Below are 56,814 nucleotides of genomic sequence, written 5' to 3' on the forward strand. Positions count from 1 at the left end.
CGCTCGTCGCGAAACGGAAGGCGACGCTGGGACGGCGGAAGTCCCCTTTCGACAGCCGGATTGATGATGGCGGATCGAACTGGCAGCGGATCGAACATCCGCTGCCAGAGATGATTCAACAAGTGGACTGCTTATTTCGCCGGGGCTTTGTAGGCAGATGCGATTTTGCCCGCCTTTTCTTGGGCGGCCTTGAATTCCGCACCCGTGTATGCGCGCACGGTTTTGATATTCGATACTGCGCCTGATGCGCCTACGACAAGAAGTGCGGGGATCAGGTCAACACCGTCAGGAAATTCAGCGATTACCATCCAGTCAGTTTCACCGGTCGTGACGTAGAAAGAACGCTGTTTCCCACCTGCTGCTTCCATGATGGCACGGGCCGCCGCTTCCCGGTCCGATGGATCGGCGATCATTCCCTTCGCTGCCGTGGCTGAATAGCACCCTGTGATTATGAACAGTGGCATAGGACATCCTCCCTCAACAAGCGGGCAGATCGGGGTGATCTGCCGCATATTCAATATCTCACATCCACGCGGTCGCCGCGATTAGATAAACCGGATTAAAAGCCGGCGTAGGTCGCCGTGTCGTCAAGAAGCCCAGCGCCGCCTCTCCTCCGTCGAAACATCGACGGACGAAGATGCCGCAGCTCCCGGCGACCATGCTCGCTCGGGCTTGAACGCTGGAGCCGCTAAAGCTCACCGGCACGTAGCGCCTTTGCCTACCAAACCGGCAACGCCACCGAATGTGCCCCACTTACTGCGGCGACGGGTTCGGGTTTGGTAGCCCAGCTATTGTAAGTCTATGACGTAACAGCGTAGTTTTCTCCAATGGAAGCAAAAATGCATTTTACTTCCGCCATTGGGGTAGGCTACTGTACGACGCTGTCGCGTCCGACGATCCCTGATCAAGTATCGATGGACGGATGTGAAGACGCAAAGACGCGGGAAACGGAACAGACGAAGACATATCCGGAGAATGCCCATGCCTGATGCCATGTTCACCGCCGAGGAACTTGCTTTGATCCGCCGGGCTTACGCCCATCAGGTGGCGGCAACTGCGGCAACGACCAACCCACGGATCGAGGCTGCCTTTGCCGTCGTCCCTCGCGAAGAGTTCCTCGGGGCGCCACCATGGCAGATTGCCGGTCTGGGCGGAGGATATCGCCCCCTGGGCTCCTCTGATCTGGTTCTTGCCTATCAGGATGTGCTGTTTGCCCTGCAGCCCGACAAGGGCGTTAACAATGGCAGTCCGTCTCTGCATGCCCGCCTCCTGGCGGAACTGGACGTCCAGATCGGTGATCGCGTCGCCCATATCGGTGCCGGCACCGGCTATTATAGCGCCATTCTCGCGGAGCTGGTCGGCGCCACCGGTCATGTCTATGCGGTCGAAATGGATTCCGGTCTGGCCGGCCACGCGCAAGCAGCGCTTGTCGATCGGACCAATGTCACCGTCATCACCGCCGACGGCAATCAATGGCCGCAACAAGATGTGGATGCGATCTACGTGAATTTCGCCGTCGGGCGACCGGCGGCGCCGTGGATCGAAAGGCTGCGACCTGGAGGGCGCCTGGTGTTGCCACTCGGCGTACCGCGCCAGGGCCGACCATCGAATGGCGGTCGTCATGCCTCCCATGGTGCCGCACTTCGTATTGAGCGTGGCGCGACCGGATTTGCCGCGCGTTGGATCGGCAATGCCTATTTCGTCTGCGCCGAAGGTGGGTTGGCGATCGACGAGAACGAGGTGGAGAAGCTCACGGCCGCCTTCAAGCGCGGCGGCATCGAATTCATCAAAAGCCTTCTCTGGAAGATCGAGCCGCGGGTAGGACGCTGCTGGTATATCGGCGACCAATGGGCGCTTTGCTACGACGACGCCTGAGACATTCATCGCGCAAGGGGCGGGCGCTCCGTCTCATGGGGAATGGAGGGCGACGCAGCCCACCTCCGATGTCGATGTCTCCGCCCTTCGGCCGGTTTGATCAGTTGAGGACAATCGAGACCGCGACGGCGCTAGACATCCAGTGCAGACGGCACGGGCGACAAGACGCTGAAGTCGATCTCGGGTCCGATTATCTTGAGGGAAGATATGTCTAGTTTCGCGATGAGGGTGCCTGGCCAGAATAGCGAGAGCCCGGCGCGGGAGAGGTGCGCCGGGCTTCGATAGTGACCGACAGCCTGGGAGGAGGATGCTGTCCGTCGGATCCAAGCGGCTCGGAGGGGGGAGCGCTTCGGTCCGCCATGAGGTAGTGCCGCACCGCGGCAAATTCAAGCCTTGTACGCGACCTCATCCCGGTGATGATGGACGAAGGGCGGGCGAGGCGCGTCACCGTGATAGCCTGCGGCTGGATTGGTGTGGTGTTGTCCGCGGACAACTTGCGCTGCGCCGTTGATCGTTTCTGAAGCGCCGGCCGCGCCTCGTAATAGTCACCTCCGGTTCCCTCCCCGCCCTTCTGGCCCTGTGCGGAGCGCGCGCCTGATGACCCCTGGATGGGCGGGCATCAACCTCCATAGCCGAACTGAACCCGGAGTGCGATGCATCGGGGTTCTGATACTTGGCGCTCCTACCGAGGGCCGCCAGTGTTCCTTGTTGAGGGCGTCATCCTCCAGCCTCCACCCTTTGGGGCGCGTGAGCCGTCGCGCTCCAAGTTGCGCCCCTGTTTCATTTGGCGTCGCTGCGGCCACCCCGTCCCTCGAGGCTCATGCGGAGCGCCTGAAGTCGGGTCTCTTTGGGGGGGCGGCCAGTTGTCCGCGGACAACTGGCCGGTGACCTTCTGCGCGACCCAATCCTTCGAGATCTTTGGCGGGGTCCCTCGTCCTGGGGATGCGGTCGGAGGTCTGGGCCGGGGAGCGCGCACCAACCCTGCGTCTGGGTCATTCGGCGCCGGCATTCCGCGTTGACGATTGAGTGCTGCAAGGTGCTGAGGAGGCCCTCTTGGGCCGGGACACGGCCTTCGTCAGCGCCTATACTCGAGGTGCGGTATCCCAATGCCCGCTGCTGAGCGGCAGGGTCCTCCGAAGTTCCATGTCGAAGGCGCCATCCTTCGGCACTCATCTTTCGGAGTTGCGCGCCCAAAAGCGGGAGCTGGAAGGGCTCACTCCAAGGTCTTCCGTTGCAGTCCATTTGGCGCGGTGCGGCCCTCTCGCCCTTAGGCTCCCAGCGAGGCGCTCAGGATAAGATGTGGCGTGACCCAAAAAGTCGTGCCCGGTTGTCAGGCGACAATCGGCATCAACTTCCGGCGTGCTAGGTGCGTCTCGATGTTGTCGGTGGCGCCTCTCAGGGGGAGGCTCGTAGACCGGCGCGGCTTCCTCATCGTCCGCAACAGAATCCCAACGCCTTCTGTTGCGGCCGGCATCCTCCGGCACCTACATTCAGAGGCGTGCAGGTCACGCCGGAGCCCCGACGGGCGCGCGCCAACGCCGCTGTCTGCATTCATTTGGCGTAGGCGCGTCTCAGGGCGAAGGCACTGTTTGTGGGCGCCGGCCTCCGCTTCCATGTCGAGCCAAACCTGCGGCGCGGCGCATCGAGACCCAGATCGCTGTTGTGCCAGTGAAACGGCGGAATCGTCCGCATTTCCTATTGAGGCGGCATCGCCAACGTTTCTCGTCCTGGGGGTGTAGTCGCAGGTCGCGGCCAAAGGACCTGCTCCATCGTTGCGCCTTGCATTCGTGCCGCGTCGTCACGCCCTATGCACCTTGGGAACCCGTCCGGGACCCACGATTGGTTGGCCGCGGACAAGGCCGCATCGCCAACATTACCAGCCGTGGTGCGCAGAAGATGGCGCGGGGCCCTGAAGGACGCGGCCCAAGCGGCTTCTCGCATCTGGCCGCGGCGGGGCGGCCGCTTGGTCCTTCTGCGCGCGGTACCGTCCAATGTTCCCCTTCCTGAGGTGAGTGAAGCTCTCGCCTCGTCCTTCAAGGCATCTACGGGGCATCTAAGGATCGGGGTCCTCTTGGGGGTAATCCTCTGTGCCAGTTGTTGGATAAGAGGCGGTTGTCCGCGGACAACGGGATGTCGTTCGGGGCTCTCCTTCTTCCCGTACTCCCGGCCGCTGCCGTCTTCCAAGTCGTTCACGTCGGGCGAACAGTGGCATCGTCGAGGTTGGGCCAGGACTGTTCCAGGCTTTGGATGGAGCCGCCCGTTCGCCGAGGTGGGCGCGCTGTTCGGTCGCGGATAAGGGGATCTGGCGCTGCTAAGCGTTGCCGCCATCACTGTTGTTGAGGCCGAGTGCTGGTTGGTTGCTGTTGTCCGTTCAACGGCTGCTCGGATGTCAGGCGCCAGTGTTGAGCGGGCGAAAGCGGGATCGACTGGCGGCATCTTGGGTCCAGGAAGTCGCGCGATAGGCGATTTCCGACCGTCTGGAGCTGCAATTCGCGGCGCCGCCCCCCGTGAGGTGGAGAATTACACGTGCGGTAGTAACAAAAGTAAACTCCACGTTTGGTTCCGTGACGAGAAGAAAAATGATTGTTATCAGATGGTTGTGGTCTGAGGCGTATCCGGGATCCACGGGCCGTTTATGGCGCTGACGGCCCCATTGCCCTCCCCTGCGTCAGAAGGCAGATGAGAAAGCACGGCTTGCATCCTTTTGCGGTACCCCGCGTTATCCACCCAGAAAATCAGACGATGGCAAATCAGGGGGCAGGGTAATGGCAGATGCGCTTCCACTCAAGAGGTTCACCATCGCCGCTGCGATGACGGCCGCGGCCGTCGGCGCATTCATGTTGATGCAGGCAAGGCAGGGCGGCCCGCTCGGCCCGCTCACAGAACCCCACCGCGCGATTGACGATCATGGTCGTAGCGCCACCGTGCCCGAGGCTATTCCGCTCAGCGGTCTTCGGGATGTGTTCTGGCGGGTTTACCATGAAGTCCTGAACGACCGGGTGACGCTCATTGCCGCGGGTGTGACCTTCTATCTGCTGCTGGCGCTGTTTCCCGCCATGGCAGCGCTGGTCTCTCTCTATGGGCTGGTTGCCGATCCGATCACCATATCCGAGCATCTTCGCGAACTGGCCGGTCTGTTGCCGCCGGGGGCCTTCGACCTCCTGGCCGATCAGATCAAGGAACTCGTCAGCAAGCGCGACAGCGCGCTCGGCATCACCTTCTTCGTCGGTCTCGGCATTGCGCTGTGGAGCACGCATAGCGGCACGCTGGCGATCTTCGATGCGATGAACGTGGCCTATGAGGAGGACGAAAAGCGCGGTCTTATCCGGCTGAACCTCGTCGGCCTCTGCTTCACCTTCAGCGCCATGCTTCTGATGGTGGTCATGGTGGCGCTTGTCGGCGTCATGCCGGTCGTCCTCTCCTATCTCTGGCTCGATCAGTTCAAGGAACATATGGCCCTTCTGCTGCGGTGGCCGCTGTTGCTGCTGGTCGTTGCGGTGGCGGTGACCTCAGTCTACCGCTTCGGCCCGAGCCGGGAGCCTGCCAAGCTCCGGTGGATGACGTGGGGTGCTGCTCTAACGACCCTCGCCTGGGCGGCCATGTCGCTTGCCTTCTCCTTCTATCTCGATCATTTCGCCAATTATAACGCCACCTACGGCACTCTGGGTGCGCTGATCGGCTTCCTCATCTGGATCTGGCTTTCGGTCGTCATTCTCGTCATCGGCGCAGAGCTCAACGCCGAACTGGAACATCAGACCGCCAGGGACACGACAACGGGCACACCGCTGCCGATGGGTGCACGCGGCGCCTATGTCGCAGACACTTTGGGCGAGGCCGTCAACTGATCATTGAGGAGCATCATCGATGACTGCTCCTCAGACTTGGTTTTGATGTATTTTGTCCTTGGGCAATCCCGACAGAGGAGACGATCATGACGGCCCCGCATCCTTCCAAAACCCATATCGGCAATCATGCACTGCATCCCGAAACGCAGATGCTGAATTACGGCTACGATCCCGAACTCTCGGAAGGGGCGGTCAAGCCGCCGGTATTCCTCACCTCCACCTTCGTTTTCAATTCGGCCGAAGATGGCCGCGACTTCTTCGACTACGTCTCGGGCCGCCGCGAGCCGCCGGCCGGGAAGGGCGCCGGTCTCGTCTATTCGCGCTTCAACCATCCCAATAGCGAGATCGTCGAGGACAGGCTTGCCGTCTACGAACGGACGGAAAGCGGCGCACTGTTTTCCTCCGGCATGGCGGCGATCGCCACCACCCTGTTGGCTTTCGTGCGGCCGGGCGATGCGGTCCTGCATTCGCAGCCGCTCTACGGCGGAACGGAGACATTGCTGGCCAAGACGTTCCTCAACCTCGGCGTCGCCGCCATCGGGTTTGCCGATGGCGTCAGCGAAAGCTCGGTGCAGAAGGCGGCGGACGAGGCGATGGCCAAGGGCCGGGTCTCCGTCATCCTGATCGAGACGCCGGCCAATCCGACCAACAGCCTGGTCGATGTCGCGATGATCCGGCGCGTGGCCGACGCGGTCGGCGCAAAGCAGGGGCATACGCCGATCATCGTCTGCGACAACACCCTGCTCGGCCCGGTCTTCCAGCGGCCGATCGAACACGGCGCCGATATCTCGCTTTATTCGCTGACCAAATATGTCGGCGGCCATTCCGACCTGATTGCCGGCGCCGTTCTCGGCCGCAAGGCCGTCATCAAGCAGGTCAAGGCGTTGCGCGGCGCGATCGGCACGCAGCTCGATCCGCATTCCTGCTGGATGCTCGGCCGCTCGCTGGAAACGCTGCAGCTGCGCATGGAGCGGGCAAACAGCAATGCGCGGGCCGTCGCCGATTTCCTGCGCGATCATCCGAAGGTCGAGAAGGTTCATTACCTGCCCTATCATGATTCGGATTCGCCGGCCGGCCGGACCTTCGCCGCGCAATGCACCGGCGCTGGCTCCACCTTCTCCTTCGACATTCGCGGGGGTCAAGCCGCCTCGTTCAAATTCCTGAATGGGCTGCAGGTCTTCAAACTGGCGGTCAGTCTCGGGGGCACGGAATCGCTGGCGAGCCACCCGGCCGCTATGACGCATTCCGGCGTGCCGGCCGATGTCCGCCAGCGCATCGGGGTGCTGGAATCGACGATCCGGCTGTCGATCGGCATCGAGCATCCGGACGATCTGATCGCCGACCTGGAGATGGCGCTGCAAGCGGCCTGAGGCGGTTTCTGTCGTGTCAATGCCCGGCGGCGCCGGGCATTGACACGACGACATCACTTGTCGTCGGTCGTCAGTTCTTTCTCGTCGGTATCCAGCACGAAGACGGCAAGCAGCCGTGCCGGCTTGGTCTTGCTGCCGTTTTTGCTGACGCTGTGATGATCGCCGGGAAATTCGGAAAAACTCTCACCGGCCTTATAGGTCTTCTCCGGCCCGTCATTCACCTTACTAGTGATCGACCCTTCGAGAACGGTGGCATAGATGAAGGCCGACTTGGGATGAGTATGGCCGGGCGAGGTACCGCCAGGCGCATATTCAACGAGCACGCCTTTCATGCTTTTGCCGGGAACATTGGGAAGCTTCTGGTCATAGACGACGGTGACCTTCGCTTTGCCGCCCGATGCAGCGTAAGCCTGCGCACCGGCTGCGAGGACAACGGCAAACGCGGCCGTCGAAACAATCTGTCTGAACATATGGGTCTCCTGCATTGATGGGAATAGTCGCGACAGTCGGCCGCCTCGCCTCAAGCGCTCTTTTTCTGCGCCGGTTGCCGGCTGAGCCAGTCGTCGAAGCGGATCCGGCCGAGCCGCGCCTTGGGCCCGGTTACCAGCGAATTGTCTTCGAGTTCGACGCCGAAATAGCGGGCGTGCGGATCAGCCATCACCTGGCGCGGATCGTTCGTCGCTTTCAGCAGGCGCGTGACGATGTCGGTGAGGCGGATTTTCTCCGGTCCACCGATCTCGATCGTGCCATTGACAGGCGCGGCCAGCGCCACCTCGGCCATGACGTCGGCGACATCGTCCGAGGCGATCGGCTGCACGTAGGCGGGCGACAGATGCACCATTTGCCCGACCGTGCCGGACTGGGCGATGCCGGCCATGAATTCGTGGAACTGCGTGGAATGGACGATGGTGTAGGGGATGCCGGAGCCCTTGATCAGCTCTTCCTGTGCCATCTTGGCGCGCATATAGCCGCTGCCCTGCAATCGCTCCATACCGACGATCGACAGCGCGATGTGGTGCTTCACGCCGGCGGCAGCCCCGGCCTTGAGCAGATTGCGGCCCGATGTCTGGAAGAATTCCAAGACGGCCTTGTCTTCGAAGGAGGGCGAGTTGGCGAGATCGAGCACCACCTGCGCTCCGACAAGCGCTTCCGCCAGGCCTTTGCCGGTGATCGTGTCGACGCCTGAATTCGGCGACGCCGCCAACACCTCATGTCCCTTGCTGCGCAATCTTTCCACGGTCTTCGAGCCGATGAGCCCGGTACCGCCGATAATGACGATCTTCATGGGTTAGTCTCCTTGTCGTTGCGAGGTTTTCCTCTGTTGACTTGCCTTTGCTGAAGGAAGGCGGGCAGGAACTGCTCTGCGTGCCGAAACCGCATGCCACGAGGCAAGCGGCTTCATCGGACGGAACCGATCGCCAGGAGAATGCGCCGGATCGTGGGCCTGAACCATTCTCTCTCGGTCGCTGTCGACCTATGCCAAGGCAGTAGGAAGGCTAGTCCTGCGGTCGAAGGTTCGTGCGGAAACGGAGAAGATCTGCGTCATCCGGCGTCACCGAGGGATGGGGCGGAAGGAGATGCTGCGGCCTCTCGATGCCCTTCGGATACTCGGGGACAAGAAGATATGTTGCGCGGATCTCCGATCCCGGCTCTCGCCTCTTCAGGAGAGCCTGACTGCCTCGAACAGCGCCGTCAGCCCGATGCCACCGCCGATCCCGATCATGGCAAGGCCGGTCGCGGCTGGTGACCAACCATCCCCGCGGATCAGTTGACTATATAGCCGGGTAACGAGAATCGCCCCTGATGCCCCGAACGGATGGCCGAGCGCCAGGGCGCCCCCATTGCCGTTGACCGCGTCGGCGGCGATGCCGAGTTGATCCAGCGATGCCAGAACCTGAGCCGCGAAGGCTTCGTTGAACTCGAAGGCGTCGATTTCGGAAAGCGAGAGGCCGGGCTGGCGCTGCATGAGCTTTTTAGTCGAAGCGACCGGCCCGATGCCGAGCAGGTTGGGGTCAACGCCGGCGGCGGCGCTGTCGATGAAGACGAGGCCTTTTTCGATGCCGAGGCTTTTTGCCATGGCGCCGCTCATGACGAGCACCAGGCAGGCGCCGTCATTGAGCGGGCAGGCATTGCCTGCCGTCACCGAGCCGTCGGCCAGGAAGACGGGCCGGAGGTTTGCGAGCGCCTGAAGGGACGTGCCCGGGCGCGGGCACTCGTCGCGTTCGATCAGCCCGTCGCGGGTGGAGATATCGACGATTTCGGGACGAAAGAGGCCCGCCTCGGCCGCCGCAACAGCGAGCCGGTGGCTGCGCAGGGCGAATTCATCCTGCCTCTGGCGCGAGATGCCGAAGGCACGCGCGACGTTTTCGGCGGCAACGCCCATCTCAGGGTCGCCGACCGTCTCGGGTGAAAACCGGGCGCGGCCGTAAAAGCGCGGCACTGCGCCATTGGCTTTCGGCGGTTCGACGCGCCATGGCGCGGTGCTGACGCTCTCGACGCCGCCGGCAAGAAAACACGCGCCGGCTTTCGCCTGGATCAGCCGGGCGGCGAGGATGATCGCTTCCAGGCCCGAGCCGCATTGCCGGTCGATAGCCACACCGGGCACCGCCATCGGCAGGTCTGCATGGAGGGCCGCGAGCCGGCCGATATTGCCGCCACCGCCCGCGGCGTTGCCGACGAGCACGTCGTCTATGTCATTCGGCGCAATGCCTGTTTCGGCAATGATCCGGCGGATGATCGGCGCAAGCAGGTCTTCGGCGGCGACCGTCGCAAGCGATCCGAAGGCCCGGCCGATCGGCGTGCGGTAAGCGGCAACCACGACCGGCTGCCAATCCTCGTCAGGCTGATAGGCGTAGGACAAGACCGTCTCCCGAAATGACCGATGCCTCTACCTCACCCCTCGCGATCTTGCCGCTGCTCGTCATCGGCCAAGAGGCGATATGGTAGAATTGCCTGGGGATCTTGAACCTCGCAAGCTTGGTCGCGCAATGCTCCGCCAGAATTTTCGGGTTCGTGGCCTCCCCCGAGACGACCGCGACGATCCGCTGGCCGTAATAGACATCCGGCAGCCCGAAGACGACGGCCTCCTCGAGCCCCGGGCAGGTTTTGAGCGCACTCTCGACTTCGGCGGGATAGACGTTGTTGCCGCCTGAAATCATCATGCCGCCTGCCCGGCCGATCACCCGCAGCATTCCCTTGGCATCGATCTCGCCGAGATCGCCGACCGTCGCGCCGGCCGGGGTGACCCGAAACGCCTGGCCGTCGTCGCCCCAGAGATAACCGTCGGCGATCAGATCGCTTCTGACGAAGATGGTGCCCGGCACGTCGGTGCCGACATCCTTTTCATCAGGACCCCGAATGGAAATCTCGACGCCGGGATAGGCCTGCCCCACCCGATCGATCGGAAAATCGAGCGCGCCGCCGACAAGGGTGGAGACGGTCATGAAACCGATTTCGGATGCGCCGTAATATTCGCGGATGCGCGCATTCGGAAAAAGCCGGCGCATGGAGTCGACGCCGTTCACGTCAAGCTTGGCGCCGGCAGTCAGGACATCACGCAATGAGGTCAGAGCAGGTTCGGCAGCGCAGGCTCCGGCAATGCCCGCAATGTGGGTCGGCACGGCGACCAGCCGTTCGATCTTTTCGGCGGAGAGAATGTGCGCGACGGCGGCAGCATCCCATTTCCTGACCGAATGGAAGGTGCCGCCGGCATCCAAAGCTTCGACCATGGCGTAAAGGGCCAGACCATGCGCCAGGGCGCCCGGGCACATGGTCGATGGGGCGTCTTCGAGCTCGAAAACCACGCGGCCGCGATCGAGACTGCGGCGCCACTGTTGGCGCGAGCGATAATAGGCCTTCGGCTCTGCCGTTGTGCCCGAGGTAAAGCCGATCAGGAAGATGCCCTCGGCATCATCAGGTAGATCGCCTTCCGTCTCCGTGAGATCGAAGGGCTCGGCCCCGGCGACGACGACAGCAATGCCGAGCCTGCGGCCGATTTCGGCGCTTGGGCTTGCATCGTCGTCGACGACAAGCACGTCAGGCGCCAGCCGCTCGACGATGCGCTCGATCCTTTGCGGCGGCATCATCGGGTCGATCACCGCGCAGGCATTCGGCAAGGCAGTGGCGGCAACGAAATATTCGGCGAAGCCGATATGGTTGCCGAGGCTGAGGGCGACAAGTTTCTCGACGCCGGGCAGATCGAGCGTGCGGCGGGTCGAGTGCGGCAATTCCTGGAAAAAGCGGTAGATCGCCTTGGCGCGCAGACAGAGTTCGCCATGGCTCAGGCAGCGGCCGTCGATCACCAGGGCCGGCTTGTCCGGCCTTTCCGTTGCATGTCGAAGAAGCTGCGCATGGATCGGCATGGACACCCGCTGGTTTGAAGATCGGCCGTCAGCCTAAGGCGGCTCTGGTGACGTCGGGAATGGGCGTCGGGCGGCTGTCGGAAAGGCCGACACAGACCCAGACGAGCCCCGCCGAGGCGCAATGGGCGCCGTCGCGCTGGCGAAAGAGTTCGATCCCAAAGGAGAGGCTCGTGCGCCCGATTTTTTCGACCGTCACCTTGGCTTCGACGATATCGTCGATGTCGATCGGGTTGTGAAAGGTGAGCTCCGCCTTCTTCACGTGATAGGCAACACCCGATGAGGTGTGGCGGAAATGGCTGAGGATTTGCCGGTGCCGTAGGAATTCGACGACGGCATCCTCGCAATAGTCGAGGTAAACCGAGTTATGGACATGACCATAGATGTCGATGTCTCGCATCGAGACCCGGAAGGATGCTAAAGGCCTGTCGTCAACACTCATGTGGTCACCGAAAATTGGTGGGCTGTTCTAACCGCTGTTGTCTGGGGGATGCAATGCAATATCAGGCGGTCGTGCGAAAATTCGGGCCAGCCGAGGAGGTCGTCGAGATCGAGCGGGCTGCGCTGCCGGTGCTGCGCCGCGACCAGGTGCGGGTGCGTCTCTTAGCTCGGTCGATCAATCCATCCGATATCATCACCATATCGGGCGCCTATAGCGGACGCACGACCCTGCCCTTCATTCCGGGGTTCGAAGCCTTCGGCGTGGTCGAGGCGTGCGGTGAAGAGGTTCATGGGCTTTCCCCTGGCACGCGCGTGCTGCCGGTGCGTAGCGCGGGCGGATGGCAGGAATTCAAGGATGCCGATGCCAGCTGGTGCCTTCGTGTTCCCGACACACTCTCCGACTTCGAAGCGGCGACCAGCTATGTCAACCCGATGACCGCCTGGCTGATGCTGCATAAGAAGATCGGCCTTAAACCGGGCATGCGCATCGCCATCAATGCGGCCGCCTCTTCGATCGGATCGATATTGACCGGCATGGCGAACGCGGTTGGCGTGGAGCCGGTGGCGATCGTCCGCAGTGAGGAATCCCTCCAGCGCCTGCGCGGCCGGCTCGAGACCATAATCGTCGACAAAGCGGACGGCGATCTCGCAGGGGGACTTGTCGGCAGGTCCGGGCTCGACGCAGTGCTCGACTGCGTCGGCGGCGCGCGCGCCTCGATCCTCGCAGATGCGCTCAAACCCGGCGGGCATTTCCTGCATTACGGCCTGCTTTCAGGAGAAAGCATCCCGCCGTCATTCTGGGCCGCCCATTCCGACATTGCCTTTTCCTATTGTCACCTCAGGGAATGGGTTCATGCCGAAGCGATGGGCGACGTGCAGCACGCCTATTCCCAGGTCGCCGCGCAGATCGCCTCGAAGGTCATCGCGACCGAAGTGCGGGAGGTCTTTCCGCTGGAAGAGATCGGCGAGGCGCTGCGCACCGCCCTTCCCTTCCGGGCGGGTGGCAAGGTGCTGCTCGCCTGATCGGGCAAGCACCAGCGGCGGTCGAATACCGAACGAGCAGCCAGGCGCCCGCCTCGTCCTTCGAAGGCCGCCTATAGCTGCGATCCGACAGGAAGATCCGTGTCCACCCCACACGGGATCTTTTCGTCGTACGACGAAAGGATACGTCGTGTGGCACGCCCCTCTGCCTGCGGGGCCTGGGCTCGCGCCATGTCGACCCGTCCTTCGGACCCCCACAGGTGGGGAGATCGTGGGGACCGGTTTGCCCAACCAACTCACCTCCCAATCACTTTGAGACGGTAGAGGGAGCGATTGTCCGACCACTTGCGGATCCCCCTTGTGGGTGAGATGCCCGCAGGGCAAAGGGGGTCGCACGCGGCAAAATGCCATTGCACTCGATCGCCAAGTTTTCTGTGGTTCCTGCCGCTTACGCAAGAGCTGAATATTTCTCTATATTGCCGGTCAGCAACTCTATGAAAAGATCCCTGGCAGGTTCGCGAACTGCTTTCATCCAGGCGACAGCGAGAGGCAATTTATGCATTGGTGCGTCGTGTTCGCGCGATAGCGGCAGATATTTCACGCCGCTTACCGCAAGCTTTGAGGTCCATTTCGGAACGATCGCCGACCCTATTCCAGCAGCAACGAGATTGATAATCGTCTGCTTTTCATCAGCGATCTGAGCAATCCTGGGACGCAATCCAATTTCGGAGAAGAGCTCCATCGTCAGATCATAGCTGTGGGGACGAGATCGTCGCTCAGGCACGATCATCGGCTCGTCTTGCAATTCCTGGACCGAAACCTCGCATTGGCTGGCGAATGCGCTACGCTCAGGAACTGCCACCACCGCAGTTTCATAAAACAACGGTTTCACCACGAGCGAAGCGCTCATTCCCTCTCTCGGCCGGATCAAGATCAGATCCAGCCGCCCCGCCAGCAGCTTGGGGATCAATCGGATCGACTTGTCTTCGACCAATTGCGTCGTCGTTTGAGGCGCTATTTCGCGAAAATCATGCAAAAGCATCGGAACGAGACCGGCTGCGGCGCTATCGATTGCACCGATACGCAGTATCGGCCCCGCAGAGTGCTTTCTCGATCTGATTTGGTCCGCGACCTCATCGAGGCGAGCAAGGACTGGCCTTACCTCTTTCAGTAACGCTACGCCGTCTTCTGTCAGGGTTACGCTTCTGGTCGTCCGGGTCAGCAGGCTCGTTCCCAACGATTCCTCAAGCAATCGCACATGGCGACCCAACGAGGCGGGCAGCAATCCAACGCTCTGGGCGGCTCGCCCGAAGTGTAGTTGTTCGGCGACGGCCGCAAAGCATCGCAGCTGCTCAAGTTCCATTCCAGTATCCAGATTATATCAGATAATTATATAATTATACGGTTGTTAACCTGACGGCAAGCCGCTTCTATAGTGTTTTCGGCGCGCTGAGGACGCGTCAATCGTTCCGCTGGGAGGAGTTTTCATATGTTCGAAACGCGCGTAATGCGCAAAGTTACCAGGCGCATCGTGCCATTCATTATGGTCTTGTATTTGATCGCGTTCATTGATCGCGTCAACATTGGTTTCGCCTCTCTGACGATGAACGCAAACATTGAAACGACCAACTCGATTGGCAATGTCGGCGGCTTTGTCGCGCCCTCGATGATCGGCTGGATCAAGGACACAACCGGACGCTTCGAGGGAGATCTTTACTTCGTTGCTGAGCTGTTGGTGGTCTCTGCTGCCGTCACACTGATCCTTTCGCGCACCGGACGCCGAGGTGCACATGCCAAGACATCGGCCCAACACTAAAATACCGAATGGAAAATGACGATGCGTGAATACAAGATTGCGGCCGTCCCCGCCGACGGTATTGGCCCGGAAGTGATAGCCGCCGGCCTGCAGGTTCTCGAAGCGCTCGAAAAGCGCAGCGGCGACTTCAAGATCCATGCCGAGACCTTCGACTGGGGGTCGGACTATTACAAAAGGCACGGCGTGATGATGCCGGCCGACGGCCTTGAGACCCTGAAAAAGTTTGATGCGATCTATTTTGGGGCGGTCGGCGCACCTGACGTGCCGGACCACATCACGCTCTGGGGGCTGCGCCTGCCGATCTGCCAGGGTTTCGACCAGTATGCCAACGTACGGCCGACCAAGATCCTGCCTGGCATTACACCGCCGCTGCGCAACTGCGGTCCCGGTGATCTCGACTGGGTTATCGTCCGCGAAAACTCAGAAGGCGAATATTCCGGCCACGGCGGCCGCGCCCATAAGGGATTGCCGGAGGAAGTCGGCACGGAAGTAGCGATCTTCACCCGCGTCGGCGTTACGCGCATCATGCGCTATGCCTTCAAGCTGGCCCAATCCCGGCCGCGCAAGCTGCTCACCGTTGTGACCAAATCGAACGCGCAGCGCCACGGTATGGTGATGTGGGACGAGATCGCCGCCGAAGTGTCCAAGGAGTTTACCGATGTTGCCTGGGACAAGATGCTGGTCGATGCAATGACCGTGCGCATGACCCTGAAACCGGAAAGCCTCGATACGATCGTCGCAACAAATCTCCATGCGGATATCCTCTCCGATCTGGCTGGTGCTCTGGCCGGTTCGCTCGGCGTTGCGCCGACTGCCAACATTGATCCGGAACGACGCTTTCCGTCCATGTTCGAGCCGATCCATGGATCAGCGTTCGACATTACCGGAAAGGGGATTGCCAATCCGATTGCCACCTTCTGGACTGCAGCGCAGATGCTGGAGCATCTGGGGGAGAAGGACGCGGCCGCGCGCCTCATGGCTGCTGTCGAACGGGTCACCGAGGCTGGCATCCTAACGCCGGATGTGGGTGGCAAGGCCACTACCCAGCAGGTCACCGACGCCGTCTGCGAAGCAATCGCCGGCTCCAACATTCTCGTGGCGGCCCAATGACGTGAAATGACGCGTTCGCCCGGGATGTGCTGCGCCGGATATTCGATGTAGCGGTTGCGAGCGCCGACCCTGCGAACGTTGTCACGCAGCATTTTCCGATCGCTCTAAGGGCAGATGCATCGTCGTCGGCGCGGGAAAAGGCGTCTGCCGCCATGGCCGTAGCGCTCGATGCGGTATGGAGCGACGTCGATCTCACCAGTGTCGGATAAAAAACCCGGGCGCAGCCGTAGCTACGCCCGGGCAAAAATGCGGCCGATCAGACGAGGTCGAAGCGGTCGGCGTTCATGACCTTGTTCCAGGCGGCGACGAAGTCCTTGACGAACTTCTGCTTGGCGTCAGCCTGGCCGTAGACTTCGGCGAAGGCACGAAGCTGCGAATGCGAGCCGAAGATCAGATCGACGCGGGTGCCGGTCCATTTGGCAGCACCCGTCTTGCGGTCGCGGCCTTCATAGACGCCGTCCTTGCCGGCGGCCGGAACCCACTGCGTGGCCATGTCGAGCAGGTTGACGAAGAAGTCGTTCGTCAGCGTCTCGGGGCGCGAGGTGAAGACGCCGTGCTCCGGGTTGCCTGCCTTCAGCACGCGCAGGCCGCCGACGAGGACAGTCATTTCGGGACCGGTCAGCGTCAGGAGCTGCGCGCGGTCGACGAGTGCTTCTTCCGGCTTCATGAACTGATGGCGCTTGCCGTTCACATAGTTGCGGAAGCCATCGATACGCGGCTCGAGTGCTGCGAAGGAATGCGCGTCAGTCTGGGCTTCGGAAGCATCCGCACGGCCCGGCGTGAAAGGCACGCTGATGGCGTTGCCGCCGGCAGCTGCCGCCTTTTCGACGCCGGCAGCGCCGGCAAGCACGATCAGGTCGGCAAGCGAGATCCTTTTGCCGCCAGTCTGCGCGGCGTTGAAGTCCTTCTGGAGGCCTTCGAGAACACCGAGAACCTTAGCGAGCTGGGCTGGCTGGTTGGCGTCCCAATCCTTCTGCGGAGCGAGGCGAATGCGCGCGCCGTTGGCGCCACCGCGCTTGTCGGAACCGCGGAAGGTCGAGGCCGACGCCCAGGCGGTCGAAACCAGTTCCTGGACGCTGAGGCCCGTCGCCAGAACCTTTGCCTTCAGCTCGGCAATGTCTTTGTCGTCGATCAGCGGATGGTCGACGGCCGGGATCACGTCCTGCCAGATCAGGTCTTCGGCCGGAACCTCGGGGCCGAGGTAGCGCACCTTCGGGCCCATGTCGCGGTGGGTCAGCTTGAACCAGGCGCGGGCGAAAGCGTCGGCGAACTCGCCGGGATTTTCAAGGAAGCGGCGCGAGATCTTCTCGTAGATCGGATCGAAACGCAGCGCCAGATCGCTGGTCAGCATGGTCGGCAGATGTTTCTTGCCGGCGTCAAAGGCATCCGGAATGGAGGCTTCGGCGTTCTTGGCCTGCCACTGCTTGGCTCCGGCCGGGCTCGTCGTCAGCTCCCATTCGAAGGCGAAGAGGTTTTCGAAGAAGTGGTTGCTCCACTTGGTTGGCGTCTGCGACCAGGTGACTTCGAGGCCAGCGGTAATGGCATCCTTGCCGACGCCGGTGCCGAAGGAGCTTTTCCAGCCAAGGCCCTGGTCCTCGATCGCGCCGCCTTCCGGCTCGGCGCCGATCAGGGACGGATCGCCGGCCCCATGCGTCTTGCCGAAGGTGTGGCCGCCGGCGATCAGCGCCACGGTCTCTTCGTCGTTCATCGCCATGCGGGCGAAGGTTTCGCGGATGTCGCGGGCCGAAGAGAGCGGATCGGAATTGCCGTTCGGGCCCTCGGGGTTGACGTAGATGAGCCCCATCTGCACGGCGCCGAGCGGTTCCGCCAGCTGGCGTTCGCCGCTGTAGCGCTCGTCGCCGAGCCAGGTGCCTTCAGGACCCCAGTAGAGTTCTTCCGGCTCCCAGACGTCGGCGCGGCCGCCGGCGAAACCAAAGGTCTTGAAGCCCATGGATTCGAGCGCGACGTTGCCGGTGAGGATCAGGAGGTCGGCCCAGGAGATGCGGTTGCCGTATTTCTGCTTGATTGGCCAGAGCAGGCGACGGGCCTTGTCGAGGTTGGCATTGTCAGGCCAGCTGTTCAGCGGCGCAAAGCGCTGCTGACCCTGACCGGCGCCGCCGCGCCCGTCGGTGATGCGGTAGGTTCCGGCGCTGTGCCAGGCCATGCGGATGAACAGACCGCCGTAATGACCGAAGTCGGCCGGCCACCAATCCTGCGAATCCGTCATCAGCGCGTGAAGATCCTGCTTCAGCGCATCGAGATCGAGCTTCTTGAACTCTTCGGCATAGTCGAAGGCCTGGCCGAGCGGATCTGCGCGGCCGGAATTGTGATGAAGAATCTGCACGTTCAGCTGGTTCGGCCACCAATCGCGGTTCGTCCGCGCGGTCGGAGCCTTGTGATGGGCAACAGGACATTTGCCTGCGCTGTCAGTGGGATTGTCCATGATCGTCTCCTTCATTGCTTGATCTGTCTGCCGTTTAAAAAGATGAGCCGGGCCGGCGCCCTACTCTCTCCCCTGAAGTCTTCATATCGGAAGCGTTCAATAATTTTAAGTTGGATTTACTGATTGCTGCGATAAGCTGAGCTTATGAAGAATCTTACCCTGAAACAGCTACGCTATTTTGAAGCCCTGGCAAGGGACGGCCGCTTCCGCCGCGCCGCCGATGCCTGCGCCATCTCCCAGCCGGCGCTCTCCATGCAGATCAAGGAACTCGAGCAGGAGTTGGGCAGCGAGCTCTTCGAGCGCAGCGCACGCCAGGTGAAGCTCACCCCGTTCGGCCAGACCTTTGCGCTCAGGGTCCGCGACATCCTGCGAGCGGTGGACGAATTGGGAGAATTTGCCCGTGCCTCGCGCGATTCCTTCCTCATGCGGCTGCGCATCGGCATCATCCCGACGATCGCGCCCTATCTGCTGCCGGCGATTATAAACGATCTCAACAAAAGCTTCGCCGGAATTCAGATCGATGTGCGCGAGACGCAGACGGGCAAGCTGGTTCACGAACTGGCGCAGGGCCAGCTCGACATGGCGATCGTCGCGCTGCCGGTGTCGGAACCCTCGCTGACCGAACTCGAGCTTTTCCGGGAAGAATTCGTGCTGGTGAGGCGGCAGGAGGATGGAGACAAGCCGGTGCCCGAGCGCGAGGCGCTGCGCGAAATGCGGCTGCTGCTGCTCGAAGAGGGCCACTGCTTCCGCGACCAGGCACTGTCCTTCTGCAAGGTCGGGCCCGCCCGTCCTCGGGAGATCATGGAAGGCAGCTCGCTCTCCACCCTCGTCCAGATGGTCGGCGCCGGCATCGGCGTCACGTTGATCCCGGAAATGGCCGTTCCCGTCGAAACGCGCTCGGCCCAGGTTTCGATCTCCCGCTTCCCGTCGCCGCAGCCGTCGCGAACGATCGGCATGGTCTGGCGCAATTCAACGCCGATGGCCAAACAGCTGCAGGAGGTGGCCGAGGCGGTGCGCCGCTCGGCCGAAGCGATGCGGGAACAGCATGCGGGTGGGTGACGGACGACAGTACGGTTGGCGCCCAAGACCTCTTCTCACAAAGCGAGGGCTGCCGGGCCGCATCACTTCACACGATGGCCATCGTATCAATCCGTCGACACTACGACCCGCCAGGCTGCACCTTTGACAACAAGGACCAAAGCGTCGGAACGAATCTGAAAGATGCGACGCTTCAGGAACGGCGCTTGAACGTATGCTCCGCAGCCGGAAATTTTCGCGACCTGACGTCGTCGGCATAGGCGGAGGCGGCTGCGGCGATCCTCTTGCCGAGTTCGTCGTAGCGCTTGACGAAACGGGGGGTGAAATCGTTGAACAGCCCCAGAATGTCGTCTGACACCAGAACCTGGCCGTCGCAGGCGGAGGACGCGCCGATACCGATGGACGGTATGTGGATGGCCGAAGTCACCTCTCGGGCGAGCGGTTCCACCGTGCCTTCGACGACGACGGCAAAGGCGCCCGAGCCGCCGATCGCGTGCGCGTCACGCCTGATCTTCGACGTCTCGTGTTCGGTATGGCCGACGGAGCGATAGCCGCCTGCAGTTTGCACCTGCTGCGGCATCAGGCCGATATGCCCCATGACCGGGATGCCCCGCTTCGTCAGAAAGGCGATCGTCTCGGCCATCTCCTCGCCGCCTTCCAGTTTGACCGCATCGCAGCCGGTTTCCTGCAGGATGCGGACGGCATTGCGGAAGGCGACCTCTTTCGATTCCTGATAGGTTCCGAACGGCATGTCGACGACGACGCAGGCCTTGGCGACGCCGCGCATCACCGCCTTGCCATGGGCGATCATCATCTCGAGCGTGACGCCGATGGTGGTCTCCATGCCGTAGAGCACCATGCCGAGCGAATCCCCGACCAGCAGGAGGTCGCAATGCTCATCCAGCAACCGCGCCATCGGCGTCGTATAGGCGGTCAGGCAGACGATCGGTTTGCCGCCCTTCATGGCTGAGATGCGGGTCGGCGTCAGACGCTTTTGAGATCCGGTGGCGCTCATTTCGTCACTCCCCATCCCGGCTGGCCCCTTCCCTGCAGGCCCTTCCCGCCGGTAATCCCGGCAATCCGGTTGTTGCGGACGACCCGGTTGTCGAGGAGCCGCGTCGAGCCGAACCGGACGAAAAGAGCCACGACGACAGGCTCGTCGATCGAGCTGACCTGCTCAAGCGTCGAAGCGTCCCTGACGGCGACGACTTCAGGCTTTGCCAGCGGCTCGCGGCCGAGAAATTCCGTGAGCTTCGCTTCCAATTCCTTGGCATCCGTCAGGCCATCGGCAACCAGGCGCTCGGCCTCGTCGAGGGTCAGCGGGACGATCACCGCGGCGCGCCGCTCCTCCGGGCTGAGATAGACGTTGCGCGACGACAAGGCGAGGCCGTCGCCGTCCCTGACGGTCGGCACCGATATCACCCGCACCGGCACTGCAAGATCTTCCACCATGCGTTTGATGATGACGACCTGCTGATAGTCCTTCTGGCCGAAATAGGCGGTCTGCGGCTGCACGATGTTGAGGAGCTTGCAGACGACGGTGGCCACACCGGCAAAATGCCCGGGCCTGACCGCGCCTTCGAGCTCGCGGCCGAGATCGGGAACATCGACGACGGTCTGCATCGGACGCGGATACATGTCTTCGACATCGGGCGCGAAAAGGAAATTGACCCCGGCCTGCTTGAGCATGCCTGAATCGCGTTCGAGATCGCGCGGATATTTGCTGAGGTCTTCGGCTGGGCCGAACTGCAGCGGATTGACGAAGATCGACACGACGACGAGGTCGTTCTCGGCCCGGGCGCGCGATACGAGCTCCATATGGCCGGGATGGAGGTAGCCCATCGTCGGCACCAGGCCGACGGTACGCCCCTGGCGCTTCAGCGCATCGAGCGTGTGGCGCAGCTCGTCGATACTCGAGAAAACCCGCATATATCCTCCCCGCGGCCGGTCACTCATCTTGGGCGCGGATAAGAAGTGTAATCGATGCTTGAGGTCAATGCACATTCGGCGATAAAAACGATTAGATGGAATGGCAGGCCGATCAGACCAGCCTATATCTGCGCGAAAATGGCGGCTTGCGGCAGGACCGGCAATGTGCGAACTGCGCCGAATTGGCCCCGCCCGTATCACAGTCGGTCGCTATGGAGGATGCATGGACAAACACTGGAAGATCAGCGGGCCGATTGCGGCAGCCGAACTCGACGTGGAGAAGGCAAACGCGATCAACATGCTGTTGATCCGGCCAGTCGGCGTACTTCCCGCCAAGCCGGGAGACCCTGTCCTCCCCTTTGCAGTCGGCCTCTTCAACGAGCTGCGCCAGCTGCTGAAACCCGATGCCGGCGTGACAACGCTGAGGCGCGCAACAGCTGCCTATGTCCATTGCCGGCGCTATTATTTCGCCAGCGCCCAGTCCGATTCCATGCGTCATGACCTGGACGGCAAGCCGGTCGAACCACTGTCGCCAGACGATCGGCTGGTCGCGCAAAAACGCTTTCTGAACCTTAAGCGGAATGCGGGCACGGCCGAGGCGCCCGAGGACCCGGCTCCGGCTCGCCCTCCCCTGTTGAGCAAGAACGAACAGATTCGCGCGGTCCTTCTCAGCAGGAAGAACTCGTCAGTCCAAGCGGAATGAGATTGGGTTTGCCATATCCCCTTTCTCGTTTATGCATTTTTCGGCAAGACTGAGAGATTTGGTTCGCCATAAATGTTTGGTGGGTTCGGGCTTGGCTCTTGCATCATCAGCAATGTCGATGGGCTAGGTCATCTTCAAAATCGCGGCGAGGAGAAACGCAGCATGACGAAAACCACCTTGACGATTGCCGACCTGCATGGGCGGGTCGAAGCCATCTTCCGCAAGGCCGGCCTCAATGCCGTGCAGGCCGGGGCGCTTGCCCGCGTTATCGTCGCCGGTGAGCGCGACGCCTGCAAATCGCATGGGATTTACCGCATCGAGGGCGCGCTGCGCACCGTCAAATCAGGCAAGGTGAAGCCGGACGCGGTGCCCGAACTGGACCTCAACGAAGGGTCCGCCATCGTCAAGGTCAATGCCAAGGGGGGCTTTGCCAATGCGGCCTTCGAACTCGGCGTGCCGGCGCTGGCCGAACGCACACGCAAGCTCGGCATTGCCGCCCTCGTCATCAATGATTGCAGCCATTTCTCCGCGCTCTGGCCCGAAGTAGAGGCGGTGACCAATGAGGGTCTTGCCGGCCTCGTCATGTGCCCGAGTTATGCGACCGTCGCGCCCGCCGGCGGCAACAAGCCGCTGCTCGGCACCAACCCCTTCGCCTTCGGCTGGCCGCGCAAGGAGATATCGCCATACGTGTTCGACTTTGCGACCTCGGTTGCCGCCCGCGGAGAAATCGAGCTGCACCGCCGCGCCGGCAAGCAGCTTCCCGAGGGCTGGGCGATCGATTCCGACGGCAATCCGACGACCGATCCGGAAGCCGCCCTTGCCGGCGCCATGCTGCCCTTCGGCGGGCACAAGGGATCGGCCATCGGCACGATGATCGAGCTCCTCGCCGGCATCATGATCGGTGATCTCACCAGCCCGGAGGTGCTCGACTATCTCGGCACGACGACACTTGCCCCCTTCCATGGCGAACTCATCATCGCCATGTCGCCGCAAGCCTTCGCCGCCGGCCGGCCCGGCGATCCCTTCGCCCGCGCCGAGCTGCTCTTCGAGGCCATCGTCGGAAGCGGCGCCCGCCTGCCTTCGCAGCGCCGCTTCGCCGCCCGCCAGAAATCCGAGACGGAAGGCGTCGCGCTGACGGCCGCCGAGTTGGAGCTGCTTGACCGTCTTTTCGAAAAAGGTCTCGAAGCGGTCTCCTGAGGGCCTCTTCCTTATACTGGTGACAAAAGAGAAGGCCCTCCGCGAGGAGGGCCTTCTGCTTGAGGGGGATCGTGAAATTATCCCTTGTATTTCTGCACGGCGCCCGGCAGCTTGCTCCACTCGGCGTACCACGTATCAAACAGCTTCAGCTGGGCTTCGACATAGCCGCGCTGGCTTTCGGAGAGCACGTCCGTCTCGTTGAAGTGCAGCGTGTATTCCGTGTCGCCCTTCAGCACCATCATATGCTTGAAGTAGAGAACGAGGTCCGGGCCTTCGTCGAAGGAGGAGAGCACGGCCAGCGCCGATTCCAGTTCCAGCGCGCGCCGGCGGGCATCCGGATCGCCGGCGGCCGCGGCCTGGGCGAGGTTGCACATGTGGATGACTTCCTTCGGCAGCACGCAGCCAATGCCGGTGATCGCGCCGACGGCGCCGCAATTGACGAAGCCATGGAAGACGCAGGTGTCGACGCCGATCATCAGCGAGACGTCATCGTCGCGGCTGGTGATGTTTTCGGCCGCATAGCGCATATCGGCCGCACCGCCGAATTCCTTGAAACCGACGAGGTTCTTGTGGTCCTGGCGCAGCGCGAAGAACAGCTCGGCGCGGGTGGCAAAGCCGTAATAGGGGCTGTTGTAGATGACGGCCGGCAGGTTCGGGGCGGCCGAAAGGATCGCCTTGAAATGGTTCTTCTGGGCGGCGACGACCGTGCCGCGCGACAGGACGCGCGGGATCACCATCAGGCCCTGGGCGCCGACCTTCTGGGCGTGCGCAGCATGCGCAACAGCCGAAGCGGTATTGACGGCGCCCGTGCCGACGATCACCGGAATGCCGGCCTTCACCAGACGCTCAACGCCCTGCATGCGCTGTTCGTCCGTCAGTAGCGGCCAGTCACCCATTGAGCCACAATAGACGACGGCGGACATGCCTTTTTCGATCAGCTCCTTGCCCTTGCGCACCAGTGCGTCGAAACCCGGCGTGCGGTCGTCCTTGCAGGGCGTCATCAAAGCGGGAATGACGCCGGAAAAAATTGTAGCCTTCATGTCGATTTCCTCCGCGGCTTGGTGGGAAGGTCGGCCGCCAAGGTCGCCGACCCGTTCGACGGTGGGATAGCATCTTGTGTTCTATTTGTCGACAAGAAAAATACAAGACCTATAGCGCTATGTCGAGCTTGCCGTTGCGACTGAAAAGTTTCTGCACCTGGGCGACAATCTGTTCGGCGTGCACCTTGCCCAGTCGATCGGCCTCGTCGACATCCCGCGCTTCGATCGCGGCAATCATCTCGGCATGTTCGTCGACGAACTGCTGGGGAAAATGCTCGTCGTAGGACTGGTAGTAAAGGCGGAGAATGCGACGGCCTTCATCAAGCAGCCGGCGAAAAAGCCCGGTGAAATACGGATTGCGCCCGGCTTCGGCAATGGCGGCGTGGAAAGCGGCGTTGGTTGCGATCATCGCCAGCGTGTCGCGTGCTTCGATTGCCGCCGCGTAGTCCTCGTGGAAGCGGCGGATAGAGGGCAGGTCCTCGAGACGATGGTTCTGCGCCGCCAACCGCGTCGTTACCCGATACATGAGAACAAGGGCGTCGAAGAACGTACTGAGATTGAGAAAATCGATATTCGACACCATGGTCGAGCGGTTCGGCAGCGTTTCGATCAGCCCGTCACCGGCCAGGCGGACCAGCGCTTCGCGGATCGGTGTCCGCGACATCTTGAACCGCTCCGCCAACTGCACTTCGTCGATCGGGCTGCCGGGCGCAAGTTTCAGGTCGAGTATCTCATCGCGCAGCAGGTCGTAGACCATTTTCACGCCCGAACCGCGTTTGCGTTCGGGAAGAGAGCCATTGTCGATGTCGGGCATAAAAACTCCTCTTGTCGACACGACAAATACAATGAGTTTCAAGCTGCATCAAACCTTCAAATGCGTTTACATCCCCGGAGCATCGCCACCCGCGATTATGCCGCATATTCTCAGCCTCGGCGCTCTGTTTCGTAGGGCTCGAGAAGTTCTAAGCGATGTACCCGCGTATAAGCGAATCTGGCGTAACGCATGTTGCGGAAACATAAAATATATATTTATTATAAGTGGTTAGGTTACGTTGTGCCCCGGCAGCAGCAAAAGCCGACCCAGTCGATAGGATTGCGACATCGTCCGGTTCGACCGGTCCTGCAGAGCGTGCTATCTGAAGTCACCGATGACCAACGGCATCGATCGAGGGATACGACCGTCCTTAGCTATCGAGCAGTCGCCCCATCATGTGCCGGATGTGATTTTGAGCGCCGAAAAAGATGGCGGCAACGATGAGTGTCTTGCGGTCCACCACCGGCAGAAACCAAATTGCCGCCTTGTCGCGCCGCACAAACCGGATGCCCGCATAAATATCGGATCGTAAAGTTCCGATGAAGGGTGTTTCGGTAAGCCGTTGTATGGACGAGCGCAATTCGCGAACGCGGCCCGCCGCACGCTCCAAGGCCTCGTCCTCACTATCGCCGAGATCGCTGTAAGCGGCGAAGAGATGGTCGAATATAAGTTCAAAATCCTGTTCCGCTTCGCGGGAATATTTAAGGCTCCACACGAAGAGCTCGCCGTTTCCGCTCGATCATGTCGTCGACGGCGGCCCCCATTGCATCGTCCGATAGCATAGGTCCGTTCAACCGCCGTTGGATCAGTTCCCGAAGGGCTTCCGTTTCCGCCATTTCGGTCTCGGTTTTTTGCCTGAGAAGCTCCAAACCTTGCTGCAAAACCGAACTCAGACTTGAGTACCGCCCATTCTCGACAAGCGATCGGGCAAACGCATCCTGCTGCTCGGTCAGCGAGATCGATGATTTCACGCTCATGATGATCTCCTTTGCTTCAAAGATTGCTACTCAGTCGCATATGTCAAGAGGTTTTGTGATCTGCGGCTATCGATAGAAAGCCATCTCACTTGATTTTTTACGCAGATCGCCAATGAGATGCCACTTGGAGCCACCGCGAGCCCATCGGCCCCGGCATTGCGGCTGACTGGAATTTCGAGTGATGCTGCCGATATTGGCATTGCAGACAATCTCTGATCTAGTCTCGGCCTCTAGGCCCGGCAGTTCAGCCGCAGGCCTCATGGCATTCGAAACGAGCGAGAGCCGTATCTCATGACCACGCACCGCTTCATTCCAACGATCTTTCACAATGTCATTGGCTCGCTCCCGCCGGCCCTGCGCATCGCCGACGGCGATACCGTTGTCACTGAGACGCTCGATGCTGCCGGCCATGACAAGAACGGCGTCAAGCAGGCATCCGGGCCCAATCCGATGAACGGCCCGATCTTTGTGGAAGGCGCCGAGCCCGGGGATGCGCTGAAAGTCGAGATCGTCAGCATGATCCCGACCAGGGACACGGGGTTTACCCGCAGCGTCGTCGCCGCCAATGTTGTCGATCCCGAAGTTGTCCGCGAACTGCCGCCGCGTGATATCGCCATCTGGACGATCGATCGTGAGGCATTGACCGCCAGGCTTTCCGAGCCGGTTGCCGGTCTTGAAAATCTCATTCTGCCTCTCGCCCCGATGATCGGCTGCTTCGGCGTGGCGCCCAGCCTCGGCCAGGCGATCTCGACTGCGACCAGCGGCGAATATGGCGGCAACATGGATTATCGCCGGTTCGGTCCCGGCACCACGGTTCGTTTTCCGGTATCGGCTGCCGGCGCCTTGTTTTTTCTCGGCGACTGCCATGCCGTGCAGGGGGATGGCGAGATTGTCGGGACCGGCATCGAGACCACCTTCGAAGTCACCGTGCGGCTGACGGTGGAAAAGAAGGCCGGGCTGGTCTGGCCGCGCGGAGAAACCGCCGAAGACATCTTCACCATCGGCAACGCCCGGCCGCTTGATCAGGCACTTCAGCATGCGACCAGCGAAATGTTGACCTGGCTGGCGTCGGATTATGGCCTGGACAGGACGGCGGCCAGCCACCTGCTCGGCCAGGTCGTGCGTTACGACGTCGGCAACGTCTTTGATCCGGCCTATACCATGGCCTGCCGCGTTGCCAAGAAATGGCTGGTTCGCCGATAGGCGATCGTTAGCGCGCGGTTCTCAATCGTGCCGTGACAGGAAAGTGGAAACAGTCGCCAGACAAAGCTGCTTTTCCTCGACATGCGGCATATGGCTGGAATTTTCGAACAGCACCCATTCGCAGCCGGGAACACGTTCGAGGTAGGGCCTGACTACCAGCGGGGTCGCCTCGTCGTATTTTCCCGAGATCAGCAGTGTCGGGGCTTCGATGCGATCGAGCCTGTTCTCGATCGTCCAGTCCTTCATCGTGCCGATGACGTGAAATTCGGTGGGGCCGTTCATGTTGCGGTATACGGTGTTGTCCTCGTCCATGATCGCGAAGGTCCGCGACACTTCGGGCGGCCACGGCACGACACGGCAGACATGGCGGTCATAAAAGACGCGCGAGGCGGCGATATAGTCCGGGTCGGACAGGCTTCCCGCCAGCTCGTGCTTCAGCAGCGTGTCCTGCACCTCCTTCGGCAGTTCCTGCCGCAGCCGGTTGGCCTCCGAAACCCAGGTGTGCATGTTGGCCGGCGAATTGGCGATGACAAGCGCCTTCAGGCCCTGTGGCCGGCGCACCGCATGTTCGGCGCCGAGTATGCCCCCCCAGGACTGGCCGAGGAAGGCATAATGATGCTGGATGCCGAGATGGGCAAGCAGCGCGTCCAGCTCTTCGAGAAACAGGCCGACCGTCCAGAAATCCGGGCCCTTTTCCGGAAGCCGGGTGGAATTGCCGTTGCCGAGCTGGTCGTAGTGGATGACCGGGCGGCCGTCGAGCGCGGCGATATCCTTGAAGGAATCGACATAGTCATGCGTGCAGCCGGGCCCGCCATGGGCGACGATGAGGGGCAGTTTGCCGCTCGTCAGCGAACCGGTGATGCGATACCAGGTGCGATAGTCGCGAAAGGGAAAATAGGCTTCGTTGGTCACGATTTCGGCCACCGGCGTCTCCATCTCTTGGCATCTCGAAGACCAATAGCGTGGCGGCAGCGGCGAAGGCAGCTATCACAAGTTATAGGGTGGCCAGTTCTGGCTCGGCCGGTCTTCGAGCAGGCGGTAATGGGTGGCGCGCACCACGGCCTGGGTGCGGTTGCGGGCGCCGAGTTTTTTTGCCGCGGCGTTCAGATGCATGACGACGGTCGGCACTGAACGGCCGATAATGCGGGAAATTTCCTTGGCGGAATACCCTTCTGCGGAGTGGCGCAGGCACTCGCGTTCGCGTTCGGTCAGGCGAACCGTGCCGACGCTCTTCGCCGTCTTGTCGAAAAGCGAATAAGCGGTCTCGTGGAAGACATGGGCGAGCAGGTTGAAGTCGGCGATATAACGCAGCGCATGCCGCTCGAAATCGTCGTTTCGGCCGAAGCGGATGCCGGTGACGGTTGCATAGTCACCGCGCGGCATATGCACCGGCACGGTGACGCCTGTGGACATGTCGCGTTCGTTCAGGTAGCGCGCCACGGGCGCCGTATCGTCGCTCATGAAGCGCTTTATCAGCGTGTCGGCGTCGGTGTCGTAATTCCAGAAGAACGGCGCGGAGGTGCGCAGCGCCACCTGCTGCACCGGATCGATGCGGAAATAGCCGCGATCGAACCAGTAGTCGTGCATGTCGTCGGAGATGTTCCTGAGCTTCAGCAGCGACGGTATCATGATCGCGCCGTCGAGATCGTAGGGCACCGGCGTATAGTCGTAGATCAGTGCCTCGAAGCCGAGCTGCTTCATCGCTTCGAAGGCCTGGTCGATCCGGCCGTCCAGCGTTTCATGCGCCGTGAACTGCCGTCTGATCGTTCCGATGTCGTCAAGCATGAGCAGCTCCCCGGTTCGAAATGCGCCCTACCCTATCACTTCTTATAGCTGGCACGGCACGCGATTTACGATAAAAATTTAACCATGCCCAAATATTGAGCAAGCGAAATTTTCTGCCGGAGCAATCAATGTGGCGTGAAATACAGCCGGACGCGCGGTTCGACATCGATGTCGATGGCCATCGCGTCGTTGCCTATAGCTTCGGGACCGGCGACGAGACGGTGTTCTGCCTGAACGGCGGTCCCGGCCTGCCTTGCGATTACCTGCGCGAGGCGCACTCCTGCCTCATCGACAAGGGTTACCGCGTCGTCGCCTTCGACCAGCTCGGCACGGGCGCCTCCGACAGGCCTGACGATCTCTCGCTCTGGACGATCGGCCGTTATGTCCAGGAGACGGAGACGGTGCGCAAGGCGCTGGGGCTCGGCAGGGTTCACATGCTTGGCCATTCCTGGGGCGGGTGGCTGGCGATCGACTATGCGCTCACCTATCCCGAGAACCTGAAGACGTTGATCCTCGAGGATACCGTCGCCGACATGCCGCATCTGATCTCGGAACTGGAACGGCTGCGGGCCGCGCTCGGTCCCGAAACCGTCTCGATGATGCAGAAACACGAGGCGCAGGGTACCTACAATCATCCGGAATATCTGGCCGCCGTCACCATCCTCAACTACCGCCATGTTTGCCGCCTGCCGGAATGGCCGGCACCGGTGCGCCGCTCGCTCGACGATTGGAATATGGGGCCCTACGCGACGATGCAGGGACCGAACGAGTTTCTTTATATCGGCAACCTCAAGGACTGGAACCGCATCGCCGATCTGCCGCGGCTGACGCTACCGGTGCTGATCACCACAGGAGAGCATGACGAACTGACGCCGGCCTGCGCGCTCAGGATGAAGCTTGCGCTGCCGAATGCCGAACTCAAGCTGTTTGCCGATGCCAGCCACATGCCGTTCTATGAAAACCCGCAGGACTATTATCCGGCACTTCTCGATTTTCTCGCTCGGAACAAGGCACACTGATGCAAGAGGAAGCGGACCGAAGCCGACGAAGACAGAGGGGCGATCGCCGTCATGCATCGCTATAAATTCGTTCTGACGCGACCGCTGCAGTTCCTGCCCGTCATTTTCGGTATCAGCGTCATCACCTTCATTCTCGTCCGGTTGATCCCCGGTGATCCGGCGCGCAACATCCTCGGCACGCGCGCCACACCGGCTGCCCTTGCCAGCATCCGTGCCCAATACGGTCTCGATCAGCCGATGTGGCTGCAATATGTCTATTTCCTCAAGAACCTCGCCAATGGCGAGATGGGCAAGTCGATCCTCTACAAGATCGACGTGTTGAAGCTGATCGTCACCCGCATCGAGCCGACGCTTGCGCTCGTCGTCTCCAGCGTCGTGCTGTCGGTGCTGATCGCGGTGCCGATGGCGGCGATCGCCGCGCGCAATGCTGGCCGGGCGCCCGATCATGCGGTGCGCATCGTCTCGACCTTCGGCATCGGCTTTCCGCCCTTCTGGCTGGGGCTGATGCTGATCATCCTCTTCAGCGTCGAACTCGGCGTGCTGCCGGTTTCGGGCTATGGCGCCACGCTCGGCGAAAAACTGTCGCATCTCGTGCTGCCGAGCCTGACGGTGGCGCTGTCACTGTCGACCGTGCTGACGCGCAGCCTGCGGGCGGCGATGATCGAGCAGCTGAAATCGGATGTCGCGACCGCGGCGCGCGCCCGCGGCATGCCGGAAGGCATCGTCTTCTGGCGGCATGTCTTGCCGAATTCGCTGGTGCCGACGATCAACCTGCTTGCCGTCAACATCGGCTGGCTGATCGGTGGCACGGTGGTGGTCGAGAGCGTCTTTGCGCTGCCCGGCATGGGGCAGCTTCTCGTCAGGGCGATCTTCTCGCGCGACTACATGGTGGTCCAGGGCGTCGCCATGGTCTTTGCCTGCGCCACCGTGCTCATCAACTTCATCGCCGACATCGTCACCGTCGCCGTCGATCCGAGGGTGAAGCTATGAGCATCGAGGCGATCGCCCCCGCATCCCCAGGCTGGCGCCGGTTCTTCGTCCGGCGGCCGATGCTTGTGCTCGGTGCCGGCCTGCTGCTGTTCTTCGTGCTGGTGGCGATCGGCGCGCCTCTTATCGCGCCCTACGATCCGATCATGCAGAATGCCGAGGTGCGCCTGCAGGCGCCTTCGCTGTTGCACCCGTTCGGCACCGACAATTTCGGCCGCGACATCCTCTCCCGCGTCATCTCAGGTGCGCGCCTCGACCTGCAGATGGCGCTGATCGGCGTCATCTTCCCCTTCCTGATCGGAACGACGGTCGGCACCATTGCCGGCTTCTTCGGCGGCATCGTCGATGCGCTGTTCATGCGCCTCGTCGATATCATTCTCGCCTTCCCCTTCCTCGTGCTGATGCTGTCGATCATCGCGATCCTCGGCCCGGGCCTCGGCAGTTTCTATATCGCCATGGCGCTGGTCGGCTGGGTGTCCTACGCACGGCTGATCCGGGCGCAGATGGTGGTGCTGAAGGGCAGCGACTACGCCGTGGCCGCCGTCAGTCTCGGCTTCAGCCGCCCGCGCATCATGTTCCGCCATTTGCTGCCGAACGCGATCGCCGGCTCGATCGTCTTTTCGATGTCCGACGCGACGCTGGTGCTGCTCAGTGGTGCGGCCGTCAGCTATCTCGGCCTCGGCGTCCAGCCGCCGATCGCCGAATGGGGCGTGATGGTCGCCGAAGGCCAGAGCTTCATCACTACGGCCTGGTGGATCACCGTGTTTCCCGGCCTCTCCATCGTTTGCCTCGCCTTCGGCTTCAGCATGCTGGGCGATGCGCTCGGCGAATTGCTCGGGGTGCATGAATGAACGGCTCCGTGCTCTCCGTCCGCGATCTCACAGTCAGGGCGCATGCCGATTCCGGCCCGCGCACGCTCATCGATGCGGTGTCGCTCGATCTCGGCAAGGGCGAGATCCTCGGTCTCGTCGGCGAAAGCGGCTCGGGCAAGAGTCTATTCTGCCGTTCTCTGGTGCGCCTGCTGCCCTCCTCGCTGCTGACGATCGAAAGCGGTAGCGTGCTGCTCGAAGGGTGCGATCTCATGCGGGTCGACGATAGCGAGATGCTGAAGGTGCGCGGCGGCGAGATCGGTATGATCTTCCAGAACCCAACCAGCCATCTCGATCCGGTGATGCGCATCGGCGACCAGATCGCCGAGGGCATCCGCTATCATCAGGGTTTCGGCGCCCGCGAGGCCCGCGCGGCAGCGACGGAAATCCTGGCGCAGGTCGGCTTCCCCGATCCCAAGCGCCAGTACGACAGCTATCCGCACGAATTTTCCGGCGGCATGCGGCAGCGCGCGATGATCGGCGTGGCCCTTTCCTGCAATCCGAAAATCCTGATCGCCGACGAGCCGACCACGGCGCTCGACGTGACCATCCAGGCGCAGATCCTGCGGCTGTTGATCGACATTCGCGACCAGCGCGGCCTGTCGATCATTCTGATCACCCATGATCTCGGCATCGTCGCCCAGACCTGCGACCGCATCGCCGTGCTGCGCGGCGGCAAGCTCATCGAAGAAGGGCCGAAGCGGGCAATCCTGGCGCGGCCGCAGCATCCCTATACGATCAACCTGATCAACAGCCACCCTTCCCTGCCGGGCGGGATCGCAGCGCCGCCGCTCGAAATTGCCGAACTCAGCCGGCGGGCGAGACCCTTGCTGGAAATCGACGATCTGCACGTGCGCTTCAGAGCCGGCGGCAGCCTGCTCAAGGGTGGCGCCAAGACGGTCAGCGCCGTTGCCGGCGTCAGCCTGCAGATCATGCCGGGCGAGATAGTCGGCATCGTCGGCGAATCCGGCAGCGGCAAGAGCACGCTTGCCCGCGCCGTGCTCGGTCTCACGCCGCTTTCCTCGGGTCATGTCACCTTCGACGGGATCGATCTCGCCCTGCAAAAAAGCGCCGGCCTCGCAAAGCTTAGGCGCGAGACGGCGATGGTCTTTCAGGACCCCTATAATGCCCTCAATCCACGGCTGACGATCGGGCAGATGCTGGCCGAGGTGCTGAAGGTGCAGGGCAAGGTCGCCAAGGCCGATATCCCAGCGCGGGTCGGCGAACTGCTTGATCTCGTCGGCCTCGAACGCGAATTCGCCGGCCGCAAACCGCGCAGCATGAGCGGCGGCCAGTGCCAGCGCGCCGGCATCGCCCGGGCGCTCGCCGTCGATCCGAAGATGATCATCGCCGACGAATGCGTTGCCGCCCTCGACGTCACCATCCAGGCGCAGATCATCGAACTCTTTCGTGAGCTCACGGCGAAGATGAACCTCACGCTGATCTTCATCGCCCATGATCTCGCGATCGTCCGCAATCTCTGCGAACGCGTCGTTGTGATGTATCGCGGCGAAATCGTCGAGGAGGGCCGCTCAGAAGAGGTCTTCGCGCGGCCGAAACATGCCTATACGGCGGCGCTGATCGCAGCCATTCCCGACATCGATCCTGACAAGCGGCTGCTTCAAGACGCCGACGGCAAGGACGATCCGCAATCGATGCCGATTCAATCCATCAAACGCATGCCATAACAACGAAGGGAACGAATTCATGACAAACAGGTGGAAATCAATCGGGCTTGCAGCCTTGCTCGCCGGCCTGACGCTCAGCGCAAGCTATGCCGAGGCGTCCGGCGTGCTCACCATCGGCCGACGCGAGGATTCGACGACATTCGACCCGATCAAGACCGCCCAGAACATCGACAATTGGGTATTCTCCAACGTCTACGACGTGCTGATCCGCGTCGACAAGACCGGCACCAAACTGGAGCCGGGCCTTGCCGAAAGCTGGACTGCCTCGGATGACGGACTGATCTACACCTTCAAGATCCGCGATGCGAAATTCTCCGACGGTTCGCCGCTGACGGCGGAAGACGCGGCCTACAGCCTGCTGCGCATCCGCGACGACCCTGCCTCGCTGTGGAGCGATTCCTACAAGGTGATCGACACCGCGGTAGCGACCGACGCGCATACGCTGACGATCAAGCTCAAAAACCCGTCCGCGCCGTTCCTTTCGACGCTGGCGCTGCCGAATGCCTCGGTCATCTCCAAGAAGGGCATGGAATCGCTGGGCCCCGACGCCTATGGCGAAAAGCCGATCGCATCCGGCGCCTTCACAGTCGAGGAATGGCGGCGCGGCGACCGGGTCATCCTGAAGAAGAACCCCAATTTCTGGCAGGCCGACCGCGTCAAGCTAGACGGTGTCGAGTGGATCTCGGTGCCGGACGACAATACCCGCATGCTGAACGTCCAGGCCGGTGAACTGGATACGGCAATCTTCGTGCCTTTTTCTCGCGTCGAGGAGCTGAAAAAGGACCCGAACCTCAACGTCGATATCGACGCTTCGACCCGTGAGGATCATCTGCTGATCAACCATGCGCATGGGGCGCTCGGCAAGAAGGAAGTCCGCCAGGCGCTGGATCTGGCGATCGACAAGAAGGCGATCGTCGATACCGTCACCTTCGGCCAGGGTACCGTGGCCAATTCTTATATTCCGAAGGGCGCGCTCTACTATTACGCCGACAATCTGCAGCGGGCTTACGATCCGGCGAAGGCAAAGCAGCTGCTCGCGGCCGCCGGTGCCGCCGACCTGACGCTGAATTACCTGGTCCGTGCCGGCGACGAAGTCGATGAACAGACGGCGGTGCTGGTCCAGCAGCAGTTGCAGAAGGCCGGCATTACGGCCAATCTGCAGAAGGTCGATCCGAGCCAGGAATGGGACATGACTGTTGCCGGCGATTACGACATCTCGGTCAACTACTGGACCAACGACATTCTCGATCCGGACCAGAAGACCACCTTCGTCCTCGGCCACGATTCCAATAATAATTATCTGACCAACTACAAGAACGAGGCGGTGAAGGAACTGGTCGCCAAGGCGCGTCTCGAACTCGACCCGAAGAAGCGCGAAGGGATGTATGTCGAGCTGCAGAAGATGGCCAAGGACGACGTCAACTGGATCGATCTCTATTACAGCCCCTATATCAACGTCTCGCGCAAGAATATCGAGAATTTCCACCAGAACCCGCTCGGCCGTTTCTTCCTGGAAGACACCGTCAAGAACTGAGTTCGGGCAGCTCGCAAGGCTCCGTCGCCGCAAAGGCGGCGGAGCCTGATTTATTGCAAGGAACTGATGCGGCTTGCTTACTCGGCGGCCGCCAGCTTGTCCTGCGTCCTGGTTTCGAAGTCGCTGGCGTCGTGGCGCTCGTGCAACTGCGTCGAGGGCTCGCCGGAGAGGCGGTTGACCATCCGGCCGCGCTGCACGGCCGGCCTGTTGTGGATGGTGTCGGCCCAGCGCAGAACGTTCTTATAGTCCTCGACCTGCAGGAATTCGGCCGCGCCGTAGGTCCAGCCCTTCACCAGGCCGCCATACCAGGGCCAGACGGCAATATCGGCGATCGTGTATTCATCGCCTGCCAGATATTCGCTTTCGGCCAGGCGGCGATCGAGCACGTCGAGCTGACGCTTCACCTCCATGGCGAAGCGGTCGATCGCATATTCGATTTTGACAGGCGCATAGGCGTAGAAATGGCCGAAGCCGCCGCCGAGGTAGGGTGCGCTTCCCATCTGCCAGAACAGCCATGACAGGCATTCGGCGCGCTCAGCCGGCTCGGTCGGCAGCAAGGCGCCGAATTTCTCGGCGAGATAGGTGAGGATGGCGCCGGACTCGAAGACACGGATCGGCTTTGCGCCGCTGCGGTCCATCAGCGCTGGGATCTTCGAGTTGGGATTGACGGCGACGAAGCCGCTGCCGAACTGGTCGCCATCGCCGATCCTGATCAGCCAGGCGTCGTATTCCGCACCGCTATGGCCGAGCGCCAATAGCTCCTCGAGCATGATCGTGACCTTCTGGCCGTTCGGCGTGCCCAGCGAATAGAGCTGCAGCGGATGGCGGCCGATCGGAAGCTCCTTCTCATGCGTCGGACCTGCGTTCGGCCGGTTGATGCTGGCGAATTGACCGCCATTCTCCTTGTTCCACGTCCAGACCTTCGGGGGCGTATAATCGGAAGAACCGCTCATCTTTCAAACTCCTGCTGTGGTCAGTTAGTATCGCGGCGCCATCGTCTGGCCGCCGCATTTTTCCTGACATAGCAGAGGCGACGCGCTTTGTCAGAGGTGTCGGAGCGCCCTCACACAATCGTCAGAATATTAGCAAGTGTGGGGAGGATGCGGTTTCAAGGATCCGTTTCAGGTCAGGCGCCGGCCTGTCGCGGCCGAAAACAGATGGTCGCTGGCCGCCCGCAAGGTGAAGCGGATCGTGTCGCCAGGCCTTACGGCGATGCGCTCGCGAAACAGCATATTGACGTTTTCTTCGCCGATCCGGGCGACGACCTGCGTCTCTGCCCCCGTCGGCTCGACGACGACGATCTTCGCTGGTGCTCCCTCGTCGGCGACGACGAATTGTTCTGGCCTGATGCCGTAGATGAGTTCCTCGCCGGGATCGGCCGTACCGGGGCGCAATGACAGCGGCATGGCGATGCCGCTCTCGGTGCGGAAGATCGAAGGCGCGTCGGACTGGATGCGACCCTTGAGCAGGTTCATCGCCGGCATGCCGATGAAGCCGGCGACGAAGGTGGTCGCCGGGCGATCGTAGATATCAAGTGGCGTGCCGATTTGCTCGACGATGCCGTCGCGCATCACGACGATTCGGTCAGCCATGGTCATCGCCTCGGTCTGGTCATGGGTGACATAGACGGTGGTGATCTTCAGCCGCTGGTGCAGCTCCTTGATCTCGGCGCGCATCGCCACGCGCAGCTTGGCGTCGAGATTGGAAAGCGGTTCGTCGAAGAGGAACACCTTCGGATCGCGCACGATCGCCCGGCCCATGGCGACGCGCTGGCGCTGGCCGCCCGAGAGATGACGGGGATGGCGGTCGAGATAGGGTTCGAGCGCCAGGATCTTTGCGGCGGACTGCACCCGGCGGCCGATCTCCTCCTGGGCGGTGCCGCGCAGCTTCAGGGAAAAGCCCATATTCTCGGCCACCGTCAGATGCGGATAGAGCGCATAGCTCTGGAACACCATGGCGATATCCCGGTCCTTCGACGGCAGGTCGTTGACCATGCGCCCGCCGATCGAAAGCTGACCGTCCGAAATCGTCTCCAGACCGGCGATCATGCGCAGCAGGGTGGACTTGCCGCAGCCGGACGGCCCGACCAGCACGATGAATTCGCCATCCTCGATATCGACGTCGACGCCGTGGATAACAGGCAGGCTGCCGTAGGACTTGCGGATATTGTGAAGTGCGATCGACGCCATGATGTTTTCCCTTTCAAACGGCGCTCAGGCCGCCCCCTCGCCTTCATGATTGACCGCCGTCCGGGTGCCGGAGGAGAACATGATCAGGGCGAAGAGCGGTTCGGCGCCGAGCGCGCGCGCCCAGTGGCGGATATTGCGGGGGATGCGGATCGCGTCGCCAGGTTCGAGCCGATAAAGCGCATCGCCGAGCTTGTGCTCGCAAACGCCGGAGACGACGTAGAGAATTTCCTCGCAGTCGGGATGGGAGTGCAGCTGATTGCGTTCTCCAGGATTAATGCGGCACGTGCCGAAGGTCATCTCGGCGCCGGGCGTGCCGTCGCCGGTGATCTTCCAGTTGAGTTCGCCCCAGCTGGTCGGCATGAATTCGCCGCCGGTTTTCCTGAATATCACGTCGGTCTCGCTCAAGGCGGTCCCTCCCCTGTCAGAGATTGGTGCTGACGCCGGCATCCGTGCGTCTGTAGAATTCGAAGAGCTTCATGATCTCGCGGGCGATTTCGAGCGTGCCCCTTGTGATCGGCATGCCGGCGAGGATCGCATCCGTCAGATGCAGGATCTCGGGCACATAGCCGAGATAGAAGAGGTTGTTGTTGTAGAGCTGGCCGAGCGAATGCTCCGGCTCGTAGAGGAGCGCCGCATTCTCGTCCGGCTGGATGAAGCTTGTGGCGCGGCCGTAGGACGGCAGGTCCGCCTTGCGGAAATAGATCAGCCGGCTGCCGTTTTCGACGATGGCGTTGGCGCCCTCGCCAATGATCTCCACCCGCTCGAAGATGCTGCCGCCCGATTGGCCGGCAGCAAGATGCAGCGTGCCGATCGCGCCGGAGCGGAAGCGCAGGCTGGTGACCGTCGCCCCGGTCAACGTTTCCCATTCATAGGCGGCGCGTTCGATTTCGCCGCCGAGGAAGTTGAGGATCGCGCCGGGATGGTAGATATGGTCGAGGAAGCTCTGCATCTTGACGAGATCGGCGCGGTCTTCCGGTCTCGGCAGGCTCTGGGGATAGCGGACATTGATCGAGGTCAGCCTGCCGAAACCCGGCGAGCCGATCAAGTCCTTGAGCTTCTCGATCGTCGGAAAGAAAGTTTTCTTGAGGCCGGTCATCACCATACGGCCGGCCGCCGCACTTGCCGCCTGCAGCCTTTCGATATCCTCGATGCTTGCTGCTGTCGGCTTTTCCATCCAGACGTGAGCGCCTGCCGCCAGCGCGTCGAGCGCCAGGTCGGTCGCCTGGACCCGGCCATCGGGATGATAGGCGGTGACGAGAAACACCAATTCGGGCTTTTCCCGTTCCAGCATCTCGCGATGATCCGTATAGGCCTTGCCGGCGCCGAAGAGCTTGGCGAATTTCTCGGCCCGGTCGAGATCGAGATCGCAGATGCCGGCGAGTTCGACCGGCGCATAACGCAGCGCCGGATAGATATTGCGGTAGGCATGGCCGCCGGCGCCGATGAAGCAGGCCTTGATGCGATGATCGAATTCAAAGTTGTAGCGGATTTCCCGATGGACGTGATGCGACATGGTCAGCCCTTGATTGCTCCCTGCGTCAGCCCCTCGGTGAATCGGCGCTGCATCAGGATGTAGAGAAGTATGATCGGCAGGAACGAAATGACGGTCCCGGAAAAGACCAGGCGATAATCGGAGGCATAGGTGCTGGCAAAACGGACCAGTCCGAGCGGCAGCGTCTGTACCTCGGGGCTGATCAGCACGATCAGCGGCAGGAAGAAGTCGTTCCAGGTGGAGAGCGCGCTGATGATGACGAGCGCCTGCACCGCCGGCGTCGAGATCGGCAGAAAGACCTTGGTGAGGATCTGGAAATGCGAGGCCCCGTCGATCTTGGCGGCTTCGATCAGATCATCCGGCACGCCGATGAAGAAGCTCCGCATCAGGAATATACCGAAGGGAATGCCGTTGCTGACCTGCACCAGCACGATACCAGCAAGCGTGTTGACGAGGTTCAGCCCGAAGAGCACCTGGTACAGCGGGATGACGATCGCCTGTACGGGCACGGTGAGGCCGAGGATGAAAGCGTAGAACAGCCACTCCCGGCCGGGAAAACGGATCTTGGCAAGGGCATAACCGGCCGGCGCACAGGTGACGAGCGACAGGACGACGACGCCGACGAGGTTGATGAGGCTGTTGCCGACCAGGTCTGCGAAACCGCCGATCTGCCAGGCGTCGAGATAATTCCGCCACATCAGGTCGGCGGGCCAGGTGAAGGGGTCGGCCCGGCCGATCTCTGCCTCGGTCTTGAAGCTCGAGACCACCAGCCAGAGGAAGGGGGCGAGGATCAGGATCAGGGCGGGAGTCAGCGCCAGCGCCACCGGCCATTCGCGGTTGCGCACACTCATTGGGAAAGCCTCGCGCGCCAGCGGTTGAAGACGATGGTGATGGCGATCGCGAGCAGGCTGAGCAGGATGCAGAGCACCGCCGCAAGCCCGTGATCCTGGGACTGGAAGGCAAGCCGGTAAATATAGGTGGTGATCAGTTCGCTCTGATAGAACGGCCCGCCATTGGTCATGACGAAGACCGTGGCGAAGCCCTTCAGGCCGTTGATCATCGCCAGCGAGACGACGAAGGTTGTCACTTCGCGAAGCCCCGGCAGCGTGACATAGATCAGCTTCTGGAAAGCGTTGGCGCCGTCCACTTCCGCAGCATCGTAAAGCGAGTGGTCGATATTCTGCAGGCCGGCGATGAAGAGCAGCATGTAAAGGCCGAAACCCTGCCACGAGCTTGCGATGTTGACGGAGAACAGCACAAGGGCGGGATCGGAAAGCCAGCCTTGCGTGAAGGCGCCGAGGCCGATCCGCGTCAGCGCCGTATTCATGAGGCCGAAAAACGGATCGTAGATATTGGCCCAGATGATGCCGACCACGGCGAGCGACACCAGATGCGGCAGGAAGAAAGCGGTGCGGAAGAACACCTGGGTGATCCTGAGCCTGCTGACGGCAAGCGCCAGCAGCAGGCCGAGGCCGCCGGCCATGACCACATGATAGGCCAGCCAGAGGAAAGTATGGGCGAGGCTCTTCCAGACGATCGGATCCTGCGCCGCCTTGGCGTAATTGTCGAAGCCGACGAAGCTTGCGGAGGTATTGAAGCCGGCCGAACCGTTGAAGCTCAGCCAGAAGGTGGCGGCTATCGGCAGCAGGGTGAAGACGGCATAGAGCGCGAGCGCTGGCGCCATCAGCCAGAATGCGGTGCCGGCATCGCCGTCGGATGAGCCGGACCCGGCCACCCCGCGTTTGGACATACGGGCGAATGTGCCACCCGTATGCCCCGCTACGGCGGGTGCAGTGCTGAGAGGAGCCACGACCTTGCCGGGTGTTTCCGGGATCACCACTATTTCGCCTCTGCCATCTTCGCCTGGATCTGCTTCATGCCGTCCTCGCCGCCGATTTGGCCGGAGATCAGGCCCTGGATGACCTGGAAGTAGGTGTCGAGCACCGGCCCGGGCAGGTAGACGCTCGGATTGTAGCCGACGCCACCGGCGGCAGCCGCGAAGATCTCTTTCAAGACAAGGGTCGGCGGTTCGACGCCGGGGATCTCGCGCGGATAGATCATCGTGCTTGCCGGATCCTGCGCGCGCTTCTTCATCACCGCATCCGACAGCGTGAAGTCGATCCACTTCATCGCCAGTTCCGGCTGCTTTGAATTGACCGGCACCAGCCAGCTCCAGCCGACACCGCCGGTCGGTATCGCCGCACCCTTGATATCGGAGGGCATGGGCGCATAACCGGCATTGGTGAGATCATAGCCGGCTTTGCGGGCATTGGCGGTGAACCATGGGCCGGCGACGAACATCGCGGCGCGCTTGTTGAACCAGAGGCGTGAAGCGCCGTCGAGGTCGAGCCCCGCCATCTCCTTCTTGATGTCGCCCGCTTCGACCAGCTTTTGCAGCCGCACGGCGCCAGCGGCGACGGAGGGATCGTCCCAGGCGATCTCGCGGCGCAGCGCCTTGCCGATCACCTCCTTACCGCTTGCCGATTGCAACAGGTTGCCGAAGAGATGACCGGCGCTGCCGGTCGTGCGTGGACCGATGGCGATCGGCTGCAGGCCGGTCGCCTCGATCGACTTCATCAGTGCTTCGAACTCGGCCCACGTCGCGGGGATCTTCCAGCCGGCCTGGTCAAAAACGTCCTTGTGATACCAGATGCCCAGCGCATCGAGACCATCGGGAACTTCGTAGATTTCCCCGCCGAACTGGCTCTTCAGCTCGGTGTAGAGCCAGGGATAGATCTGATCCTTCCAACCGCGCTTTTCATATTGCTCGGTGAGCGGCATGACCTGTTTGGCGTTCTTGACGACGCTGATGCGGCCGATGCCGGAATTGGTGAGGATGACATCCGGGCCGGCATCCGACTGGATCGCCGCCTGCACCGCGCCGTTGCTGATCGTCCCGGTCGGCGGCATGAACTCGATTGTTACACCGGGATTGGCTTTTTCGAAATCGGCCTTGATGCCGTTCCACAGCTGCGCCACCAGCGGTTCGGTGATCTGCTCCGGACCCCACATCTTCAGAGTTTCGGCATGCGCCGGCAAGGTTACGGCGATCATCGCCGCCAGCGCCGTTGTACGGGCAAGAAATTTCAGCATTGCTCCCTCCTCCGGGCCGCTCCTCGGCCACGTTTTTTGACAGTCGAAAAGGAGACCTCCCTCTCCTTCACTTCATCCGGCTAACCCTTCTGAAACCGCGCCATGACGGCCTGCTGGACGTCGCTGATATGCGCGTGCATCAGCGCCTTGGCCTGGGCAATGTCGCGAGCCCGAAAAGCCTGCAGGATCTGATCGCGTTCCTCGGCGGCCCTCTCGGCGAGATCGCGGCTCTCATTGGCGATCGAGCGGCAGATCTGGACCTGCAGCGCAAGCCGCGCCAGCGTTTCGATCAGCGGCGCGCTTCCCGAAAGCTCGGCAATGGTCTCGTGAAACTCCTTGTCGCGGATGCCGTAAGTCTGCATGTCGCCGCGGCGCAGTGCGGCAACCGCCTCGTCCAGGATGCGCTCGAAACCGGCGATATGCCGGTCGCTCATCTGCGGCACGGCGAGCTCGACCGCGAAGCATTCGAGCGTCTTGCGCAGCTCGTAGAGATCGTCGATCTCCTTCGGCGCGAAACTGCGCACGAAGAAGCCGCGATAAGGTTTGATCTCGATCAGCCCTTCCTTGGCAAGTGTGCCGATCGCCTCGCGGAATGGCGTGCGGCTGACCTGCAGGCGCTCCGTCAGTTCCTTTTCGTCGATCGAGACGCCGCTCGGCAGCTCGCCGGAGACGATCAGGCGAACGATTTCCTCGTAGATCCGCTCGCGAAGAGTGAGGTGACGCGGTGCGTTCATGGTCTCCATTTCCGTCTGGTCTTCATGTTGTAAGTATGCAATATACGAAATAATATACAATATGGAAAATACAAAAACTGAGATTTTATCCGGAATCAGTTGGGGTAAGCTTTAAAAGAGGAGGAAAACCAATGGGGAAGGTCTATATTGTCGGCACCTGCGACACCAAGGGCGCTGAACTGAACTATGCCAAGGGGGTGGCTCTTTCGGCGGGCGCTGACGTTGTCCTGGTCGATGTCGGCACGCTCGGGGAAGGCGCCGACGCCGATATCATGGCGCGCGAAGTCGCTCAATTTCACCCCGCGGGTGCGGAGGCCGTGCTCGGCCAGATCGACCGCGGAACGGCGGTTTCGGCCATGGCCAAGGCGCTGACCGCGTTTCTGACTTCCCGTAACGACATCGGTGCCGTGCTCGGCCTTGGCGGAACCGGCAACACCGCGCTGGTGACGGAGGCGATGCGGGCGCTGCCGATCGGTGTGCCGAAGCTGATGGTCTCGACGGTCGCCTCAGGCAATGTGGCGCCCTATGTCGGGCCGAACGATCTCACCATGATGTATTCGGTTGTCGACGTCGTCGGCCTGAATGCAATCTCGCGCAGGGTGATCGGCAATGCGGCCAACGCTGCCGCAGGCATGGCCCGCAACCCCGTCCCCTCTTCGGGCGATGATCGGCCAGGCATCGGGATGACCATGTTCGGCGTCACCACCGCTTGCGTCACGGAAGTGCGCGAGATGCTCGGCGAGACCTATGAAACCTACGTCTTCCATGCGACCGGCGTTGGCGGACAGTCGATGGAGAAGCTTGCCGATTCCGGTCTGCTGCAGGGCGTGATCGATGTGACCACGACGGAGGTTCCGGATCTTCTTGTCGGCGGCGTCTTTCCGGCGACGGAGGATCGCTTCGGCGCCATCATTCGCACCGGCCTACCCTATGTCGGCTCGGTCGGCGCCGTCGACATGGTGAATTTCGGGGCACGGGAAACGGTGCCGGCGGCTTTCCGCGATCGCAGGCTCCACGTCCATAATGCGCAGGTGACCCTGATGCGCACCACGCCGGAGGAAAACAGCCGGATCGGCGCCTTCATCGTCGACCGGCTCAACCGGATGCAGGGGCAGGTTCGTTTCCTGTTGCCGCTTCAGGGCGTTTCGGCCATCGATGCCGTCGGCCAGCCATTCCACGATCCCGAAGCCGACGCGGCGCTGTTTTCGGCCATCCGCACCGCTTGGCACGATGCACCCAACAGGCGCCTCATCGAAATAGACGCCCATATCAACAGTCCGCAATTTGCCGCCGCACTCGTCGCGAGTTTCCATGACATCCATGCCTGAGGAGAGAGTTTTGACCCACGCTAACCGCAATGACATCCTGAGCAAGCTTCGCCGCAAGATCGCCGAAGGCCGGCCGATCATCGGCGGCGGCGCCGGCACCGGCCTTTCGGCAAAGAGCGAGGAAGCCGGCGGCATCGACCTGATCGTGATCTATAATTCCGGCCGTTACCGTATGGCCGGGCGCGGCTCGCTGGCCGGCCTGCTGGCCTACGGCAACGCCAACGAGATCGTCAAAGAGATGGGCCGCGAGGTGCTGCCGGTCGTGCGCCATACGCCGGTGCTTGCCGGCGTCAACGGCACCGATCCCTTCATGCTGCCCGATCACTTTCTCGACGAATTGAAGTCCATGGGTTTTGCCGGCATCCAGAACTTTCCCACCGTCGGGCTGATCGACGGCACGTTCCGCGCCAATCTCGAAGAGACCGGCATGGGTTTCGATCTGGAGATCGACATTATCGCCCGCGCCAATGCCAAGGACATGCTGACCACGCCATACGTCTTCAGCGGCGAGGATGCCATTGCCATGACCAAAGCCGGTGCCGATATCGTCGTCTGCCATCTCGGCCTGACCACGGGAGGCGCGATCGGCGCCGAAACGGCGTTGACGCTCGGTGGATGCGTGGAGAAAATCAACGAATGGGCGGATGCAGCACGGTCGGTGCGCGACGATGTCATCGTGCTCTGCCATGGCGGGCCGATCGCCATGCCCGCGGATGCCGCCTATGTGCTCGCCCGCTGCAAGGAGTGCAACGGTTTTTACGGGGCAAGTTCGATGGAGCGGCTGCCGACCGAGATAGCGATCCGGACGCAGGTCGAGGATTTCGTGACGATATAGGCGCGGCTTGGACCGGTCGCACGCCAGCTGCCGGCGTCCCGTTGCGGAGCGCCGGCAGCGGCGAAGAGCTATGGCATGACCATGGCGCCCGCGCTTTCCGAGCCAAGAATTTCGTCCAATTGCCTGACCAGCACACGGCCATCCTCCACGTCGTCGGCCAGCCTGGAGAAAACACCCGCCATGCCCCGGAAGATCGTTGCCCCCGGATCATCCTCTCCGAGGAAATCGGCGATCTCCTGCATTTCGGCGACCCAGCGATAGGCTTTCGGATACATGTCGGGAATGGATTTCGACAGCTTCCGGTCGAGGTCGGGCAGGCTTTCGGCGAGTTCGGCCTTCAGGCTTTCGGCAGCGCCCGAGCGGGAGGCGGCAAGCAGCATGGCCGCGCCGAGGCCGACAAATCCCTTGTTGATGCCGGCATAACACATCTTCAGCGCCGAAGCCGCCCCGAGCCGCCCGTCCAGCCTGCGGACCCGCAAGCCGTAATCTTCGAGCAGCCTGCTTCGCGCCGCACCGTCGCCGCTGACATAGAGGGTCGGCCCTGATTTTCCCGCAACCGGCGGCCCGCCGATAATGGCGCCATCCAACACTTCCACAGCGCTGCCGCCGAACCGTGCCGCCAGTGTCTGCATGGTTTTCGGGGCAATGGCGTTGAGGTCGAGAAAGGGCGCGGGCGCCGATAGTCCCGACGATATGTCTGCGACGAACTCGGCAACCCCGATCGCTTCCGCCGGTGGGACGATCGACAGGATCAGCTCGGCCTTTGCCAGCTCTTCGCGGCCGACCGGCGCCATGCCGGCCGCCTTAGCCCGCGCGATCGTCAGTTCGCTCCGGCCTTCAAGATTGGTCAGTACGGTGGCGCCATGGTCGATCAGCCGTTTGGCGACAGCGCTTCCCATCGCACCCGCTCCGATAATCGCAAAATCCGGCATGTGAACCTCGATGATTGACGACATGCCGTTAAAGCTATTGCCGATGGCCATGCCGTCAACTGCGGCGATCCGCCCCGAGGCTCATCCGCAACAGAGGACCGCCGCCTGCGGACGGCGTTGCGATGTCGTAGTATTTCTGCTTGATATCGGTCAAAGCAGGGCCAGTCGATGCCGGCATAATCGGTACGACCTTCAGATTCGGGGATATTGAATCAATGTATCGGACGATCATCTGCGGTATCGGCATGGGTTCCCGGCAAACGGCAAACCGCCTTCTGCGCCGGGCTGCAGCACTTGTTGACGAGGGCGGCAACATTGTTGTCACGCACGTCATCGAGAATATCCCGCACCGTCACCTGACGGAGCTTCCCGAGGCTTTCGAAACGACCGCCATCGTCGACGCCGAAAAGAAACTGGCAGCCCTCTGCAGGGAACTCGGGATTCCGGCGAGGGTCGAGGTCCGTATCGGCGTTGCCGCCTCCGCGCTGGTCGCACTCGCCAGGGAGACCTCGGCCGATCTCATCCTGCTGTCATCGCATGTGAGCGATATTACCGACTACGTCTTCTCCTCGATCGTCGAGAAGGTCGTGCGTCATGCCGGATGCTCGGTTCTCATCGACCGGCGGCCCGATCACGCCGAAGGCTTGACGTCTCGAGCGGAAGATACGGGGCCGCTCTGATCTTCCGCCGCCTCCCCTCCCCGGCGGCGGCCTGAGAACCTATATCTTTCCCAAGCCAACCGGCAGTATCGACTGCCTTGACCGGAGTTATGCATGTGCCAGGATCCCTATGAGCTTCTGGGCGTGAAGCGGGATGCGACACAAAAAGACATTCAAAGCGCATTCCGCAAGCTCGCCAAGAAACTACACCCCGACCTTAATCCCGGCGACAAAAAAGCCGAGGAACGGTTCAAGGAAATTTCGACCGCCTATGAGATTTTGAGCGATGAGGAAAAGCGCGGCCGCTTCGATCGCGGCGAAATCGATATGACGGGGGCCGAGCGGGCGCAGCGCAGCTATTACCGTGACTATGCCTCGGCGAGCGGTGCCGATAATCCCTATCACAACAGTTCCGGCTTTGCCGATTTCGGTGATGCCAGCGATTCTTTTGCCAATTTCTTTTCGCGCCGTACCGGCGGCGGCAGGATGCGCAGCCAAGGCCACGACCGGCGTTTCTCGTTGGAGGTCGACTTTATCGAGGCGGTCAACGGCACCAGGACCGGGATCAAGCTGCCGGGCGGGCCGCAGCTCGATGTGCAGATCCCGCCCGGTACCCGCGACGGCCAGACCTTGCGGCTGCGCGGCAAGGGCGAGCCGGGCATTGGCGGCGGGCCACCGGGTGATGCGCTCATCGAAATCCGCGTGAGCCCTCACCGCTTCTTCACCCGCGACGGCGACGATATTCGCTTGGAATTGCCGATTTCGCTTGATGAAGCCGTGCTCGGCGGCAAGGTCCGGGCACCGACACCGTCGGGACCGGTCAACCTGACACTGCCCCCACACTCGAATACGGGCAAGGTTCTGCGTCTCAAGGGCAAAGGTGCTGCCAAACGCGGCGGCGGTCACGGTGATGTCTATGTCACTTTGAAGATCGTGCTGCCCGACAATCCCGACGAACGGCTGACAGCCCTGGTGAAGGAATGGGCGACGGCAAATCCATATGATCCGAGGAAGAACATGGAGACTTGATCATGGATGATCTCGAATTCCGTCTTTGTTTGAAAATCGAGATCGACCAGCTCGAACTCTGGATCGAACAGGGTTGGCTGATCCCCGAGATATCGGGCGGGCAGCGGCAATTTCGCGACGCCGACGTCGCGCGTGCCCGGCTGATCCTGGACCTCATGGCACACATGGGCGTCAACGAAGCTGGCGTCGATATCGTCATGGAGCTGGTGGACGAGTTGCACGGCCTGCGGGGAACGATGAGCCAGTTGATGACCGCCATCGGCAGGCAGGAGCAGGATGTTCAGCGCCGGCTGTTCGAGAGCCTGGAGGACATCGGCCGGTATTGAACGATCGGCCCAGCTCCGGATGTTCGCCTCAGGTGGTGAACCAGTAGCGAACGATGTGGAAGAACAGCGGTGCCGCGAAGGTGATGGAGTCCAAGCGGTCGAGCACGCCGCCGTGACCCTCGATCACATAGCCCCAGTCCTTGGCGTTGAGGTCGCGTTTGATGGCCGAGAGCACGAAACCGCCGAAGAAGCCCGCAACGACGATGACGGTGCTGACCGCCGCCGCCTGCAGGGGAGAGAATGGCGTCAGGCGATAGAGCAGCGTTCCCACCAGGATGGCCGATGCGCCGCCGCCGAACAGGCCTTCGAGCGTCTTTGAGGGGCTAATGTTCGGCGAGAAACGGTGCTTTCCGAGAAGCTTGCCCCAGACATATTGGAAGACGTCGCTGAGCTGCACCACGATGACGAGATAGACGAGAAGGAGGGCCGAGGGCGTGCCGGTCTCCAGCATCAGAAGTGCGGGAGCATGGCTGATCGAATAGACCGTCAGCATCAATCCCCATTGCACCCTCGCGGTGCGCGCCAGGAATTCGTTGACATCGCCCGTCAAGGTCGCCACCGCCGGCAGGATCAGGAAGGCATAGACCGGGATGAAGATCGCGAAGAGGCCGTACCAGAGTGTCCCGAGCAGCACGTAGTGCACCGGCAGGACCACGAAGAAGGATAGGAACAGCGCCAGGTGATCGCCGCGCCGCGATGGTGTCAGCGTCCAGAATTCGCGAAGCGCCATGAACGACAGGAATGCAAACAGGACGACCACCGCGGTATCGCCGAGCAGGATCGCTCCGCCGAATATCGCCACCATGATCCACCATGAGCGAATTCGGGCGTTGAGATTGTGGACGGTAGCGACGGATGCGGGCTCGGTTGCGCGCCGCTGAAGGATGAAGCCGATGGCCGAGGCCACCGCCAGCAGGCCGAGGATTGCGGCAAGCACGATGGAGAAAAAGCTGGTCATGCGATGTGCTTTCCGTCCGCTAACTCGATGACTGCCGCACGGGCGCGGTCCAGGAACGCGTCCTTTCCTTCCCCCGGTTCGACGCGCAGCGGCTTGCCGAAGCGCGCCGTGCAGGTGATCGGCACGATGAGCCAGCTTCCCTTGGGCAGGATGCGCTGAAGATTGTCGAGATGGATCGGCACGAGATCGACATCGGGGAAACGGCAGGCAAGGCGATAGATGCCGCTGCGGAAAGGGGCGATCTCCTCGCTGGCGCTTCTTGTCCCTTCCGGGAAGATCAGGACCGAGCGCCCCTCCTCGAGCAGACGCTCGACCGGCTCCAGCGGGTTGCTGTCGGGCAGAGGCTTGCGGTCTATCAGGACGGCGCGCAGGCCTTTCTCGGCGATGAAACGGCGCAAGGCGCTCCTTCCCCAATAGTCGCGCGCCGCCACCGGATGGGTCAGCCGCCGCACCGGCCAAGGCAGGGCAGCCATAACGGCAACGGTATCGACATGACTATTGTGATTGGCGAAATAGATGCGGCGGCGGAGGTCGGGCGCACAGCCCCGCCACTCGCTCCGGGCGCCGACCATGATCCGGACGAACAGCACGAGAAGGCGACGGATGAGCGCGACCGCCAAGGACGACGACCGGCTCGCGATCGGCCGCCGCGAGGCGTCTTCTTTTTCTTCACCCATTTCAATTTCCCCAACCCGACAGTTCTATGCATATCCTGCCGGACTCGTCGCGCCAAGCCCTGCAGATCCGGCTCGAGAAGCACGGCGGCACCGCGCGTGCAGGCCTGCGACGTCTCGTTCTTTCTGCCAGGTTGCGGCGGCCATCAGCCTGATTTTTAAGCCTGTTCGCCGCTTGACACATTTTTGGGCGCTACTATGATTTTTGAACCAGACGGTAAAAAAAGGGGAACAGTCAATGACCAAAGACATCCTGATTTCACGCCGGGCAGTGATCGCGTCGGGCATTGCGCTCGGCGTCAGCGGCTTCGCCCCGCTCGCAAGGGCGGCTGCGCCGCTGAAAGTTGCCGGCATTCATGCCTCGCCGGTTGAAAATGCCTGGAACTCCTGTCTGCACAAGGCCCTCCAGGACGCGGCCAAGGACGGCGCCATCGAATATGTCTTCTCCGAGGGCGTCTCCGGCACCGATTATCCCCGCGCCATGCGCGAATACGCCGAACAGGGCAACAAGCTGATCATCGGCGAGGCCTATGCGGTGGAAAAGGAGGCCCGGCAGGTCGCGGCCGACTATCCCGATACCGCTTTCGTGCTGGGTTCGAGCGGCGAGCAGGCCGGCGACAATTTCGGTGTCTTCGGCACCTGGAACCATGACGGCGCCTATCTGGCCGGAATGCTGGCGGGCAAGATGACCAAGTCGAACGTCGTCGGTTCGGTCGGCGCCATTCCGATCCCCGAGGTCAACATGCTGATCAACGCCTTTGCCGCGGGCGTCAAGGCGGTCAACCCGGACGCAAAGCACCTCGTCTCGTTCATCGGCACCTTCTTCGACCCGCCGAAGGCTCGCGAAGCCGGTCTTGCCCAAATCGACGCCGGCGCCGACATCCTGTTCGGCGAGCGCATCGGCACGGCCGACGCGGCCAAGGAACGCGGCATTAAATCGGTCGGCTCGCTGATCGATTACACCCCGCGTTATCCAGATACGGTGTTTGCCAATGCCATGTGGTATTTCCGCCCGATCCTGAACGCTGCGATCGCCGATGTCGCGGCCGGAAAACCGGTGGGCCGGAACTACACGTCTTACGGCCTGATGAAGGAAGGCGGCAGCGACATCGTCTTCGTCAAGGGCGTGGCGCCCGCCGAGGCGGAGGCGGCGATGGAGGCCAAGCGCGCCGAGATCAAGGCCGGCACCTTCGAAGTTCCGAAGATGATGGACGAGCCGAAGTAGTTCGGCTCATGCAGGGCGACGCAACGGATCTGGCGGCAGCGATCAGGCATGGCGGCCTGAGAGCTGCAGAAGCGATGCAGACTTCCCTCAAGAGAGCTGCACGGCATGAGTCGCTCGGGGCGATCGTCTATCTCGATGCCGCCATCGGACTTGCCGCAGCGCATGTCTGCGACCAGGAACGGCAGAGCGCGCCCGGCGATTTTGCCGCCCGGCCCTTTGCCGGTGTGCCGACCTTGGCGAAGGATCTCGGCGGTCCCTTTGCCGGGCTGCCGGTCACGGCCGGTTCCCGCCTATTCGAACGAAAGGGCGGCGAAGCCGATTCCGATCTCGCTTCCCGTTTCCGCGACGCGGGCTTCTGTCTGTTCGGCCTGACGACGAGCCCGGAATTCGGCCTGTCGCTTGCCAGCGAACCGGCGATCGGACCTGTCTGCCGCAACCCGCTCGATCCGGCCCGCACCGCCGGCGGCTCCTCCGGCGGCGCGGCGGCGGCGGTTGCGGCCGGGATCGTCGCGTTAGCCCATGCCACCGACGCCGGCGGCTCGATCCGTGTGCCTGCCGCCTGCTGCGGCCTTGTCGGACTGAAACCGACGCGCGGCGCCATGCCGGGCGGGCCATCCTTCGGCAACCACCTCGCCGGCATCGCCAGCGAATTGGCGGTCTGCCGCTCGGTGCGCGATACAGCGCTGATTTTCAGCCGGCTGGGCGGCAATTCGCGCGGGCCTGTTCCGGATCCCTCCCCTGTCGATATCGATAAGGGTCGTCTGCGGATCGGCCTGCTGACCGATACCGGGCCGGCCTATCCGACTGAGGGTAGCCGGCTTGAAGCAGTCGAAGACGCGGCGCGCCTTTTGGAGAGCGACGGACACGCGATCGTTCCGCTGGTCTGGGCCGAGTTCGAATGGAGCGTCGCCGCCAGCGGCCACGCCTTTGCCGATATCGTCTGCGTCAACCTCGCCGCGCTCATCAAGGCAGCGGCTCTCGATGAGAGCAGGGCCGAGCCTCTGACACAGGCTTTCGCGGCGCGTGGACGGGGGCTTTCGGCCACCGTCCTCTGGAACACGCTCAACGATGCAGTCCTGGTGAGCGCCGCCCTTTGGGCGCTGTTCGACAGGGTCGACTGCGTCCTGATGCCGATGCTGGCGTCCGCGCCTCTTGCGATTGGGTCCTTTCCGTCTGATCATCCCGACACGGATCTGCATCTCGAGCGGATGACGGCATTTGCGCCGCTTGCCTGCCTCGCCAACATTTCGGGTTTTCCTGCTTTGACTCTGCCTTTCGGACAGGATGAGCATGCCATGCCGCTGCCGGTGCAGATCATGGCGCCCATGGGTCACGAGCCGCGTCTGCTGTCGCTTGCCGCCCGCCTGGAGGCTGAGGGACGGTGGCAGCATCGGTTTCCGGTGGCGGGACTGCCGTCATGACCGGGCCGGTACTGGAGATAACAGGCGTCAGCAAGCGCTTCGGCGGCAATCTTGCCAATGACGATATTTCCATGACCCTTGCCAAAGGAGAGGTCGTTGCCCTCCTCGGCGAGAACGGTGCCGGCAAGACCACGCTGATGAGCATTCTTTTCGGCCATTACATGCCGGATACCGGCCGAATACTCATCGATGGCACGGAGGTGCCGCAGGGCAAGCCGCGTGCGGCGATCCGCGCCGGCGTCGGCATGGTGCATCAGCACTTCTCACTGGCGCCCAATCTGAGCGTTCTCGAAAATGTCATGACCGGCACGCAGGGGCTGTGGTCCTGGCGTTCGGCGACTTCAGCGGCGCGCAAGAAGCTCTTGGCCATTTCCGAGCGCTTCGGCCTCAAGGTCGATCCGGATGCCCGGCTTGGCGACCTCTCGGTCGGCGAGCAGCAGCGTGTCGAAATCCTCAAGGCGCTCTACAACGACGCCCGCATCCTGATCCTCGACGAGCCGACGGCGGTGCTGACCAACCTCGAGGCCGAGCGGTTGTTCACGACACTGAAGGAGATGGCCCGTCAGGGCTTGTCGCTGATCTTTATCTCGCACAAGCTTGACGAGGTGATGGCTGCGGCCGACCGCATCGTGGTCTTACGCACCGGCAAGATGGTCGCCGAACGCAGGGCATCGGAAACCAGCAAGGCGGAGCTCGCCGAACTGATGGTCGGGCGGCGCGTGACACGGCCCGTGCGCGAGCCATCGACACCGGGGGCCGTCGCCCTCGAGGCTGACGGCGTGACGGTACACACCGGCGGCGTCGACCGGCTGAAATCGATCAGCTTCCGGCTGCATCAGGGAGAGATCCTCGGCATCATCGGCGTTTCAGGCAATGGCCAGGCGGCATTGGCGCATCTTCTTTCCGGCACGCTGGCGCGCAGCGGCGGCGACCTTCGGCTGTTCGGGGAAGCAATCGGCAATCTCGGCGTCGCCGATGTCGTCGAAGCCGGTATCGGCCGCATTCCCGAGGACCGCAACCATGAGGGCGTGATCGGGGAAATGGCGATCTGGGAAAACGCCGTGCTGGAGCGCATTGCTTCGCCCGCCTTCTCGCGCCGCGGTCTCGTCAACCGCAAGGCCGGCATGGCTTTTGCCAGGGAGATCATCGACGGGTTCGATGTTCGCGGCGGCGGCCCGGCCATCCGTACCCGGCTGCTTTCAGGCGGCAATATGCAGAAGCTCATCCTCGGGCGCAGCCTGTATCGGCGGCCGCGTATCCTGATTGCCGCGCAGCCTGCCCGGGGCCTCGACGAAGGTGCGGTGGCCGCCGTGCATGCACGCCTGCTCGAAGCCCGCCGGCAGGGAACCGCCGTGCTGCTGATCTCGGAGGACCTCGACGAAGTGATCGCGCTTGCCGATCGCATACAGGCGATCGTCGGCGGCCGCCTGTCACCGCCCGTCGAGGCCGAGAGCGCCGATGCTCGCAGGCTGGGGCTGATGATGGCCGGCGAATGGCAGGAAACATCGGAGGCCGGCCATGCGATTTGAGCGCCGCGAGCATCGTCCGCTTTCTCTGCTGATATTCACGCCTGTCGTCGCGGTTATTGCAGCACTGGCGCTGGCGGGCATCTTGATTGCGATCGCCGGCGCGCCTGTTCTCGATGCCTACTGGCGCATCCTGACTGGCGCCTTCGGCTCGCGGTTGTCGGCGACCGAAACACTGACGCGGGCAACGCCGCTGATGCTGACGGGGCTTGCCGCTGCCGTCGCCTTTCGGGCGCGCCTCTGGAATATCGGCGCCGAAGGCCAGTTCTATCTCGGCGCCATCGCCGTTGCGGCGGCAAGTTCGAAACTGCTGGGCAATCTTCCCGCTCCTATTCTCATTCCGCTCCTGCTGTTGATCGGCGCCATTGCCGGCATGGTGCTGATCCTGATTCCGCTCTGGCTCAGGCTGCGTTTTTCCGTCGATGAGGTCGTCACCAGCCTGCTGCTCAACTTCATCGCTGTGCTTTTCGTCTCGATGCTCATCGATGGCGTTCTCAAGGATCCGCTCGCCTTCGGCTGGCCGCAGTCGCAGTCCGTCAGCGATCACGCCATGCTGCCGAAGTTGATCGCCCGCTCGCGCCTACATATCGGCTTGGCGATCGCGATCGCCCTTGCCGTCGTCGTCCACTTCGTCCAGTCGCGCACCGTGTTCGGCATGCAGTCCCGCGCCGCAGGCCTCAATCCCGCCGGCGCGATCTTCGCAGGCGTGCCGCTCGGCAGGACGTTGGTGAAGGTCGCCTGTCTCTCGGGTGGGCTTGCGGGGCTTGCGGGAGCGATCGAGGTCATGGGCGTCAAGGGTTACGTGACGACCGATCTGTCGCCCGGTTTCGGCTATGCCGGCATCGTCGTTGCCATGCTCGCCAACCTCAATCCACTGGGCGTCGTCTTCGCCGCCATTTTCACCGCCACCATGTTCGTGGGCGCCGACGGCATGAGCCGGGGCCTCGGCATCCCGACCTATATCGCCGACGTCACGGTGGCGCTCTCGCTGCTGACGATGCTGATCGCATTGTTCTTCACCCAATACAGGATCCGGCGATGATGCAGCTGTTCGATATCATCGCTTCATCAGGGCTCTGGGCGGCAATCCTGCGCATCGCCACGCCGCTGATCTTCGGCACGCTCGGCGCCCTGCTCTGCGAACGGGCCGGCGTGCTCAATCTCGGCATCGAAGGCATCATGACATTCGGAGCGATGATCGGCTGGCTTTCCGTCTATCACGGCGCCGATCTGTGGACCGGCCTGCTGATTGCCGCGGTGGCCGGCGGCGTCTTCGGCCTGTTGCATGCGGGGCTGACGGTGACACTCGGCCTCTCGCAGCATGTCGCCGGTCTCGGCGTCACGCTGTTTGCGTCGAGCTTCAGTTATTACGTCTTCCGGCTGATCGTTCCGCTTGCCAATACGCCGCCCACCATCGTGCCGTTCCAGCCGATCGCCATTCCCGGCCTCTCGACGCTGCCTTTCATCGGTCCGGCTTTCTTAACGCAGACGGCGCCGACTTATCTTGCGATCGCGATCGCCCTGTTGATGGCCTACATCATCTTCCGCACGCCCGTGGGGCTTGCGATCCGCATGACGGGCGAGAACCCGCATGCGGCGGAAGCCCAGGGCGTCAATCCGATGAAGGTGCGTTACGGCGCGGTCATCGCCGGCAGCGCGCTGATGGGAATGGGTGGCGCCTTCCTGACCTTGTCGGCATTCAACAGCTTCTTCCCCACAATGGTGCAGGGGCGCGGCTGGATCTGCATCGCGCTCGTCGTTTTCGCCTCCTGGCGCCCGGGCCGCGCTCTGTTCGGCGCCTTGCTCTTCGCCTTCTTCGATGCCTTCCAGCTTCGGCTGCAAACCGCGCTGAGCGGGCTCGTGCCCTATCAGCTCTTCCTGATGACGCCCTATATCCTTTCCATCGCCGCGCTTGCCGTCATGGCCCGCCGCGCCCGCGTTCCGCAGGCGCTGATGCAGCCCTATCGCCGTGGCGAGCGCTGAGACCGTCCACATCTAACGAGGTTCCGATGTTCGATCTGATCGTCAGAAATGCAAATCTCCCCGACGGCCGCACCGGCATCGATATTGGCATCGAGGGCGACAGGATCATCGCCGTGGAGCGCGATCTTCAAGCACAGGCGGGCGAAGAAATCGACGCAACCGGCAGGTTGGTCAGCCCGCCTTTCGTCGATCCGCATTTTCATATGGACGCTACCCTATCGCTCGGCCTGCCGCGCATGAACGTTTCCGGTACCCTGCTCGAAGGCATCGCGCTCTGGGGGGAGTTGCGCCCGATCGTGACGAAGGAAGAGCTGGTCGATCGCGCGCTGCGCTATTGCGATCTGGCGGTCACACAAGGCCTGCTCTTCATTCGCAGCCATGTCGATACTAGCGATGCCAGGCTGGTGACCGTCGAGGCGATGATCGAGGTTCGCGAGAAGGTCGCGCCCTATATCGATCTTCAATTGGTCGCCTTTCCCCAGGACGGTTATTACCGCTCGCCGGGTGCGATCGACGCACTCAGCCGGGCCCTCGACATGGGCGTCGACATCGTCGGCGGCATTCCCCACTTTGAACGGACGATGGGCGAAGGGACGGCGTCGGTCGAGGCGCTCTGCCGTATCGCTGCCGATCGCGGCCTGCCGGTCGATATGCATTGCGACGAGACCGACGATCCGCTCTCGCGCCACATCGAGACGCTGGCTGCGCAAACCATCCGTTTCGGCCTCCAGGGACGCGTCGCAGGCTCGCATCTGACCTCGATGCATTCGATGGACAATTATTATGTCTCCAAGCTCATCCCGCTAATGGCGGAGGCTCGGATCAACGTCATCCCCAATCCGTTGATCAACATCATGCTGCAGGGCCGGCACGATACCTATCCGAAACGCCGCGGCATGACCCGCGTGAGGGAATTGATGGATGCCGGGCTCAACGTCTCCTTCGGGCACGATTGCGTCATGGACCCCTGGTATTCGATGGGATCGGGCGACATGCTTGAGGTTGGCCATATGGCGATCCATGTCGCCCAGATGGCCGGCATCGACGACAAGAAGAAAATCTTCGACGCGTTGACCGTCAATTCGGCGAAGACGATGGGCCTTGCAGGCTACGGTCTGGAGAAGGGATGCAACGCCGACCTCGTCATCCTCCAGGCGAGCGATACGCTGGAAGCGCTGCGGCTGAAGCCGAACCGGCTGGCGGTGATCCGCCGCGGCAAGGTGATCGCCCGCTCGGCGCCGCGTATCGGCGAGCTTTTCCTGAACGGGCGCCCGGCGCGGATCGACGGCGGTCTGGATTACGCACCTCGCCATTAGCTCTAGAGCGGGATGATTTTACGTCCGTTCATATCCGGCTTCCTTGAAGTAGTTTAGGCACTCTTTTGGCGA

52 protein-coding genes and 2 pseudogenes are annotated in these 56,814 nt (G+C 62.2%); 27 read left to right on the forward strand and 27 right to left on the reverse strand.

What is annotated here, in order from left to right; translation table 11 throughout:
- Window positions 1–131: 131 nt before the first annotated feature.
- The gene (locus tag ATY29_RS19075) at window positions 132–464 is read right to left on the reverse strand and encodes a GYD domain-containing protein (RefSeq protein ID WP_003572051.1); all 333 of its coding nucleotides are present in this window, start codon (window positions 462–464) and stop codon (window positions 132–134) included.
- 517 nt (window positions 465–981) lie between these two features.
- Between ATY29_RS19075 and ATY29_RS19080 the strand changes: the two genes are divergently transcribed.
- The 3 genes from ATY29_RS19080 (at window position 982) to ATY29_RS19095 (ending at window position 7,090) form a co-directional block, all read left to right on the forward strand.
- Window positions 982–1,875, forward strand: coding sequence for a protein-L-isoaspartate O-methyltransferase family protein (locus ATY29_RS19080; protein ID WP_097533039.1), 894 nt, complete (start codon window positions 982–984; stop codon window positions 1,873–1,875).
- A gap of 2,765 nt (window positions 1,876–4,640) precedes the next feature.
- Entirely contained in the window at window positions 4,641–5,720 is a 1,080-nt protein-coding gene (locus ATY29_RS19090; protein WP_097533041.1) for a YihY/virulence factor BrkB family protein, read from the forward strand.
- A gap of 86 nt (window positions 5,721–5,806) precedes the next feature.
- Entirely contained in the window at window positions 5,807–7,090 is a 1,284-nt protein-coding gene (locus ATY29_RS19095) for a cystathionine gamma-synthase family protein (RefSeq protein ID WP_097533042.1), read from the forward strand.
- Window positions 7,091–7,143: 53 nt separating this feature from the next.
- On the opposite strand, the gene ATY29_RS19100 is transcribed toward ATY29_RS19095, so the two are convergent.
- The 5 genes from ATY29_RS19100 to ATY29_RS19120 form a co-directional block, all read right to left on the reverse strand.
- Complete coding sequence (locus ATY29_RS19100) at window positions 7,144–7,560, reverse strand: cupin domain-containing protein (RefSeq protein WP_025417970.1); 417 nt, start codon at window positions 7,558–7,560, stop codon at window positions 7,144–7,146.
- Between the two features lie 50 nt (window positions 7,561–7,610).
- Entirely contained in the window at window positions 7,611–8,375 is a 765-nt protein-coding gene (locus tag ATY29_RS19105) for an SDR family oxidoreductase (protein WP_097533043.1), read from the reverse strand.
- A 375-nt stretch (window positions 8,376–8,750) separates the two neighbouring features.
- Entirely contained in the window at window positions 8,751–9,950 is a 1,200-nt protein-coding gene (locus tag ATY29_RS19110) for a thiolase family protein (protein ID WP_097533044.1), read from the reverse strand.
- Window positions 9,928–11,451: a class I adenylate-forming enzyme family protein gene (locus ATY29_RS19115; protein WP_097533045.1), complete on the reverse strand. Its 1,524-nt coding sequence runs from the start codon at window positions 11,449–11,451 to the stop codon at window positions 9,928–9,930. The genes ATY29_RS19110 and ATY29_RS19115 overlap by 23 nt, the downstream gene beginning before the upstream one ends.
- Window positions 11,452–11,479: 28 nt before the next feature.
- Complete coding sequence (locus ATY29_RS19120; RefSeq protein ID WP_003572039.1) at window positions 11,480–11,890, reverse strand: acyl-CoA thioesterase; 411 nt, start codon at window positions 11,888–11,890, stop codon at window positions 11,480–11,482.
- A 53-nt stretch (window positions 11,891–11,943) separates the two neighbouring features.
- On the opposite strand from ATY29_RS19120, the gene ATY29_RS19125 reads away from it, so the two are divergent.
- Window positions 11,944–12,912, forward strand: a complete 969-nt coding sequence (locus tag ATY29_RS19125; protein ID WP_097533046.1) for a zinc-dependent alcohol dehydrogenase family protein — start codon at window positions 11,944–11,946, stop codon at window positions 12,910–12,912.
- A 406-nt stretch (window positions 12,913–13,318) separates the two neighbouring features.
- On the opposite strand, the gene ATY29_RS19130 is transcribed toward ATY29_RS19125, so the two are convergent.
- A complete protein-coding gene (locus ATY29_RS19130) occupies window positions 13,319–14,233 on the reverse strand; it encodes a LysR family transcriptional regulator (RefSeq protein WP_097533047.1) in 915 nt (304 codons plus the stop codon).
- A 246-nt stretch (window positions 14,234–14,479) separates the two neighbouring features.
- Here ATY29_RS19130 and ATY29_RS19135 point away from each other — a divergent pair.
- The 3 genes and pseudogenes from ATY29_RS19135 to ATY29_RS37785 form a co-directional block, all read left to right on the forward strand.
- A pseudogene (locus tag ATY29_RS19135) lies at window positions 14,480–14,686 on the forward strand (MFS transporter); the annotation flags it as partial.
- Window positions 14,687–14,707: 21 nt separating this feature from the next.
- Window positions 14,708–15,796, forward strand: a complete 1,089-nt coding sequence (locus ATY29_RS19140) for a tartrate dehydrogenase (protein WP_097533048.1) — start codon at window positions 14,708–14,710, stop codon at window positions 15,794–15,796.
- A gap of 26 nt (window positions 15,797–15,822) precedes the next feature.
- Window positions 15,823–15,999, forward strand: a pseudogene (locus tag ATY29_RS37785) (DUF4147 domain-containing protein); the annotation flags it as partial.
- 53 nt (window positions 16,000–16,052) lie between these two features.
- On the opposite strand, the gene katG reads toward ATY29_RS37785, so the two are convergent.
- Window positions 16,053–18,239, reverse strand: a complete 2,187-nt coding sequence (gene katG / locus ATY29_RS19145) for a catalase/peroxidase HPI (RefSeq protein ID WP_097533084.1) — start codon at window positions 18,237–18,239, stop codon at window positions 16,053–16,055.
- Window positions 18,240–18,383: 144 nt separating this feature from the next.
- Between katG and ATY29_RS19150 the strand changes: the two genes are divergently transcribed.
- A complete protein-coding gene (locus ATY29_RS19150) occupies window positions 18,384–19,298 on the forward strand; it encodes a hydrogen peroxide-inducible genes activator (RefSeq protein ID WP_097533049.1) in 915 nt (304 codons plus the stop codon).
- A 172-nt stretch (window positions 19,299–19,470) separates the two neighbouring features.
- On the opposite strand, the gene panB is transcribed toward ATY29_RS19150, so the two are convergent.
- Together panB and panC are read right to left on the reverse strand one after the other, a co-directional pair.
- Window positions 19,471–20,292: a 3-methyl-2-oxobutanoate hydroxymethyltransferase gene (gene panB / locus ATY29_RS19155; RefSeq protein WP_025417979.1), complete on the reverse strand. Its 822-nt coding sequence runs from the start codon at window positions 20,290–20,292 to the stop codon at window positions 19,471–19,473.
- The gene (panC, locus tag ATY29_RS19160; RefSeq protein WP_097533050.1) at window positions 20,289–21,206 is read right to left on the reverse strand and encodes a pantoate--beta-alanine ligase; all 918 of its coding nucleotides are present in this window, start codon (window positions 21,204–21,206) and stop codon (window positions 20,289–20,291) included. Before panC ends, panB begins: the two co-directional genes overlap by 4 nt.
- Before the next feature lie 223 nt (window positions 21,207–21,429).
- Here panC and ATY29_RS19165 point away from each other — a divergent pair, with 223 nt between their 5' ends.
- Together ATY29_RS19165 and ATY29_RS19170 are read left to right on the forward strand one after the other, a co-directional pair.
- Complete coding sequence (locus ATY29_RS19165; protein WP_097533051.1) at window positions 21,430–21,909, forward strand: ProQ/FINO family protein; 480 nt, start codon at window positions 21,430–21,432, stop codon at window positions 21,907–21,909.
- A gap of 162 nt (window positions 21,910–22,071) precedes the next feature.
- Window positions 22,072–23,106: an Ldh family oxidoreductase gene (locus tag ATY29_RS19170; RefSeq protein ID WP_097533052.1), complete on the forward strand. Its 1,035-nt coding sequence runs from the start codon at window positions 22,072–22,074 to the stop codon at window positions 23,104–23,106.
- Between the two features lie 77 nt (window positions 23,107–23,183).
- Here the strand turns inward: ATY29_RS19170 and ATY29_RS19175 are convergent, their stop codons facing one another.
- From ATY29_RS19175 to ATY29_RS19190, 4 genes are all read right to left on the reverse strand, one after another.
- A complete protein-coding gene (locus ATY29_RS19175; protein ID WP_097533053.1) occupies window positions 23,184–24,146 on the reverse strand; it encodes a dihydrodipicolinate synthase family protein in 963 nt (320 codons plus the stop codon).
- A gap of 109 nt (window positions 24,147–24,255) precedes the next feature.
- Entirely contained in the window at window positions 24,256–24,960 is a 705-nt protein-coding gene (locus tag ATY29_RS19180) for a GntR family transcriptional regulator (RefSeq protein WP_097533054.1), read from the reverse strand.
- Window positions 24,961–25,330: 370 nt separating this feature from the next.
- Window positions 25,331–25,675 (reverse strand): type II toxin-antitoxin system RelE/ParE family toxin, encoded by a 345-nt coding sequence (locus ATY29_RS19185; protein WP_003572022.1) that lies wholly within the window; start codon window positions 25,673–25,675, stop codon window positions 25,331–25,333.
- Complete coding sequence (locus tag ATY29_RS19190) at window positions 25,662–25,937, reverse strand: type II toxin-antitoxin system ParD family antitoxin (protein ID WP_003572021.1); 276 nt, start codon at window positions 25,935–25,937, stop codon at window positions 25,662–25,664. Before ATY29_RS19190 ends, ATY29_RS19185 begins: the two co-directional genes overlap by 14 nt.
- Before the next feature lie 291 nt (window positions 25,938–26,228).
- Between ATY29_RS19190 and ATY29_RS19195 the strand changes: the two genes are divergently transcribed.
- On the forward strand, window positions 26,229–27,140 hold the full coding sequence (locus ATY29_RS19195) for an acetamidase/formamidase family protein (RefSeq protein ID WP_097533055.1): 912 nt from the start codon (window positions 26,229–26,231) through the stop codon (window positions 27,138–27,140).
- A gap of 21 nt (window positions 27,141–27,161) precedes the next feature.
- Here ATY29_RS19195 and ATY29_RS19200 read toward each other — a convergent pair whose 3' ends face one another.
- Both ATY29_RS19200 and ATY29_RS19205 read right to left on the reverse strand, forming a co-directional pair.
- The gene (locus tag ATY29_RS19200; RefSeq protein ID WP_097533085.1) at window positions 27,162–28,064 is read right to left on the reverse strand and encodes a proline iminopeptidase-family hydrolase; all 903 of its coding nucleotides are present in this window, start codon (window positions 28,062–28,064) and stop codon (window positions 27,162–27,164) included.
- Window positions 28,065–28,127: 63 nt separating this feature from the next.
- Entirely contained in the window at window positions 28,128–28,925 is a 798-nt protein-coding gene (locus ATY29_RS19205; protein WP_025417988.1) for a helix-turn-helix transcriptional regulator, read from the reverse strand.
- Between the two features lie 128 nt (window positions 28,926–29,053).
- Here ATY29_RS19205 and ATY29_RS19210 point away from each other — a divergent pair, with 128 nt between their 5' ends.
- From ATY29_RS19210 to ATY29_RS19230, 5 genes are read left to right on the forward strand one after another with little or no spacing between them, the layout of a single operon-like run.
- Window positions 29,054–29,944, forward strand: a complete 891-nt coding sequence (locus tag ATY29_RS19210; protein ID WP_097533056.1) for a proline iminopeptidase-family hydrolase — start codon at window positions 29,054–29,056, stop codon at window positions 29,942–29,944.
- Window positions 29,945–29,995: 51 nt separating this feature from the next.
- On the forward strand, window positions 29,996–30,934 hold the full coding sequence (locus ATY29_RS19215; RefSeq protein WP_097533057.1) for an ABC transporter permease: 939 nt from the start codon (window positions 29,996–29,998) through the stop codon (window positions 30,932–30,934).
- Entirely contained in the window at window positions 30,931–31,782 is an 852-nt protein-coding gene (locus ATY29_RS19220) for an ABC transporter permease (RefSeq protein WP_097533058.1), read from the forward strand. Before ATY29_RS19215 ends, ATY29_RS19220 begins: the two co-directional genes overlap by 4 nt.
- Complete coding sequence (locus tag ATY29_RS19225) at window positions 31,779–33,488, forward strand: dipeptide ABC transporter ATP-binding protein (RefSeq protein ID WP_097533059.1); 1,710 nt, start codon at window positions 31,779–31,781, stop codon at window positions 33,486–33,488. Before ATY29_RS19220 ends, ATY29_RS19225 begins: the two co-directional genes overlap by 4 nt.
- A 19-nt stretch (window positions 33,489–33,507) precedes the next feature.
- The gene (locus ATY29_RS19230; RefSeq protein WP_097533060.1) at window positions 33,508–35,022 is read left to right on the forward strand and encodes an ABC transporter substrate-binding protein; all 1,515 of its coding nucleotides are present in this window, start codon (window positions 33,508–33,510) and stop codon (window positions 35,020–35,022) included.
- 77 nt (window positions 35,023–35,099) lie between these two features.
- Here the strand turns inward: ATY29_RS19230 and yghU are convergent, their stop codons facing one another.
- The 8 genes from yghU to ATY29_RS19270 form a co-directional block, all read right to left on the reverse strand.
- Window positions 35,100–35,975, reverse strand: a complete 876-nt coding sequence (gene yghU, locus ATY29_RS19235) for a glutathione-dependent disulfide-bond oxidoreductase (protein WP_097533061.1) — start codon at window positions 35,973–35,975, stop codon at window positions 35,100–35,102.
- A 168-nt stretch (window positions 35,976–36,143) separates the two neighbouring features.
- Complete coding sequence (locus tag ATY29_RS19240; RefSeq protein ID WP_097533062.1) at window positions 36,144–37,211, reverse strand: ABC transporter ATP-binding protein; 1,068 nt, start codon at window positions 37,209–37,211, stop codon at window positions 36,144–36,146.
- Between the two features lie 24 nt (window positions 37,212–37,235).
- Window positions 37,236–37,616: a cupin domain-containing protein gene (locus ATY29_RS19245; protein ID WP_003572002.1), complete on the reverse strand. Its 381-nt coding sequence runs from the start codon at window positions 37,614–37,616 to the stop codon at window positions 37,236–37,238.
- Between the two features lie 16 nt (window positions 37,617–37,632).
- Window positions 37,633–38,724: a Gfo/Idh/MocA family protein gene (locus tag ATY29_RS19250; RefSeq protein WP_025417996.1), complete on the reverse strand. Its 1,092-nt coding sequence runs from the start codon at window positions 38,722–38,724 to the stop codon at window positions 37,633–37,635.
- A 2-nt stretch (window positions 38,725–38,726) separates the two neighbouring features.
- Window positions 38,727–39,554, reverse strand: coding sequence for a carbohydrate ABC transporter permease (locus ATY29_RS19255; RefSeq protein ID WP_097533063.1), 828 nt, complete (start codon window positions 39,552–39,554; stop codon window positions 38,727–38,729).
- Window positions 39,551–40,543 carry a carbohydrate ABC transporter permease gene (locus ATY29_RS19260; RefSeq protein ID WP_003571998.1) on the reverse strand — a complete coding sequence of 331 codons (993 nt, stop codon included), beginning with the start codon at window positions 40,541–40,543 and terminating at the stop codon, window positions 39,551–39,553. The genes ATY29_RS19255 and ATY29_RS19260 overlap by 4 nt, the downstream gene beginning before the upstream one ends.
- Window positions 40,543–41,796, reverse strand: coding sequence for an ABC transporter substrate-binding protein (locus ATY29_RS19265; protein ID WP_097533064.1), 1,254 nt, complete (start codon window positions 41,794–41,796; stop codon window positions 40,543–40,545). Before ATY29_RS19265 ends, ATY29_RS19260 begins: the two co-directional genes overlap by 1 nt.
- A gap of 80 nt (window positions 41,797–41,876) precedes the next feature.
- Complete coding sequence (locus tag ATY29_RS19270; protein WP_097533086.1) at window positions 41,877–42,530, reverse strand: GntR family transcriptional regulator; 654 nt, start codon at window positions 42,528–42,530, stop codon at window positions 41,877–41,879.
- Window positions 42,531–42,661: 131 nt separating this feature from the next.
- On the opposite strand from ATY29_RS19270, the gene ATY29_RS19275 reads away from it, so the two are divergent.
- Window positions 42,662–43,858 (forward strand): Tm-1-like ATP-binding domain-containing protein, encoded by a 1,197-nt coding sequence (locus tag ATY29_RS19275; RefSeq protein WP_097533065.1) that lies wholly within the window; start codon window positions 42,662–42,664, stop codon window positions 43,856–43,858.
- Window positions 43,851–44,693 (forward strand): phosphoenolpyruvate hydrolase family protein, encoded by an 843-nt coding sequence (locus ATY29_RS19280; RefSeq protein WP_202973654.1) that lies wholly within the window; start codon window positions 43,851–43,853, stop codon window positions 44,691–44,693. Before ATY29_RS19275 ends, ATY29_RS19280 begins: the two co-directional genes overlap by 8 nt.
- Window positions 44,694–44,761: 68 nt before the next feature.
- On the opposite strand, the gene ATY29_RS19285 is transcribed toward ATY29_RS19280, so the two are convergent.
- Window positions 44,762–45,625: an NAD(P)-dependent oxidoreductase gene (locus ATY29_RS19285; RefSeq protein ID WP_097533087.1), complete on the reverse strand. Its 864-nt coding sequence runs from the start codon at window positions 45,623–45,625 to the stop codon at window positions 44,762–44,764.
- 215 nt (window positions 45,626–45,840) lie between these two features.
- Between ATY29_RS19285 and ATY29_RS19290 the strand changes: the two genes are divergently transcribed.
- From ATY29_RS19290 to ATY29_RS19300, 3 genes are all read left to right on the forward strand, one after another.
- Window positions 45,841–46,305 (forward strand): universal stress protein, encoded by a 465-nt coding sequence (locus tag ATY29_RS19290; protein ID WP_025418002.1) that lies wholly within the window; start codon window positions 45,841–45,843, stop codon window positions 46,303–46,305.
- Between the two features lie 93 nt (window positions 46,306–46,398).
- Window positions 46,399–47,313: a DnaJ C-terminal domain-containing protein gene (locus ATY29_RS19295; RefSeq protein WP_097533067.1), complete on the forward strand. Its 915-nt coding sequence runs from the start codon at window positions 46,399–46,401 to the stop codon at window positions 47,311–47,313.
- A 2-nt stretch (window positions 47,314–47,315) separates the two neighbouring features.
- Window positions 47,316–47,639: a chaperone modulator CbpM gene (locus tag ATY29_RS19300; RefSeq protein ID WP_025418004.1), complete on the forward strand. Its 324-nt coding sequence runs from the start codon at window positions 47,316–47,318 to the stop codon at window positions 47,637–47,639.
- A gap of 28 nt (window positions 47,640–47,667) precedes the next feature.
- Here the strand turns inward: ATY29_RS19300 and ATY29_RS19305 are convergent, their stop codons facing one another.
- Complete coding sequence (locus tag ATY29_RS19305) at window positions 47,668–48,597, reverse strand: phosphatidate cytidylyltransferase (protein ID WP_025418005.1); 930 nt, start codon at window positions 48,595–48,597, stop codon at window positions 47,668–47,670.
- Window positions 48,594–49,169, reverse strand: coding sequence for a lysophospholipid acyltransferase family protein (locus tag ATY29_RS19310; protein WP_046154814.1), 576 nt, complete (start codon window positions 49,167–49,169; stop codon window positions 48,594–48,596). Before ATY29_RS19310 ends, ATY29_RS19305 begins: the two co-directional genes overlap by 4 nt.
- A 340-nt stretch (window positions 49,170–49,509) precedes the next feature.
- On the opposite strand from ATY29_RS19310, the gene ATY29_RS19315 reads away from it, so the two are divergent.
- Genes ATY29_RS19315 through ATY29_RS19340 form a run of 6 tightly spaced genes read left to right on the forward strand, consistent with a single transcriptional unit; the run spans window position 49,510 to window position 56,742 of the window.
- Window positions 49,510–50,496, forward strand: coding sequence for a BMP family protein (locus tag ATY29_RS19315; protein WP_025418006.1), 987 nt, complete (start codon window positions 49,510–49,512; stop codon window positions 50,494–50,496).
- An 8-nt stretch (window positions 50,497–50,504) separates the two neighbouring features.
- Complete coding sequence (locus tag ATY29_RS19320) at window positions 50,505–51,917, forward strand: amidase (RefSeq protein ID WP_097533068.1); 1,413 nt, start codon at window positions 50,505–50,507, stop codon at window positions 51,915–51,917.
- Window positions 51,914–53,446 (forward strand): ABC transporter ATP-binding protein, encoded by a 1,533-nt coding sequence (locus ATY29_RS19325; protein ID WP_097533069.1) that lies wholly within the window; start codon window positions 51,914–51,916, stop codon window positions 53,444–53,446. Before ATY29_RS19320 ends, ATY29_RS19325 begins: the two co-directional genes overlap by 4 nt.
- Window positions 53,436–54,485, forward strand: coding sequence for an ABC transporter permease (locus ATY29_RS19330; protein ID WP_003571973.1), 1,050 nt, complete (start codon window positions 53,436–53,438; stop codon window positions 54,483–54,485). Before ATY29_RS19325 ends, ATY29_RS19330 begins: the two co-directional genes overlap by 11 nt.
- Window positions 54,482–55,426, forward strand: a complete 945-nt coding sequence (locus ATY29_RS19335; protein ID WP_097533070.1) for an ABC transporter permease — start codon at window positions 54,482–54,484, stop codon at window positions 55,424–55,426. Before ATY29_RS19330 ends, ATY29_RS19335 begins: the two co-directional genes overlap by 4 nt.
- A gap of 26 nt (window positions 55,427–55,452) precedes the next feature.
- Entirely contained in the window at window positions 55,453–56,742 is a 1,290-nt protein-coding gene (locus ATY29_RS19340; RefSeq protein WP_097533071.1) for an amidohydrolase family protein, read from the forward strand.
- The last annotated feature ends 72 nt before the right edge of the window (window positions 56,743–56,814 follow it).

This window comes from Rhizobium hidalgonense (assembly GCF_002914525.1).
GTDB classification, from domain to species: Bacteria; Pseudomonadota; Alphaproteobacteria; order Rhizobiales; family Rhizobiaceae; genus Rhizobium; species Rhizobium hidalgonense.

Coding starts and splice junctions, on each gene's coding strand:
- ATY29_RS19240 (WP_097533062.1), bottom strand. CDS start 37,211: ATGGCGTCGATCGCACTTCACAATATCCGCAAGTCCTACGGCAGCCTG.
- ATY29_RS19315 (WP_025418006.1), top strand. CDS start 49,510: ATGACCAAAGACATCCTGATTTCACGCCGGGCAGTGATCGCGTCGGGC.
- ATY29_RS19075 (WP_003572051.1), bottom strand. CDS start 464: ATGCCACTGTTCATAATCACAGGGTGCTATTCAGCCACGGCAGCGAAG.
- ATY29_RS19190 (WP_003572021.1), bottom strand. CDS start 25,937: ATGAGCGTGAAATCATCGATCTCGCTGACCGAGCAGCAGGATGCGTTT.
- ATY29_RS19280 (WP_202973654.1), top strand. CDS start 43,851: ATGCCTGAGGAGAGAGTTTTGACCCACGCTAACCGCAATGACATCCTG.
- ATY29_RS19120 (WP_003572039.1), bottom strand. CDS start 11,890: ATGAGTGTTGACGACAGGCCTTTAGCATCCTTCCGGGTCTCGATGCGA.
- ATY29_RS19265 (WP_097533064.1), bottom strand. CDS start 41,796: ATGCTGAAATTTCTTGCCCGTACAACGGCGCTGGCGGCGATGATCGCC.
- panC (WP_097533050.1), bottom strand. CDS start 21,206: ATGCGGGTTTTCTCGAGTATCGACGAGCTGCGCCACACGCTCGATGCG.
- ATY29_RS19205 (WP_025417988.1), bottom strand. CDS start 28,925: ATGCTTGACGACATCGGAACGATCAGACGGCAGTTCACGGCGCATGAA.
- panB (WP_025417979.1), bottom strand. CDS start 20,292: ATGAGCGCCACCGGATCTCAAAAGCGTCTGACGCCGACCCGCATCTCA.
- ATY29_RS19255 (WP_097533063.1), bottom strand. CDS start 39,554: ATGAGTGTGCGCAACCGCGAATGGCCGGTGGCGCTGGCGCTGACTCCC.
- ATY29_RS19335 (WP_097533070.1), top strand. CDS start 54,482: ATGATGCAGCTGTTCGATATCATCGCTTCATCAGGGCTCTGGGCGGCA.
- ATY29_RS19115 (WP_097533045.1), bottom strand. CDS start 11,451: ATGCCGATCCATGCGCAGCTTCTTCGACATGCAACGGAAAGGCCGGAC.
- ATY29_RS19170 (WP_097533052.1), top strand. CDS start 22,072: ATGACGAAAACCACCTTGACGATTGCCGACCTGCATGGGCGGGTCGAA.
- ATY29_RS19180 (WP_097533054.1), bottom strand. CDS start 24,960: ATGCCCGACATCGACAATGGCTCTCTTCCCGAACGCAAACGCGGTTCG.
- ATY29_RS19300 (WP_025418004.1), top strand. CDS start 47,316: ATGGATGATCTCGAATTCCGTCTTTGTTTGAAAATCGAGATCGACCAG.
- katG (WP_097533084.1), bottom strand. CDS start 18,239: ATGGACAATCCCACTGACAGCGCAGGCAAATGTCCTGTTGCCCATCAC.
- ATY29_RS19275 (WP_097533065.1), top strand. CDS start 42,662: ATGGGGAAGGTCTATATTGTCGGCACCTGCGACACCAAGGGCGCTGAA.
- ATY29_RS19165 (WP_097533051.1), top strand. CDS start 21,430: ATGGACAAACACTGGAAGATCAGCGGGCCGATTGCGGCAGCCGAACTC.
- ATY29_RS19330 (WP_003571973.1), top strand. CDS start 53,436: ATGCGATTTGAGCGCCGCGAGCATCGTCCGCTTTCTCTGCTGATATTC.
- ATY29_RS19100 (WP_025417970.1), bottom strand. CDS start 7,560: ATGTTCAGACAGATTGTTTCGACGGCCGCGTTTGCCGTTGTCCTCGCA.
- ATY29_RS19270 (WP_097533086.1), bottom strand. CDS start 42,530: ATGAACGCACCGCGTCACCTCACTCTTCGCGAGCGGATCTACGAGGAA.
- ATY29_RS19140 (WP_097533048.1), top strand. CDS start 14,708: ATGCGTGAATACAAGATTGCGGCCGTCCCCGCCGACGGTATTGGCCCG.
- ATY29_RS19285 (WP_097533087.1), bottom strand. CDS start 45,625: ATGCCGGATTTTGCGATTATCGGAGCGGGTGCGATGGGAAGCGCTGTC.
- ATY29_RS19340 (WP_097533071.1), top strand. CDS start 55,453: ATGTTCGATCTGATCGTCAGAAATGCAAATCTCCCCGACGGCCGCACC.
- ATY29_RS19175 (WP_097533053.1), bottom strand. CDS start 24,146: ATGAAGGCTACAATTTTTTCCGGCGTCATTCCCGCTTTGATGACGCCC.
- ATY29_RS19210 (WP_097533056.1), top strand. CDS start 29,054: ATGTGGCGTGAAATACAGCCGGACGCGCGGTTCGACATCGATGTCGAT.
- ATY29_RS19220 (WP_097533058.1), top strand. CDS start 30,931: ATGAGCATCGAGGCGATCGCCCCCGCATCCCCAGGCTGGCGCCGGTTC.
- ATY29_RS19150 (WP_097533049.1), top strand. CDS start 18,384: ATGAAGAATCTTACCCTGAAACAGCTACGCTATTTTGAAGCCCTGGCA.
- ATY29_RS19125 (WP_097533046.1), top strand. CDS start 11,944: ATGCAATATCAGGCGGTCGTGCGAAAATTCGGGCCAGCCGAGGAGGTC.
- ATY29_RS19290 (WP_025418002.1), top strand. CDS start 45,841: ATGTATCGGACGATCATCTGCGGTATCGGCATGGGTTCCCGGCAAACG.
- ATY29_RS19080 (WP_097533039.1), top strand. CDS start 982: ATGCCTGATGCCATGTTCACCGCCGAGGAACTTGCTTTGATCCGCCGG.
- ATY29_RS19105 (WP_097533043.1), bottom strand. CDS start 8,375: ATGAAGATCGTCATTATCGGCGGTACCGGGCTCATCGGCTCGAAGACC.
- ATY29_RS19095 (WP_097533042.1), top strand. CDS start 5,807: ATGACGGCCCCGCATCCTTCCAAAACCCATATCGGCAATCATGCACTG.
- ATY29_RS19250 (WP_025417996.1), bottom strand. CDS start 38,724: ATGTCGCATCACGTCCATCGGGAAATCCGCTACAACTTTGAATTCGAT.
- ATY29_RS19320 (WP_097533068.1), top strand. CDS start 50,505: ATGCAGGGCGACGCAACGGATCTGGCGGCAGCGATCAGGCATGGCGGC.
- ATY29_RS19225 (WP_097533059.1), top strand. CDS start 31,779: ATGAACGGCTCCGTGCTCTCCGTCCGCGATCTCACAGTCAGGGCGCAT.
- ATY29_RS19215 (WP_097533057.1), top strand. CDS start 29,996: ATGCATCGCTATAAATTCGTTCTGACGCGACCGCTGCAGTTCCTGCCC.
- ATY29_RS19130 (WP_097533047.1), bottom strand. CDS start 14,233: ATGGAACTTGAGCAGCTGCGATGCTTTGCGGCCGTCGCCGAACAACTA.
- yghU (WP_097533061.1), bottom strand. CDS start 35,975: ATGAGCGGTTCTTCCGATTATACGCCCCCGAAGGTCTGGACGTGGAAC.
- ATY29_RS19195 (WP_097533055.1), top strand. CDS start 26,229: ATGACCACGCACCGCTTCATTCCAACGATCTTTCACAATGTCATTGGC.
- ATY29_RS19310 (WP_046154814.1), bottom strand. CDS start 49,169: ATGGTCGGCGCCCGGAGCGAGTGGCGGGGCTGTGCGCCCGACCTCCGC.
- ATY29_RS19305 (WP_025418005.1), bottom strand. CDS start 48,597: ATGACCAGCTTTTTCTCCATCGTGCTTGCCGCAATCCTCGGCCTGCTG.
- ATY29_RS19090 (WP_097533041.1), top strand. CDS start 4,641: ATGGCAGATGCGCTTCCACTCAAGAGGTTCACCATCGCCGCTGCGATG.
- ATY29_RS19230 (WP_097533060.1), top strand. CDS start 33,508: ATGACAAACAGGTGGAAATCAATCGGGCTTGCAGCCTTGCTCGCCGGC.
- ATY29_RS19295 (WP_097533067.1), top strand. CDS start 46,399: ATGTGCCAGGATCCCTATGAGCTTCTGGGCGTGAAGCGGGATGCGACA.
- ATY29_RS19325 (WP_097533069.1), top strand. CDS start 51,914: ATGACCGGGCCGGTACTGGAGATAACAGGCGTCAGCAAGCGCTTCGGC.